55 protein-coding genes and 4 pseudogenes (1 of these 59 running past the window's edge) are annotated in these 55,542 nt (G+C 69.0%); 28 read left to right on the top strand and 31 right to left on the bottom strand.

Annotated elements, in window-relative coordinates; translation table 11 throughout:
* The 7 genes from OG948_RS15105 to OG948_RS15135 form a co-directional block, all read right to left on the bottom strand.
* A protein-coding gene (locus OG948_RS15105) for a SigE family RNA polymerase sigma factor (RefSeq protein ID WP_406296975.1) crosses the window boundary here: on the bottom strand, window positions 1–419 show its 5' portion. The gene continues 85 nt to the left of window position 1, outside the view; 419 of the gene's 504 nt are visible here — the first part of the coding sequence; the start codon lies at window positions 417–419; its stop codon lies beyond the left edge, outside the window.
* Window positions 420–707: 288 nt separating this feature from the next.
* Window positions 708–896 (bottom strand): hypothetical protein, encoded by a 189-nt coding sequence (locus tag OG948_RS15110; protein ID WP_406296976.1) that lies wholly within the window; start codon window positions 894–896, stop codon window positions 708–710.
* A gap of 199 nt (window positions 897–1,095) precedes the next feature.
* Window positions 1,096–1,782, bottom strand: a complete 687-nt coding sequence (locus OG948_RS15115) for a DUF402 domain-containing protein (RefSeq protein WP_406296978.1) — start codon at window positions 1,780–1,782, stop codon at window positions 1,096–1,098.
* Between the two features lie 129 nt (window positions 1,783–1,911).
* On the bottom strand, window positions 1,912–3,327 hold the full coding sequence (locus OG948_RS15120; RefSeq protein WP_406296979.1) for a class II fumarate hydratase: 1,416 nt from the start codon (window positions 3,325–3,327) through the stop codon (window positions 1,912–1,914).
* Window positions 3,328–3,412: 85 nt separating this feature from the next.
* Window positions 3,413–4,060, bottom strand: coding sequence for a lactate utilization protein C (locus OG948_RS15125; RefSeq protein ID WP_406296980.1), 648 nt, complete (start codon window positions 4,058–4,060; stop codon window positions 3,413–3,415).
* Entirely contained in the window at window positions 4,057–5,553 is a 1,497-nt protein-coding gene (locus OG948_RS15130; protein WP_406296982.1) for a lactate utilization protein B, read from the bottom strand. Before OG948_RS15130 ends, OG948_RS15125 begins: the two co-directional genes overlap by 4 nt.
* Complete coding sequence (locus OG948_RS15135; RefSeq protein WP_406296983.1) at window positions 5,550–6,365, bottom strand: (Fe-S)-binding protein; 816 nt, start codon at window positions 6,363–6,365, stop codon at window positions 5,550–5,552. The genes OG948_RS15130 and OG948_RS15135 overlap by 4 nt, the downstream gene beginning before the upstream one ends.
* Before the next feature lie 175 nt (window positions 6,366–6,540).
* Here OG948_RS15135 and OG948_RS15140 point away from each other — a divergent pair, with 175 nt between their 5' ends.
* Genes OG948_RS15140 through OG948_RS15155 form a run of 4 tightly spaced genes read left to right on the top strand, consistent with a single transcriptional unit; the run spans window position 6,541 to window position 11,562 of the window.
* Window positions 6,541–9,318: an alpha/beta fold hydrolase gene (locus OG948_RS15140; RefSeq protein ID WP_406296985.1), complete on the top strand. Its 2,778-nt coding sequence runs from the start codon at window positions 6,541–6,543 to the stop codon at window positions 9,316–9,318.
* A complete protein-coding gene (locus OG948_RS15145) occupies window positions 9,318–10,214 on the top strand; it encodes an ABC transporter permease (protein ID WP_406296987.1) in 897 nt (298 codons plus the stop codon). Before OG948_RS15140 ends, OG948_RS15145 begins: the two co-directional genes overlap by 1 nt.
* Window positions 10,211–11,353: a damage-control phosphatase ARMT1 family protein gene (locus tag OG948_RS15150; protein ID WP_406296988.1), complete on the top strand. Its 1,143-nt coding sequence runs from the start codon at window positions 10,211–10,213 to the stop codon at window positions 11,351–11,353. Before OG948_RS15145 ends, OG948_RS15150 begins: the two co-directional genes overlap by 4 nt.
* Window positions 11,308–11,562 (top strand): hypothetical protein, encoded by a 255-nt coding sequence (locus OG948_RS15155; RefSeq protein ID WP_406296990.1) that lies wholly within the window; start codon window positions 11,308–11,310, stop codon window positions 11,560–11,562. The genes OG948_RS15150 and OG948_RS15155 overlap by 46 nt, the downstream gene beginning before the upstream one ends.
* A 109-nt stretch (window positions 11,563–11,671) precedes the next feature.
* On the opposite strand, the gene OG948_RS15160 is transcribed toward OG948_RS15155, so the two are convergent.
* Complete coding sequence (locus OG948_RS15160) at window positions 11,672–12,814, bottom strand: protein-L-isoaspartate(D-aspartate) O-methyltransferase (RefSeq protein WP_406296991.1); 1,143 nt, start codon at window positions 12,812–12,814, stop codon at window positions 11,672–11,674.
* Between the two features lie 200 nt (window positions 12,815–13,014).
* On the opposite strand from OG948_RS15160, the gene OG948_RS15165 reads away from it, so the two are divergent.
* Both OG948_RS15165 and OG948_RS15170 read left to right on the top strand, forming a co-directional pair.
* Window positions 13,015–13,386 carry a hypothetical protein gene (locus OG948_RS15165; RefSeq protein ID WP_406296993.1) on the top strand — a complete coding sequence of 124 codons (372 nt, stop codon included), beginning with the start codon at window positions 13,015–13,017 and terminating at the stop codon, window positions 13,384–13,386.
* A gap of 40 nt (window positions 13,387–13,426) precedes the next feature.
* Window positions 13,427–13,576, top strand: a complete 150-nt coding sequence (locus tag OG948_RS15170) for a hypothetical protein (RefSeq protein WP_406296995.1) — start codon at window positions 13,427–13,429, stop codon at window positions 13,574–13,576.
* 231 nt (window positions 13,577–13,807) lie between these two features.
* On the opposite strand, the gene OG948_RS15175 is transcribed toward OG948_RS15170, so the two are convergent.
* The 3 genes from OG948_RS15175 to OG948_RS15185 all read right to left on the bottom strand — a co-directional run bounded on the left by OG948_RS15175 (window position 13,808) and on the right by OG948_RS15185 (window position 16,402).
* On the bottom strand, window positions 13,808–14,998 hold the full coding sequence (locus OG948_RS15175; RefSeq protein ID WP_406296997.1) for a methyltransferase domain-containing protein: 1,191 nt from the start codon (window positions 14,996–14,998) through the stop codon (window positions 13,808–13,810).
* Between the two features lie 358 nt (window positions 14,999–15,356).
* Entirely contained in the window at window positions 15,357–15,542 is a 186-nt protein-coding gene (locus OG948_RS15180) for a DUF397 domain-containing protein (RefSeq protein ID WP_406296998.1), read from the bottom strand.
* An 11-nt stretch (window positions 15,543–15,553) separates the two neighbouring features.
* Window positions 15,554–16,402 carry a helix-turn-helix domain-containing protein gene (locus OG948_RS15185; RefSeq protein ID WP_406297000.1) on the bottom strand — a complete coding sequence of 283 codons (849 nt, stop codon included), beginning with the start codon at window positions 16,400–16,402 and terminating at the stop codon, window positions 15,554–15,556.
* A 264-nt stretch (window positions 16,403–16,666) separates the two neighbouring features.
* On the opposite strand from OG948_RS15185, the gene OG948_RS15190 reads away from it, so the two are divergent.
* From OG948_RS15190 to OG948_RS15205, 4 genes are all read left to right on the top strand, one after another.
* A complete protein-coding gene (locus OG948_RS15190; protein WP_406297002.1) occupies window positions 16,667–17,095 on the top strand; it encodes an ATP-binding protein in 429 nt (142 codons plus the stop codon).
* Between the two features lie 278 nt (window positions 17,096–17,373).
* Complete coding sequence (locus OG948_RS15195; protein WP_406297003.1) at window positions 17,374–17,940, top strand: hypothetical protein; 567 nt, start codon at window positions 17,374–17,376, stop codon at window positions 17,938–17,940.
* 451 nt (window positions 17,941–18,391) lie between these two features.
* Window positions 18,392–18,943 carry a peroxiredoxin gene (locus OG948_RS15200; protein WP_078976832.1) on the top strand — a complete coding sequence of 184 codons (552 nt, stop codon included), beginning with the start codon at window positions 18,392–18,394 and terminating at the stop codon, window positions 18,941–18,943.
* Window positions 18,944–18,946: 3 nt separating this feature from the next.
* Window positions 18,947–19,471 (top strand): carboxymuconolactone decarboxylase family protein, encoded by a 525-nt coding sequence (locus OG948_RS15205; protein WP_395870356.1) that lies wholly within the window; start codon window positions 18,947–18,949, stop codon window positions 19,469–19,471.
* A 375-nt stretch (window positions 19,472–19,846) separates the two neighbouring features.
* Here OG948_RS15205 and OG948_RS15210 read toward each other — a convergent pair whose 3' ends face one another.
* Window positions 19,847–21,154: a TetR/AcrR family transcriptional regulator gene (locus tag OG948_RS15210; RefSeq protein ID WP_406297004.1), complete on the bottom strand. Its 1,308-nt coding sequence runs from the start codon at window positions 21,152–21,154 to the stop codon at window positions 19,847–19,849.
* A 321-nt stretch (window positions 21,155–21,475) separates the two neighbouring features.
* Between OG948_RS15210 and OG948_RS15215 the strand changes: the two genes are divergently transcribed.
* On the top strand, window positions 21,476–22,636 hold the full coding sequence (locus tag OG948_RS15215; RefSeq protein WP_406297006.1) for a steroid 3-ketoacyl-CoA thiolase: 1,161 nt from the start codon (window positions 21,476–21,478) through the stop codon (window positions 22,634–22,636).
* Window positions 22,637–22,733: 97 nt separating this feature from the next.
* On the opposite strand, the gene OG948_RS15220 is transcribed toward OG948_RS15215, so the two are convergent.
* The 4 genes from OG948_RS15220 to OG948_RS15235 all read right to left on the bottom strand — a co-directional run bounded on the left by OG948_RS15220 (window position 22,734) and on the right by OG948_RS15235 (window position 28,281).
* Window positions 22,734–23,294: a transglycosylase SLT domain-containing protein gene (locus tag OG948_RS15220; RefSeq protein ID WP_406297008.1), complete on the bottom strand. Its 561-nt coding sequence runs from the start codon at window positions 23,292–23,294 to the stop codon at window positions 22,734–22,736.
* 588 nt (window positions 23,295–23,882) lie between these two features.
* A complete protein-coding gene (locus tag OG948_RS15225; protein ID WP_406297010.1) occupies window positions 23,883–25,199 on the bottom strand; it encodes a PhoH family protein in 1,317 nt (438 codons plus the stop codon).
* A gap of 291 nt (window positions 25,200–25,490) precedes the next feature.
* Window positions 25,491–26,252: an isoprenyl transferase gene (locus OG948_RS15230; protein ID WP_360311901.1), complete on the bottom strand. Its 762-nt coding sequence runs from the start codon at window positions 26,250–26,252 to the stop codon at window positions 25,491–25,493.
* Between the two features lie 220 nt (window positions 26,253–26,472).
* A complete protein-coding gene (locus tag OG948_RS15235; protein ID WP_406297012.1) occupies window positions 26,473–28,281 on the bottom strand; it encodes a phosphoenolpyruvate carboxykinase (GTP) in 1,809 nt (602 codons plus the stop codon).
* A 245-nt stretch (window positions 28,282–28,526) separates the two neighbouring features.
* On the opposite strand from OG948_RS15235, the gene OG948_RS15240 reads away from it, so the two are divergent.
* From OG948_RS15240 to OG948_RS15250, 3 genes are all read left to right on the top strand, one after another.
* The gene (locus OG948_RS15240) at window positions 28,527–29,192 is read left to right on the top strand and encodes a hemolysin III family protein (RefSeq protein ID WP_395870344.1); all 666 of its coding nucleotides are present in this window, start codon (window positions 28,527–28,529) and stop codon (window positions 29,190–29,192) included.
* Between the two features lie 172 nt (window positions 29,193–29,364).
* The gene (locus tag OG948_RS15245; protein ID WP_406297014.1) at window positions 29,365–30,963 is read left to right on the top strand and encodes an MFS transporter; all 1,599 of its coding nucleotides are present in this window, start codon (window positions 29,365–29,367) and stop codon (window positions 30,961–30,963) included.
* The gene (locus OG948_RS15250; protein ID WP_406297016.1) at window positions 30,935–31,564 is read left to right on the top strand and encodes a TetR family transcriptional regulator; all 630 of its coding nucleotides are present in this window, start codon (window positions 30,935–30,937) and stop codon (window positions 31,562–31,564) included. Before OG948_RS15245 ends, OG948_RS15250 begins: the two co-directional genes overlap by 29 nt.
* A 639-nt stretch (window positions 31,565–32,203) precedes the next feature.
* Here OG948_RS15250 and OG948_RS15255 read toward each other — a convergent pair.
* Window positions 32,204–34,267: a thioredoxin domain-containing protein gene (locus OG948_RS15255; protein ID WP_406297018.1), complete on the bottom strand. Its 2,064-nt coding sequence runs from the start codon at window positions 34,265–34,267 to the stop codon at window positions 32,204–32,206.
* Window positions 34,268–34,473: 206 nt separating this feature from the next.
* Between OG948_RS15255 and OG948_RS15260 the strand changes: the two are divergent.
* A pseudogene (locus tag OG948_RS15260) lies at window positions 34,474–34,617 on the top strand (adenylyl cyclase); the annotation flags it as partial.
* 255 nt (window positions 34,618–34,872) lie between these two features.
* Here the strand turns inward: OG948_RS15260 and OG948_RS15265 are convergent.
* A complete protein-coding gene (locus OG948_RS15265) occupies window positions 34,873–35,238 on the bottom strand; it encodes a hypothetical protein (protein ID WP_406297019.1) in 366 nt (121 codons plus the stop codon).
* Between the two features lie 364 nt (window positions 35,239–35,602).
* Here OG948_RS15265 and OG948_RS15270 point away from each other — a divergent pair, with 364 nt between their 5' ends.
* Both OG948_RS15270 and OG948_RS15275 read left to right on the top strand, forming a co-directional pair.
* Window positions 35,603–35,845, top strand: coding sequence for a type II toxin-antitoxin system VapB family antitoxin (locus OG948_RS15270; RefSeq protein WP_406297020.1), 243 nt, complete (start codon window positions 35,603–35,605; stop codon window positions 35,843–35,845).
* Window positions 35,845–36,264, top strand: a complete 420-nt coding sequence (locus OG948_RS15275) for a PIN domain nuclease (protein WP_406297022.1) — start codon at window positions 35,845–35,847, stop codon at window positions 36,262–36,264. Before OG948_RS15270 ends, OG948_RS15275 begins: the two co-directional genes overlap by 1 nt.
* A gap of 21 nt (window positions 36,265–36,285) precedes the next feature.
* Here OG948_RS15275 and OG948_RS15280 read toward each other — a convergent pair.
* A pseudogene (locus tag OG948_RS15280) lies at window positions 36,286–36,997 on the bottom strand (DDE-type integrase/transposase/recombinase); the annotation flags it as partial.
* 820 nt (window positions 36,998–37,817) lie between these two features.
* On the opposite strand from OG948_RS15280, the gene OG948_RS15285 reads away from it, so the two are divergent.
* Together OG948_RS15285 and OG948_RS15290 are read left to right on the top strand one after the other, a co-directional pair.
* Complete coding sequence (locus OG948_RS15285) at window positions 37,818–38,369, top strand: hypothetical protein (RefSeq protein ID WP_406297024.1); 552 nt, start codon at window positions 37,818–37,820, stop codon at window positions 38,367–38,369.
* A gap of 45 nt (window positions 38,370–38,414) precedes the next feature.
* A complete protein-coding gene (locus OG948_RS15290) occupies window positions 38,415–39,281 on the top strand; it encodes a hypothetical protein (RefSeq protein WP_406297026.1) in 867 nt (288 codons plus the stop codon).
* 16 nt (window positions 39,282–39,297) lie between these two features.
* Here OG948_RS15290 and OG948_RS15295 read toward each other — a convergent pair whose 3' ends face one another.
* Entirely contained in the window at window positions 39,298–40,158 is an 861-nt protein-coding gene (locus tag OG948_RS15295; protein WP_406297028.1) for a hypothetical protein, read from the bottom strand.
* 135 nt (window positions 40,159–40,293) lie between these two features.
* Here OG948_RS15295 and OG948_RS15300 point away from each other — a divergent pair.
* Window positions 40,294–40,585: pseudogene (locus OG948_RS15300) on the top strand (DNA-binding protein); the annotation flags it as partial.
* Window positions 40,586–40,617: 32 nt separating this feature from the next.
* Here the strand turns inward: OG948_RS15300 and OG948_RS15305 are convergent.
* Window positions 40,618–40,776: pseudogene (locus OG948_RS15305) on the bottom strand (DUF255 domain-containing protein); the annotation flags it as partial.
* A gap of 199 nt (window positions 40,777–40,975) precedes the next feature.
* On the opposite strand from OG948_RS15305, the gene OG948_RS15310 reads away from it, so the two are divergent.
* Entirely contained in the window at window positions 40,976–41,524 is a 549-nt protein-coding gene (locus OG948_RS15310; protein WP_406297030.1) for a class IV adenylate cyclase, read from the top strand.
* Between the two features lie 96 nt (window positions 41,525–41,620).
* Here OG948_RS15310 and OG948_RS15315 read toward each other — a convergent pair whose 3' ends face one another.
* Window positions 41,621–41,818 (bottom strand): DUF397 domain-containing protein, encoded by a 198-nt coding sequence (locus tag OG948_RS15315; protein ID WP_406297031.1) that lies wholly within the window; start codon window positions 41,816–41,818, stop codon window positions 41,621–41,623.
* Window positions 41,815–42,771, bottom strand: a complete 957-nt coding sequence (locus tag OG948_RS15320; protein ID WP_406297033.1) for a helix-turn-helix domain-containing protein — start codon at window positions 42,769–42,771, stop codon at window positions 41,815–41,817. The genes OG948_RS15315 and OG948_RS15320 overlap by 4 nt, the downstream gene beginning before the upstream one ends.
* 466 nt (window positions 42,772–43,237) lie before the next feature.
* On the opposite strand from OG948_RS15320, the gene OG948_RS15325 reads away from it, so the two are divergent.
* Window positions 43,238–43,924, top strand: a complete 687-nt coding sequence (locus OG948_RS15325) for a hypothetical protein (RefSeq protein WP_406297034.1) — start codon at window positions 43,238–43,240, stop codon at window positions 43,922–43,924.
* Window positions 43,925–44,011: 87 nt separating this feature from the next.
* Here the strand turns inward: OG948_RS15325 and OG948_RS15330 are convergent, their stop codons facing one another.
* Together OG948_RS15330 and mca are read right to left on the bottom strand one after the other, a co-directional pair.
* The gene (locus OG948_RS15330; RefSeq protein ID WP_406297036.1) at window positions 44,012–44,233 is read right to left on the bottom strand and encodes a hypothetical protein; all 222 of its coding nucleotides are present in this window, start codon (window positions 44,231–44,233) and stop codon (window positions 44,012–44,014) included.
* Window positions 44,234–44,354: 121 nt separating this feature from the next.
* Window positions 44,355–45,209 carry a mycothiol conjugate amidase Mca gene (gene mca / locus OG948_RS15335; protein ID WP_406300263.1) on the bottom strand — a complete coding sequence of 285 codons (855 nt, stop codon included), beginning with the start codon at window positions 45,207–45,209 and terminating at the stop codon, window positions 44,355–44,357.
* A gap of 170 nt (window positions 45,210–45,379) precedes the next feature.
* Here mca and OG948_RS15340 point away from each other — a divergent pair, with 170 nt between their 5' ends.
* Both OG948_RS15340 and greA read left to right on the top strand, forming a co-directional pair.
* Window positions 45,380–45,766, top strand: coding sequence for a DUF4307 domain-containing protein (locus OG948_RS15340; RefSeq protein WP_406297038.1), 387 nt, complete (start codon window positions 45,380–45,382; stop codon window positions 45,764–45,766).
* Between the two features lie 261 nt (window positions 45,767–46,027).
* A complete protein-coding gene (gene greA, locus OG948_RS15345) occupies window positions 46,028–46,525 on the top strand; it encodes a transcription elongation factor GreA (RefSeq protein WP_395873297.1) in 498 nt (165 codons plus the stop codon).
* Between the two features lie 105 nt (window positions 46,526–46,630).
* On the opposite strand, the gene OG948_RS15350 is transcribed toward greA, so the two are convergent.
* The 4 genes from OG948_RS15350 to OG948_RS15365 form a co-directional block, all read right to left on the bottom strand.
* Complete coding sequence (locus OG948_RS15350) at window positions 46,631–47,491, bottom strand: ABC transporter permease (RefSeq protein WP_406297040.1); 861 nt, start codon at window positions 47,489–47,491, stop codon at window positions 46,631–46,633.
* On the bottom strand, window positions 47,491–48,525 hold the full coding sequence (locus tag OG948_RS15355; protein WP_406297041.1) for an ATP-binding cassette domain-containing protein: 1,035 nt from the start codon (window positions 48,523–48,525) through the stop codon (window positions 47,491–47,493). The genes OG948_RS15350 and OG948_RS15355 overlap by 1 nt, the downstream gene beginning before the upstream one ends.
* A gap of 268 nt (window positions 48,526–48,793) precedes the next feature.
* A complete protein-coding gene (gene ilvA, locus OG948_RS15360) occupies window positions 48,794–50,017 on the bottom strand; it encodes a threonine ammonia-lyase (RefSeq protein WP_406297043.1) in 1,224 nt (407 codons plus the stop codon).
* Between the two features lie 188 nt (window positions 50,018–50,205).
* Window positions 50,206–50,703 carry a MarR family winged helix-turn-helix transcriptional regulator gene (locus tag OG948_RS15365; protein ID WP_406297044.1) on the bottom strand — a complete coding sequence of 166 codons (498 nt, stop codon included), beginning with the start codon at window positions 50,701–50,703 and terminating at the stop codon, window positions 50,206–50,208.
* Between the two features lie 351 nt (window positions 50,704–51,054).
* Here OG948_RS15365 and OG948_RS15370 point away from each other — a divergent pair, with 351 nt between their 5' ends.
* From OG948_RS15370 to OG948_RS15385, 4 genes are all read left to right on the top strand, one after another.
* Entirely contained in the window at window positions 51,055–51,645 is a 591-nt protein-coding gene (locus OG948_RS15370) for a hypothetical protein (RefSeq protein WP_406297045.1), read from the top strand.
* Window positions 51,642–52,334 (top strand): hypothetical protein, encoded by a 693-nt coding sequence (locus OG948_RS15375; RefSeq protein WP_406297047.1) that lies wholly within the window; start codon window positions 51,642–51,644, stop codon window positions 52,332–52,334. The genes OG948_RS15370 and OG948_RS15375 overlap by 4 nt, the downstream gene beginning before the upstream one ends.
* A 253-nt stretch (window positions 52,335–52,587) precedes the next feature.
* On the top strand, window positions 52,588–53,082 hold the full coding sequence (locus OG948_RS15380) for a hypothetical protein (protein ID WP_406297049.1): 495 nt from the start codon (window positions 52,588–52,590) through the stop codon (window positions 53,080–53,082).
* A gap of 50 nt (window positions 53,083–53,132) precedes the next feature.
* Window positions 53,133–53,285 (top strand): hypothetical protein, encoded by a 153-nt coding sequence (locus OG948_RS15385; RefSeq protein WP_406297050.1) that lies wholly within the window; start codon window positions 53,133–53,135, stop codon window positions 53,283–53,285.
* A 114-nt stretch (window positions 53,286–53,399) separates the two neighbouring features.
* Here OG948_RS15385 and OG948_RS15390 read toward each other — a convergent pair whose 3' ends face one another.
* Window positions 53,400–54,548: a cystathionine gamma-synthase gene (locus tag OG948_RS15390; RefSeq protein ID WP_406297051.1), complete on the bottom strand. Its 1,149-nt coding sequence runs from the start codon at window positions 54,546–54,548 to the stop codon at window positions 53,400–53,402.
* Between the two features lie 129 nt (window positions 54,549–54,677).
* Window positions 54,678–55,469, bottom strand: coding sequence for a hypothetical protein (locus OG948_RS15395; RefSeq protein ID WP_406297052.1), 792 nt, complete (start codon window positions 55,467–55,469; stop codon window positions 54,678–54,680).
* Window positions 55,470–55,542 lie beyond the last annotated feature (73 nt).

Genomic DNA, 55,542 nt, shown 5'->3' on the forward strand with positions numbered 1-55,542 from the left:
CCGGTGCTGCAGCGCAACAGCGCGGCGACGTTCTCCACGCTCAGGTCCTCCCAGTAGCGCAGGATGACCATCACGCGCGGCTTGGGCGGCAGCGTCGCCAGTGCCGCGAGCAGGGTCAGCCGCAGATCCGGGTGCCCTTCGACCGTGTGCGTCTCGGAGGCCAGTTCGTGCGCCGCCCTTTCGCGCCGCCGGCCGCGCTGCTCGCTCAGGAAGGTGCGGCTGAGCACGGTCTTGGCATACGCGTCCAGGTTCTCCGCGCGGCTCGCCCGCTTCCAGTGCCGAAACAGCTTGGCCAACGTGGTCTGGGCCAGGTCCTGGGCCCGGTCGGCGTCGCCGCACAACAGGTACGCGGTGCGATAGAGCTGATGTTGGCGCGCTCGCGCGTACTCCTCGAAATCTCGCTGTCCCGCCGTCGGCATCTCCGCCCCCTTGGTGTCACCCCGTTCAGAGCAGCCGACGGGCGAAAGGGTTGCAGCCGGATCCGCGCGAATCCGAAAAAGAAAGCGGGCCCGACCGGAGTCGGGCCCGAGCGTGGTGGTTCGGCTAGGAGCTGTCCGGCCGATCATGGCCCCGAGACGGTCGGCGCCCGGGCCGGCCCGCGCGTACCACCACGCCCTCCACGCGGGCCGACTCCGGCCGCCCCGGCCCCAGAGCTGACCCGAGGCGGCCAAGACCGAGGCCGCACAGTGGCGACAGCGAGGGAGCCGTCACTTCTTCAAGAGCACAATGATTCCGATGACACCGCCGACGATTCCCACGATCTCGGCAACGATGGTCGTGGTTGAGCGCTTTGGATCCTTTGCCCTTTCGTGCTCGATCCAAGCCATAACGAGCAGGTAGGCCGCGCTGCAGCCCAGCGCGAAAGCCACTCTCGACTCTTGCTCGCTCATCGCCATCGCGTGACTCCCCCTGATACTGTGCCGTTGCGCCAGCCTGCCAGAAGGGCTGTCTGCCGCGAGACGCCTTTCAGCCGGAAGAGCCCCCCAGAGCACGCCCTGCCTGCTCGCCAGACCTGCCATCGTCTGGGTCGGCACGCGATGGCAGGGCCAAGCAACCCAGCCGGCACAGCCCAGACGGTGATCGACCGGACAGGTCCTAGGCGATGCGGACGTTGTCCGCCCAGTCGTCCGGGAGTTGCGGCAGCGGCCAGGCCGGGTCCGGGCGCCAGTTCTCCCACCCCTGGTCGAACGGCGCGCCCCAGGCCCGGATCGCCTCGACGGCGGCCCGGCCCTCCGCCTCGATCGCCGCGACCTGCTCGTCGGTGAGCCGGCCCGCCTCCCGGGAGGCGGCCAGTTCGTCCTGGTCCTTGTACTCCCAGCGCCGGTCCGGGGTGACCCACACGTCCAGCACGTGGTCCTCGGTGTCCACGCCGCCGGCCCACCGGGTGCGCGGGCGTTCGAGGTTGACGTACCAGCCGGAGAAGCGCCAGTCGGCCTGCCAGAACAGCCAGACCGACCACGGTTCGCCGGGCCGGGCCAGCATCAGCACCCCCGTCCCGGTCCACTCGACGATCGAGGGGATCCGGCCGAGTCGGAATCTGCGTTCGATCGGGGCCGTGCGGATATCGGATCCGTCCGGCAACATCGGCTTGACGCGTGAGGTGCCGCCGGCCAGCCAGACGGCGAGCTGGTCCGGGTCGTCGCGGACGACGGTCACCGGACGACAGTCCAGGACCTGATCGCCGCGCAGATAGCGCCACAACACCTGGTCGCCGGGAGACCAGGTGCCGGCCGCGTAGCGGGGATCCTCGAAGTGCTCGTGTATGCGCAGGATGTTGGACATGACCTTGATTTACCCAGCGCCCGTGACACCTGACCGTGAGTCATGTTACGGGTGGGTCATCATGCGAAGAACATCACGGGTGTGGGCGTACACACCGGTCGCCGTGTGTGCGTCGTGTGACGCGTGGGGTCACGGTCGGGTCATCCCGAGCACGTCCAGCGCCGCGTCGAGTTCGGCCTCGGTCAGCCGCCCCTCGCGCACGTGCCCGCGCTCGATCACCACCTGCCGGATCGTCTTGCGCTCGGCCAGCGACTGCTTGGCGATCCGTGCCGCCTCCTCGTAGCCCAGGAAGCGGTTCAGCGGGGTGACCACCGATGGCGACGACTCGGCGTACTCGCGCATGCGCTCCACGTCGGCCTCGATGCCGGCCACCGTGCGATCGGCCAGCACCCGGGTCACGTTGCCGAGCAGCCGGATCGACTCGAGCAGGTTGCGGGCGATCACCGGCAACATCACGTTGAGCTCGAAGTTGCCCGCCGCGCCGCCGAAGGCCACCGCCGCGTCGTTGCCGATCACCTGCGCGACCACCTGGCCGACCGCCTCCGGGATCACCGGATTGACCTTGCCCGGCATGATCGAGCTGCCCGGCTGCAGATCCGGCAGGCGGATCTCGGCGAGCCCGGTCCGCGGCCCCGAGCCCATCCAGCGCAGGTCGTTGACGATCTTGTTCAGGCCGACCGCGATGGTGCGCAACTGGCCGGACAGCTCCACCAGCGCGTCCCGCGCCCCCTGCGCCTCGAAGTGGTCGCGCGCCTCGGTGAACGCCAGTCCGGTGGAGGCCGCGATCTCCGCGATCACCCGCGCCGAGAACCCCGGCGGGGTGTTGATGCCGGTGCCCACCGCGGTGCCGCCCAGCGGCAGTTCGACCACCCGCGGCAGGCTCGCCTGCAACCGCTCGACGCCGTAACGCACCTGCGCCGCGTACCCGCCGAACTCCTGCCCCAGGGTCACCGGTGTCGCGTCCATCAGGTGGGTGCGGCCGGACTTGACCACGTCGGCGAACTCGGTCGCCTTCGACTCCAGCGTGGACGCCAGGTGGTCGAGCGAGGGAATCAGCGCGTGGGTGACCGCTATCGCCGCCGCGATGTGGATCGAGGAGGGGAACACGTCGTTGGACGACTGGGACGCGTTGACGTGGTCGTTGGGGTGGACGTCCCGACCCAGGCGCTCGGTGGCCAGGGTGGCGAGCACCTCGTTCATGTTCATGTTCGAGGAGGTGCCCGAGCCGGTCTGGAACACGTCCACCGGGAACTGCTCGGCCCACCGGCCGGTCACGACCTCGGCCGCGGCCTGCTCGATGGCCTCCGCGACGTCCTTGTCCAGCACGCCGAGTTCGGCGTTGACCCGTGCCGCCGCGCCCTTGATCCGGGCCAGCGCCTCCACGTGCGCGGGCTCCAGTCGCTGCCCGGAGATCGGGAAGTTCTCGACGGCGCGCTGGGTCTGCGCGCGCCACTTTGCGGCGGCGGGCACCCGTACCTCGCCCATCGAGTCGTGCTCGATCCGGTATTCGCCGGTCGGACCTGCGGTCGGTGCGGTCTCGGACATCGCTGTGGCCTCCTGGAAAGCGTCCCAAGGGCCACAACGGCTCGCCGGCCCGACCTTGTTCCTGACGGGGTGACCCGACAGGTGGCTACCCGATCACCACCACGTGCAACGTGCGCGGCCCGTGCACGCCCTCCACCCGCCGGAGTTCGATGTCGCTGGTCGCCGAAGGGCCGGAGATCCAGGTCTGTGGCCGGCGCGGATCCAGCCGGGCGATCGCCTCCGGCACGGTGCCCACGATCTGGTCCGCGCGCACCACGCACAGGTGGTAGTCGGGCAGCAGGGTGAGCACCCGGCGACCCTGGTCCGGGCCGGTGTCCAGGACGATGGTGGCGGTCTCGGCAATGGCGAGCGCGCATCCGGTGGCCACCGCGTCGATCTCGCCGAGCGTGTCCCGACTCAGCTCGGGCGAGTCCACCACCACATCGACGCCGAGCCGGGCCAGCCAGGACAGCCGCCTCCCACGGGGCACCACCAGCCGGGTCACCCCCGCCCGGCGCAGCAGCTCGCTCGTGCCCAGCAGCAGGTCGCGGGCGTCGTGCACGCGCAGCACGGCGGCCTCGTAGTCGGCGACCCGCTCGGCGAACCGGCCGACCACGTCCAGGCCCACCGGGCGCTCGCGCCGATACGCCCGACGCACCGGCGGCGGCTTGGGGCGGTCGTCCAGGGCGGTGCGCAACCGGTCCAGGATCACCGTACGGGCCTCGCGGTCCGCCTCGTATCGCTCCACCGTCATTCCTCCAGACCGCCGTCGGTGCGCTTGTGCCAGGTCCGGAACGACTCGGGCGGCGGCGCGGGCGCGTCCCGTTCGGCGAACCACGCACCGAGCGGGCCGGTGAACCGCTTCGGCAACGGGATCCGACCGATCACCCCGTGCCTGGTGAACCGCGCGCCGACCCCGGCCACGTGCTGCGCGAAGCCGATCCGCCACGGCTTCTCGAAGGTCCACCGCACGGCCTTCATACCGGCGTCCTCGGCCCGGTCGTGCGGACCGCGCCCGCCGTCCACAACCTGTGCACGAAGGTGCACGAGCACCTCGGGGATGTCGATCCGCACCGGACAGGCGTCGAAGCACGCGCCGCACAGCGAGGACGCGAACGGCAACGACGCGGTCTGCGCGTCCACCCGGTGCCTGGCGATCCCGCGCAGCTGCGGGGTCAGGATCGCGCCGATCGGCCCGGGATACACCGACCCGTACGCGTGTCCCCCGGTGCGCTCGTACACCGGGCACACGTTCAGACAGGCCGAGCACCGGATGCAGCGCAAGGCCTGCCGGCCCACCGGATCGGCCAGCACGTCCGAGCGGCCGTTGTCGAGCAGGATCAGGTGGAACTCCTGCGGCCCGTCGCCGGGCGTCACCCCGGTCCACATCGAGGTGTACGGGTTCATCCGCTCACCGGTCGAACTGCGCGGGAGCAGTTGCAGAAACACCTCCAGGTCGCCCCACGTGGGCAGCAACTTCTCCACACCCAGCACGGTGATCAGCGTCTGCGGCAGGGTCAGGCACATCCGCCCGTTGCCCTCCGACTCGACCACGCACACCGTGCCGGTCTCGGCGATCGCGAAGTTGCCGCCGGAGACCGCGACCTCGGCCCGCAGGAACTTCTCCCGCAGATGCCGGCGCGCGGCGGTGGCCAGCGCACCCGGCTCGTCGCTCAGCCGCTCCGGCGCGGGGCGGCCCGCCCTGCCCATCTCGCGGACGAAGATCTCCCGGATCTCGGCCCGGTTGCGGTGGATCGCGGGCACCAGGATGTGCGACGGCAGGTCCTCGCCGAGCTGCACGACGAGCTGGGCCAGGTCGGTCTCCCACGCGTGGATGCCCGCCTCGGCCAGCGCGTTGTTGAGCTCGATCTCCTCGGTGGCCATCGACTTGACCTTGACCACCTCGTGCACGCCCTTGGCCCGGACGATCTCCACCACGATCGCGTTGGCCTCGGCCGCGTCCCGGGCCCAGTGCACGACGCCGCCCGCCGCGCGGACCGACACCTCCAGACGTTCGAGGTGGGCGGGCAGCCGGGCCAGCACGTCGTCCTTGATCGCCTCGCCGGCGCGCCGGAGCAATTCCCAGTCCGGCAGTTCGGCGACCACCTCGTCGCGCCGGGCCCGGATGGTGTGCGTGGCCTCGCGCAGGTTGGCCCGCTGCACGTCGTTCGCCAACTCGGCGCGCGCGGCCTCGGGGAACGGCGGCATCCCGACGAACGTGGGTTCCCTGCGTACGGGCGCGGTCATCGCGTCACCTCCGGTCCGTGGGCCCGCGCCGCGTCGAACCCGGACTCGGCGCCCAGCGCCGGTCCGTACGGCGGCACGTCCGGCAGCGCCGCGGTGTGCGCCAGGATGTCCGCGAGGTGCAGGACCCGAATGCCCGCGTGTTGCCGCGAGGCGAGTCCGCCGATGTGGGTCAGGCACGAGTTGTCGCCCGCGCACAACACCTGGGCGCCCGATTCCAGCACCGCGGCCACCTTGTCGTCGCCCATGGCCGCCGAGGTCTCCGCGTTCTTGACCGCGAACGTGCCGCCGAACCCGCAACACTCGTCCGCGCGCGGCAGGTCCACCAGGGTCAGGCCGCGCACCGCGCGCAGCAGCCGGGTCGGTCGGTCGCCCACCCGCAGCAGGCGCAGCGAGTGACAGGTGGGGTGGTACGCGACGCTGTGCGGGAAGTAGGCGCCCACATCGGTCACCCCGAGCACGTCGACCAGGAACTCGCTGAACTCGTACACCTTGGCCGCCACCCGCGCGACGCCGGCCGGCAGCGTGCCGCCCGCCTCCCGGGCCACGCTCGCGTGGTATTCGCGCACCATCGCGGTGCACGACCCGGACGGCACGATCACCGCGTCGAAGCCCTCGAAGGCGTCCACGAAGGAACGCACCAGCGGCACCGCGTCCTTGCGATACCCGGCGTTGAAGTGCATCTGCCCGCAGCACACCTGGCTGTACGGGAACTCCACCTCGTGTCCGAGGCGCCGCAGTACCCGGACCACGGACTTGCCGGTCTCCGGGAAGAGCGTGTCGTTGAAGCACGTGACGAAAAGGGCAAGGCGCACAATTGACCTCCTCGATCGACTGTACGGACGTCCTTCGGCGGGCGCCCGGCCACAGCCGCCGCACGCGTCCGGTCGTGTGAACCCGGAGGCGGGGTGTGGCACACCGGGTCGGGGCCGTTCGACGAGCGGGGGCCTTGTGCCCGACCTGCGAGGTCGCACCACGTAGGGTCGGCGCATGAGCCTCCGGACGGCACTCGGCCGCCCCTTCGCCGTCGCCCGTTCGCGGTTGACCACGCGTCGATCCCGTGTCCTGGCCGGTGTCCTCGCCCTGGTGGTGGTGATCATCGCGGTCGTGGGCGTCGGCGCCGTCGCCGGCGACGACCCGGCGACACCGGTGCACAGCAGCGAGCAGCGCCTGGACGTCGCCGCCGGGCCGGGCGATCCGGCCAGGATCGGCATCGATACGACGTTGTTCCTGCCGCCGGGAGTGCGCGAGCGCGCGCCCGCCGTGCTGCTCGCGCACGGATTCGGCGGCAGCAAGGCCGAGTTGCGCCGGGACGCGGAGGCGTTGGCCCGTTCGGGGTACGTGGTGCTGACCTACTCGGCACGCGGCTTCGGCGCCTCGGCCGGGCAGATCATGCTGGACCAGCCGGACTACGAGGTGGCCGACGCACGGGCGCTGATCGACTGGCTGGCCGCCCGGCCCGAGGTGCGCCTGGACGGACCGGGCGACCCGCGCGTGGGCATCGCGGGCGCCTCCTACGGCGGCGCGCTCGCGCTGCTGGCCGCGGCCCACGACCCGCGGGTGGACGCGATCGCGCCGCAGATCACCTGGCACGACCTCGCCGACGCGCTGTTGCCGAACGCGGCGGGCGGCGGGCCTGCCGACGGGGTGTTCAAGAAGATGTGGGCCGGTCTGTTCTTCTCGTCCGGGACCAGCCCGCTGGGCGGCCTGATCCCGATAGACGCGAACACCGGCTGCGGTCGGTTCGCCGAGCAGGTGTGCGCGATCTACCGCGAGGTGGCCGTCGGCGGGAGGTCCACGCCGCCGGCCGTCGACCTGCTCCGCCGGGCCAGTCCGGCGTCCGTGGCCGACCGGATCGCGGTGCCCACGCTGCTGATCCAGGGCCAGAACGACTCGCTTTTCCCGCTCGACCAGGCCGACCGCAACGCCGCCGCGATCGCGCGCAACGGCGCGCCGGTGGAGATGGTGTGGACGGCCGGCGGGCACGACGGCGGGCGACCGCAGAGCGCGATGGTGCGCGATCGGGTCACCGGTTGGTTCGACCGGTGGCTGAAGCCGGCGCAGGCCGCGCCGAAGGCCGGTACGCCGACCGCCGCCGGGCCGTTTCGGGTGACCCGCTCGGGCGGCGTGGACAGCGCCACCCGTGAGCAGCGGCTGCGGATCGCCGACACCGACCGCTATCCCGGCCTCGACGGCACCCGGCAGCGCGCGGTCGCGCTGGCCGGGCCGGAGCAGACCGTGGCCAATCCGCCGGGGGGTGCGCCGACCTCGGTGTCCGGGCTGCCCGGGCTCGGGGCGCTGGCCGGCGCCGGCAGCCTGGGCGCACTCGCGTCGAGCGCGGGCGACCTGGGCGGGATCGCGTTCGACCTCCCCGGGCAGAGCGCGTTCTTCCAGAGCGATCGCTTCGACCAGAGCACCTGGATCACCGGCTCGCCGACGGCACGCGTGCGGGTCTCGGGCGCCGACGACATCGTGTTGTTCGCCAAGCTCTACGACGTCGCGCCGAGCGGCGGCACCGTGCTGCCGCACCAGCTCGCGGCGCCGATCCGGGTGACCGGCGCCGCGGCCGGGCGGGACGTGGAGATCCGGCTGCCCGCGATCGACCACCAGGTCGACTCGGGGCACCGGTTGCGCCTGGTGCTCACCGCGACCGACCTGGGCTTCGCGTCGCCGGACGCGCCCGCGAGCTACCGGGTCGCGCTCGCCGGTCCGCTGACCGTGCCGTCGGTGCCGCAACTGCACGTGGCCTCGACCGGCTACCCGTGGTGGACGTGGGGCCTGCCGCTGATCGCGGTACTCGTCGCGGGTGTCCTGTTGCTCACCGGGCGGCGGCGGGCCGTCACCAGGGCCCCGGACCCGGCGTTGGCCGAGGTGCCGCTGCGGATCCACGGGCTGACCAAGCGGTACAAGGGCGGCAAGCTCGCCGTCGACGACCTGTCCTTCCGGGTGGAGGCGGGCCAGGTGCTCGGCCTGCTCGGCCCCAACGGCGCGGGCAAGACCACGACGCTGCGGATGCTGATGGGGCTGATCCTCCCGGACGACGGCGAGATAAGGATCTTCGGTCGGGTGGTCGGCCCCGGGGCGCCGGTGTTGTCCCGGCTCGGCTCGTTCGTCGAGGGTCCCGGCTTCCTGCCGCATCTGTCCGGGCGGGAGAACCTGTCGCTGTACTGGCGCGCCACCGGCCGCCCGCACGCCGACGCGCACTTCGACGAGGCGCTGGAGATCGCCGGCCTGGGCGAGGCGCTGGATCGCAACGTGCGCACCTACTCGCAGGGCATGCGGCAACGGCTGGCCATCGCGCAGGCGATGCTCGGCCTGCCGGACCTGCTCGTGCTGGACGAACCCACCAACGGGCTCGACCCGCCGCAGATCCGGGCGATGCGCGACGTGCTGATCGGCTACGCGGCCACCGGCCGCACCGTGGTGGTCTCCAGCCACCTGCTGGCCGAGGTCGAACAGACCTGTACGCACGTCGTGGTGATGCACCGGGGCCGGCTGATCGCCGCCGGTCCGGTCGAGGAGATCGTCGGCAACGGCAACACGCTGGTGATCGGGACCCCCGTTCCGGACCTGGCGATCGCGACGCTCAAGGATCTGCCGGGCGTCGGCTCGGTGGAGCCCGAGGAGGGCGGTGTGCTCGTGCATCTCGCGGGCGCGCAGACCTCCGTCCTGGTGGCCGAACTGGTCGGCGCGGGCGTCGCGGTGGACCGGGTGACCGCGCGCCGCCGCCTGGAAGACGCGTTCCTGACGCTCATTGGGGAGTCCTGATGACCCGTACGCTCCCCGAACTGCCGATTGACGAGGGCGCGCACCCGATCCCGGGCGCGGCGCACGCGCACGGTTACCGACCTCGGCACACGCTGCCCGTGTGGGTGGAGACCGTGCGTCAATTCCGGCGCCGGCGCACGTTGTTCATGATCGGGCTGCTGCTCGCGTTGCCGTGGATCCTGGTCGCCGCGTTCAAGATCGGCGGCGATCCGTCGGCGGACGCGGTGCCCACGCTGGTGGACGTGGCGACCAAGAGCGCGCTCAACTTCACCGCGTTCACGCTGTTCGTCTCGACCGGCTTCCTGCTGGTCGTGGCGGTGGCCCTGTTCTGCGGCGACACCGTTGCCAGTGAGGCGAGTTGGTCCTCGCTGCGGTATCTGCTGGCGGCGCCGGTACCGCGCGCGCGGCTGCTGCGGGTCAAGCTGGTGGTCGCGCTGGGCTACAGCGTGCTGGCCCTGGTGCTGCTGCCGCTGATGGCGATGATCGCGGGCACGATCGCGTTCGGCTGGGGCCCGTTGGACCTGCCGGTGGGGGCCTCGCTGCCCACCGGCGAGGCGCTCGGGCGAATGTCGGTCGTGGTCGTGTACGGCGTGGTGGCGCAACTGGTGGTGATGGGCATCGCGTTCTGGTTGTCCACGGTCACCGACGCGCCGCTGGGCGCGGTGGGCGGCGCGGTCGGCCTGGTGGTGGTCTCCAACATCGTGGACGCGGTGACGGCGCTCGGCTCGTGGCGGGACTACCTGCCCACGCACTGGCAGTTCGCGTGGGTCGACGTGCTCCAGACCGACCCGCAATGGGACGGCATGATCAAGGGCAGCGCGGTCTCGGTCGCGTACGCGGTGGTCTTCCTGGCCCTGGCCTTCCGGCACTTCGGGCGCAAGGACATCGTGTCGTGACGTCTGCTTCGGCACCGGTGATCACGGGCGGCGAGCCGGGGTCGTTCGCGCGGTCGGTGCTCGCGGAGCGGCATCCGGCGCTGATCGCACGGGTGCGGGAGGCGTTCCCGTGGCCGCCCGAGCGCGGGCGGAAGCTGGACGCGCTGCTCGACGAGATCACCGAAGGGGTGATCACGCCGCTCGGGCCCGAAGCGCACGACGGTGGTGTGTGGGATGCCGCCCACCTGGGCCGCTCGTGGTTCGACGTGCCGTTTCTGTGGGCGGAGAGCTACTTCTATCGCCGGTTGCTCGCGGCGACGGGCTACTTCGAGGACGGTCCGTGGCACGGGGTCGACCCCTTCGCGCCGTTCAAGCGCGACGAGTTGCGCGGTGCGGTGGTGGACGAGGAGTTGGCCGCGCTCGACGGTCTCGGCGCGGAGTCGGGCGACGCGCTCCTGCACGGCGCGTTGTGGGGGAACCGGGCCGACCTGGGCTTTCGCATCTCCTCCTCGGCCGACGACCCCGCCTCGTCGCACCTGGTCGCCGACGACAGCGGCCGATTGTGGTCTCTGCTCCCGGTCGGCGGCGCGGCCGAGGTGCACCTGATCGCGGACAACGCCGGCCGAGAGTTGATTCCGGACCTGGTGCTGCTCGACCACCTGTTGCACACGGGGCGGGCCGCCAAGGCCGTGCTCCACCTCAAGCCGTATCCGTACTTCGTCTCCGACGCCACCACGGCCGACTTCCTGGCCGCGCTGGACCGCCTGCGGAGCGCACCCGGCCGCGCCCGCGACATCGGCGCCCGCGTGTGGTCGGCGCTGGGCACCGGTCGGCTCGCGGTGGGCGCCCACGCGTTCTTCTGCGCGCCTCTCCCCTATGACGCGATGCCCGACGACCTGCGCCGGGACCTTTCGAAGGCCACCGTCACCGTCCTCAAGGGCGACCTCAACTACCGCCGCCTGGTGGGCGACCGACGTTGGCCCCCCGGCACGCCGTTCGCCGAGCGGGTCGCCCACTTCCCCGGCCCCACGGCCGCCCTGCGCACCCTCAAGTCGGACGTGGTGGTCGGCCTCGACACCGCCACGTCGACCGCCTTGGACGCGAGCGGGCAGGGGTGGCGCACCAGCGGCACACATGCCCTGATCCAGGTGAGCGGCTGACACGGCCTGTTCTCCCGGTCGGGCGAACGTCCGGCACGCTGCGCACCCACGACGCGCCGCTGTCGACCATCGCCCGCGACGTCGGCGGCATCTCCGAGTTCGCCTTCGCCAAGACCTTCGAACGCGAATACGGCACCGCCCCCGGCACCTACCGCCGCAACAACACACGCGACTTCGCCCCCGCCGAACACATGGACATCACCCCGTGAGGCCGACCCGACCGGGAGTTGCCAGGGACAGTTCCTCGGGTTCGCTGATCAGGACGATTCCGGTGAAGTCTCAGGCTCTGGATTCGCGCGGACAGGTTGTCCTTGCGCGTCAGCCGTACGTGGCGGACCACTTGCCGCGCGTGAAGTGGCATACGCCGTCGGGGGTGATGTGCACACGGCTGCCGTAAATCGGTAGGCCTCCCTCAGCGTTCAGCCGGTGTCTGATGCGCTCCAGCTCCGCCCACAATCGACGCGGGCCACCTTGATGGACTGCGGGCGGCTCGATCCGGTTCGCCGAGGCGCGTGCCCATGAACCGTCCGCGTGCACGAGCCACGCCGTCCGCTGCTCGCCTCGCTCCTCGTAGTGGGCCTCGACGCCCGGTGCGGCGAGTTCGAGCATGGAACGCAGTTCCCACGCCTCCGCGACGTTGAGCACCGGATAGCGGCCCTGGGTCACCTGCTCACCCTCGCGGTCGCGTACGGCCGCCAACACGGCGCCCGCCCCGGGCTCGTAGTCGGTACCGGTGCGGGTGCTCATGAACCCGGCGCGGTCCCACTCGACCACCCCGCGTGCTGTGCCGTCGGCACCCTTGTCGGCCGTGACGATCACCTGCATCCGCGCGAGGGTCGTCACGAGCCGACCACCGGGGCGCAGTGCGGCAAGCACGCCGGCAAGGTTGCCCAACGCGACCATGGACACGATGCGATCGAAGTCGCCCGGGAGTGGCCCCGTCGCGTCGCAGGTGCCTATGTGGGGCGCCAAGCCGATCCCGGCAAGCCGTGCCGTGGCCACCTCGGTCAGGTATGGGTCGACGTCGAAGGCCGTGACGTACTTGTCACCGAGCCGGTGCGCCGCAACTGCGGTACCGGCTCCCGTTCCCGTGCCGATCAACGCGAGGTCGGTCCCGTCGTAGAGCAACCCGTGGCGCAACATCCGCACGACCAGGCCGGGCATGGTGCTCGACGAGGTGGGCACCCCGGTCGGCCGGTCCTCGGGGCCCGTATCGTCGGCGTGCCTCGGGCCGACCCGCGTGACCAAGGACGTATCCGAGTAGGCCGCACGCAGCCACGCCCCTTCGTCCGCACGCCCGTCGCGCAGCCTCCAGGTGCCGTCGCCCGCTCGCTCCCACCACTTGGGGACGAAGAGGTGCCGGGGGGTGGCGGCGAGCGCGGGCCGCCACCGGGAGGTGGGCGGCGTCACCTCGACCGCGAGCCGTTCGGCATAGGGCTTCCAGTCCACGGGCAGCCTCACTCGTCGTACTTCGGTTCGCACGCGTCCGGTCGCCTGCCCAAAAACGGGTGGTGCCGCGATCATGTCGGGCGGTGCGGTCGCGGTCGGAGCCTGTGGTCGGCTTCACGCCGTTGCGCGTTCACGAGTCCCGGCCTTGAACCCGATGCGTGACAGAGAGCACACTGACAGTACGGGATCGGAAGCAAAGGAGGCACGCCCACATGGGCGACAGTACCGACGAACACCAGGGCGCACCGCAGGACGGGCCGGAAGAGGACAAGACCGTCTTTCGCACCCGGGTAAATGGCCGGCTGATCGAAACACCTGCCACGATCGCCGGAATCCGCGCGGCTCTGCCAGAGGACCGCCGCGAGGAATTCGACAAGGCGATCGAGCACACGCCCGCGCGGGACATGCTCCTGGTCATGAACCAGTGGGCGCGGACCACCCGGCCGGAAATCGACGAGGCCACCCGCCGCGAGCACGACCGGGTGGAGGCCCTGGCCCTTGCGGCTGAAGCGCGCATCATCATGGGGGAGGACCCGGATGTCGTACAGGGTGACTTTCAGTCCGGAGTGCGAGAGGGCACTTAGAGATCTCAGCAGCTCACAGCGCCGGGACCTGGACAACGGCATGGCCCGTGTTGCGAACGACCCATACGGGTGCGGGAGTTCGCAGACCTACCACAAGGACCGGCGCATCGTGACGTGCGGATCGGTGATCGCCGAGTACCAGGTGAGCACCAGCATCCTCACTGTGACCGTGGTCCGAGTGCACGGATAGGTCGACACACGGCTGCCTTCCAGGGCCTGCGTTCATCGGCCAACTCCGTAGGGCAATCGCGTCCTTACGGGACCCTGCCTCTGTAAACACAGCAGCGAGCGCGTTCGCGACTGGCAGCGGCAAGAGCCGAACGCAGGGCAACGGCATAGCTGCGCGACTACCGAATCCACGTTGCCTCTCGCTCGCACCGGGCGGATGGGGGGTTTCGACGAGGGCGGGGTTCGCCGGGGCTCAGTGGTGTCGGATGGGAACGGGATTGCGCGGGTCGTCCAGCCAGAGTTGTTCGGTGCCGGTCGCGTCGACGGTGAGGCCGAAGCGGTGGAAGTCGGGACGGCCTTGGTCGTCCCACCACCGCCAGGCGGTTTCGAGTTCGGTCCACAGGCGGCGTGGGCCGGATTGGGCGATTTCGAAGCTGCCGGCGCCGGGAATGTGGTCGGCGGTTGCCCAACTGGTGACGTCGGTGTCGAACAGCCAGAGGCGGTAGGGCTCGTCACCACTGGTTCCGCCACCGGTGATGTCCAGGAAGACGCCTGGGACCTGGACGCCGATCGCGAACATCGCGATCCAGTCGCCGACATCGTCGGGCGAGAGGGTGGTCACCGCGCGTTCGGCGGCTGCGGGCCACGGGTCGGTCAGGTAGCGCGAGCGCGGGGGCTCGATCTTGCGTTCCTGGCGCATCCGCATGAAGGCCGAGGACGAGACGAAGTGGCCCGATGCGGAGCCGTCTCGACCGACGACGAGGCGGGCGATTCCTTCGCCACCGTAGAACGGACCCCATGGCGTCACGACGACTCCGCCGGGTCGTGTCTGTGCTGTCCAGGCGGGCGGGATGTGGCTCACGGACGCGGTGGCGATCACCCGATCGAACGGGGCAAGGTCTGCGCGTCCCACTCGACCATCGCCTACGAGACAACGCGGCTCGAAGCCTGCCGATGCGAGGCGCTTGCGGGCCGAGTGCGCAACGTCCTGATCGACTTCGATGGTGACGACGTTTCGGGCGCCGACGCGGGCGGAGAGCAGCGCCGCGTTCCACCCGGTCCCGGTGCCGATTTCGAGGACTCGATCGCCGTCCTCGACGCTCAGCGCGTTCAGCATGGTGAACACCATGGTCGGCATGCTGCTCGAAGACGAAGGGAGCACGCCCGTTCCGGGTCCGTCGTAGGTGCCGTCGTCCCATTGGGTCGTGATCGGTACGTCGCTGTGCACGCTCGCCCACCACGCGTCGGGATCGTCCTGCCGAACCAGGCGACCCTCCTGCCGCACGCCGTTTCCGCTCCCCGGCCAGATCACGTCCGGCACAAAGAGGTGTCGAGGCGCGACTCGGAGGGCCGACACCCATTCTTCGGCCAGTACGCCGCTCGCGATGAGCCCGGAGGCCAGTCCACCCGGCCCGGCCTCGGGGCTGATCTCGTCCTGCGTCATCTCGCCCTCAGGGCTTCGGTTGTGCCGGTGCCGGATTCTGGCCGTCGCTGGGGTTTCCGTGCTCCCCCGGCCCCTTCCCTCCGTGCTTGTTCCCGCTGTTGCTGTCGTTGTCCTTGTTGCCCTTCTGCGGGTCGCCGCCCATGAAACTACCTTTCGTGACTTTGGAGCTACTTATGGTGAGTATGCTCGCCGAGTCCGGCCGTCCGCAAGCTCCAATCCGCAATTTGTGTTCCCTAAGTCACCGACAGGGACGCCCTCGACCTGGGCGTCACGGGCATACCGCGACCCAAAGCCGAAAGAGCGCCGAACACGCCAGAGCCCCCGACGACGTCGGGGGCTCTGCTGGGTGCCGGCGGATCTAGTGCTTGATCACGTCGATGAGTGCCGCCCAAGCCTTCGCCGAGTACAGGCCCACTGGGCCGTCGGTCCATTTCGAGTCGCGCACCGCGGCACGGCCTGCGATAGCCGCCGCCTCGACGCAGTTGTTCGAACCGGTGCCGCTATAGCTGCTCTTGCGCCAGGCCCGGACTACGTCTTCGGTCACATTTTCGAGCATCACAGTCCCTCTGCTATCCGCTGGATCAGTTGAACGGACTCGTCGGGTGGCAACGCGCCCGCCATGAGTCGGTGGAAAGCATGGTCGTACACCGCGACTTCATCCTCGGCCTCGACGAAAACAGCACCCGTGGCCGTGTCTTCGTACACGACAGGCGGATCACCTGTGCCGAAATGCAGCAGCGTGAAGGGGCTGTCGATGGCGCTGTACAGGCCGGACCCCAGAGGCAGCACCTGAATCTCCACGTTGGGACGCTCGGCATGTTCGACGAGAGCCAGGAGTTGCGCCTTCCGCACCGCCGGAGGCGCGACGCCGTGGTGCAGTGCCGCCTCCCCGACAACCACCCAGAACGCGAAGTTCGATCGCTCGAGTAGTTGCTGCCTGCGCTGCCGCACAGCCACGCGCTCGTCCAAGAGGTTCGGGTCGCTTGAACCCCTGTTCCCCATCATCAGCGCCCGCGTGTATTCCGGCACCTGCAACAAGCCCGGCAGAAACGTGACTTCATAGCTGAAGACCTTCGTCGCCTCGCTTTCCAGCCCCAGAAAGGCGCTGAACTGGGCGGACAGTGCGCCGTGGAACTGCACCCACCAGCCGCGCTGACGGCTGTCCTTGGCCAACTGGACATACGCCTCAACGGCGGCTTGGTCCTCGACGCCGTACAGAGCGAGCATCTTCCGAAGGTCGATGGGCCGGACTCCACTGCGAGCATTCTCGATCCGGCTGATCTTGGAGTCGTCACACTCCAGCGCCGCGGCAACCGCATCCTGATCCAGCCCCGCCGCTTCACGCAACCGCTTCAACTCACCGGCGAGACGTCGCCGCCTCACGGTCGGTGGCGTGTCAGCCATCTCCGAACCTCCCATCCGCCATGGAGGAAGCCTAGGCGCGAGCAGCCACGATCGAGAACCACAAAGATCCATCCGCAACTTGCGGATTGAGTTCTTGATGCCGCATGCTCAACGAACGGGCAACTACACATAGTGCGATTTCATGCACCGTGTGCAAAGGGAGCCTGCTGCCTCCCATCAGGAGCGATTCACATGGATCCAGCACTTTCGGAGCCGTTCTCCATCCTTTTCGGCAAGGACGCCGAACCCGGGCCCGGTGCCGAGTTGATAGCCCGGCTGACCACGCGGATCGATGCCGAGTCGCTGCGGGGGCTCGTGGACGACGTCGTCGGATTCGTCGGGGGCGACTGCGATACCGCGTTCGAAGTTCGCGTGTGTCTGGCCGAGTTGCACAGCAATGCGGTTCGGCATGCCGGTGGGGCAACTCGGGTGCGGGTCTGGCGGCTGGCGGCTGCGAATCGACTTCTGGTGGCCGTTGGGGACAAGTGCCCCCGTCCGCCCGAGCGTTGCACAGAACCGGCCCTCGACGCCGAGGGCGGGCGCGGGGTGGTGCTCGTGGAGGCGCTCTCCTCCGCCAACGGCCATGTGGTGCATGCGGCCGGGAAGGACGTCTGGTTCGCCGTCGCGATCGCGCGCCGCCCATCACGGACGCACCCACGATCCGCAACGGTCACCGGCACGCACGGCCGTTGAAAGTCACCTCGCTGCGCGCGTGACACTCCCCCGCGCACCGAGGTCCTATGCCGCCCGCCCCACATCACGGGACGGGCGGAGGGGGTGGGGGCGACCTGGACAGCTGACCCCACCCCCGGCGTGCCCAACACAAACAGAGAGGACACGGGTCAACGATGACAGATGATCTCGCAGGTATTGGCCGGCGCGACCTGGGCGGTCGCTCGGGGCTCGAACGGGTGCCGGATCGGCGAATGCGGTTGCCGATTCCCGCACCTGGTCGGGGCGTTCCCGAGCCGATGGGCGCATCCGCAGCCGTCGTGTGGACGGTCTTCGGCACCTCGACCGCGCTCGTGCGCCTCGACCGCCCGCTCCGGGCCGCCGTCCCCGACGGGACGGGCGAGGCGACGACCACGCATGCCATGACCCCGACGCAACGGGTCGCGGGATGGTCGACCGGCGAGGAGATCGCCAAGGCCGCCGCGTTCGTCGCGCGCTATCGGGACGCGTGGTGTCGGGACGGCCACACCGGACGCGAGGGCATCCTCACCGCCGTGAACGGGCGAAGCGCCTACCTGCGCGCCAAGAACGGGGTCGAGTTCACGTGTCGGCTGCCGGCCCTGGTGGTCCTCCGACTCCCACCCCCGCGCCTGTATCGACGGGTGCGTTACGTCGGCAAGGACGATGCGGCCCGCCGCCCGCCAGGGGAGATCACCGAACTGTGGGCGGTCACCAACGGCACCCTCGCCACCGTGCAACCACCCACCGGCCCCGCCTGGTTCGCCTTGCTCGCCGACCTCGAACGCGACCTGCCCACCGGACCCGTGGCCGAGTGGGACGACCCGCCGTTCACCCCCGACACGTAGACGGACGGCCGTGCGGGTGACCGTAGGACCAGCGCCGAGCGATCCCGGCGCGGCGATGCCCGGTTCGCCGCCGCGCCCTCACCCCCGCCACCCTGTCACCATGTGTAATCAACCCGGTCACCCACTCGGCGCACACGACGCAGGCCCGCCCAGGTCCGCCCGACCTCGCCCGCCCGATCGCAAGATCATCCCAATGTCCCGATTCGGTGTTCGACGGATCGGCGCGTATGCTCCTCCTCCGCCGCCCACGGCGACCCCGATCGGCGGTCGAACGTGCGAGCGTGTGCGTTGAGCTGGGCGTTTCCCGCCGCACGCGCACTGATAGGTGATCACGATCAATGGTTGAGGCATTGCTTATTTCATCTATCAATTTGGCCGTGGCATCGTGATCACCGTACGTCCGACCGGGCGGGTGAACCTGCCCGTCCGGCCCCTTCGCGGAGGAGATCCAGTGCTTACTGTCGGTAACCAGTTCCCCGAGTACGACCTCACCGGCGTCGTGTCGCTGGAGGCGGACAAGGCCTTCGAGCAGATCACCAACAAGTCCTACGACGGCAAGTGGCGCGTGGTGTTCTTCTGGCCGAAGGACTTCACCTTCGTGTGTCCGACCGAGATCGCCGCGTTCGGCCGCCTCAACGAGGACTTCCAGGACCGCGACGCGCAGCTGCTCGGCGTATCCGTGGACTCCGAGTTCGTGCACCTGGCCTGGCGCAAGGACCACCCGGACCTGACCGACCTGCCCTTCCCGATGTTGTCCGACCTCAAGCGCGAGCTGTCCTCGGCCGCCGGCGTGCTCAACGCCGACGGTGTCGCGGACCGCGCGGTCTTCATCATCGACCCGAACAACGAGATCCAGTTCGTCATGGTCACCGCCGGCTCGGTGGGCCGTAACCCCGACGAGGTCCTGCGGGTCCTCGACGCGCTGCAGACCGACGAGCTGTGCCCGTGCAACTGGCAGAAGGGCGGCGAGACCCTCGACGCCGCCAAGCTGATGGACGCCTGATCCATGGGTCTCGACGTCCTGAAGGCCGCTCTGCCCGAATACGCCAAGGACCTCAAGCTCAACCTGGGTTCGGTCGTCGGCAACTCGAAGCTCGCCGAGCAGACGCTGTGGGGCACCGTCCTCGCCTGCGCCATCGCCACGCGTAGCCCGAAGGTGCTCGCCGAACTCGAACCCGAGGCCAAGAGCCGACTGTCCGACGAGGCGTTCACCGCCGCCAAGGCCGCAGCCGCGATCATGGCGATGAACAACGTCTACTACCGCTCGATGCACCTCATCGGCGACCCGGAGTACAGCAACCTCCGTGCCGGGCTGCGGATGAACGTGATGGCCAACCCGGGTGCCCCGAAGGCCGACTTCGAGCTGTGGTCGCTGGCCGTCTCGGCGATCAACGGCTGCGGTCGGTGCCTGGAGTCGCACGAGCAGGTCCTGCGCAAGGAGGGCGTGCCCCGCGAAACGATCCAGGAGGCGATCAAGATCGCCGCCGTGATCCACGCGGTCGGCGTGACGCTGGAGACCGACCAGGGCTGAGCACGCCCTGATCGCCCACCGGCGAACACCCCACGGCACCACAGGCAGCACAGGCAGCACAACGCCGGAACATCACGAGAGCCCGTCCCCACCCGGGGACGGGCTCTCGTGCGTCCGCGCCCGCATCCGCGTCCCCGCCCGCGCCGCGCGCTCATCGCCTCGCGCGCGACCGGGACACCGGACGAGAGCGAATCACCCACCGCGAACGGACCACCCACAAAGCCCCCGTAGCCCACCACAGCCGAGTCAGCCCACGCAGCCGAGTCACCCGCCGAAGCCGAACCGGCCCAGGCCCGGACCCAGCCCCAGACCCAGGCCCGGAGCCGGAGCCGGAGCCGGACCCGGGACCGGGCCCCGACGCCCGATACCGCGCGCTCACGCCGCCCTCATCCCCACCAACGCGACCTCCCGGTAAAGCCCCACCGCGTCCCGGACCCCCATCCCGCGATAGATCCGACTCCCGGTCGAGATCGCCGTGCGCAGCACCCGCTGGGTGAACACCGGGTCCAGGTCCGGGTGGAAGTCGCCGGAGCGAATGCCGGCGGACAGCGCCCGGGTCCAGGTGTCCGAGACCTTCGCGCGCTGCGCGGCCAGCCGGCTCGCCGGCAACTCGTCGCCGCGCACCTCGTTTATCGCCAGCACGGTGGACACGCCGTGGCACGCGTGCGCCTCCACGGTCCGCCCGATCAGCCCGGCCAACCGCTCCACCGGGGTCGGCCGCGCGGCCGCGTCCTTGTCGAACGCGGTGCGCAGGTCGCCGAGGAACTCGCCGAGCAGTTCGGCCAGCAACTGCTCCTTGGAACCGATGTGATGCGCGAGGCTGCCGACCGGTACGCCGGCCAGGTCGGCGATCCGACGCACCGTGGTGCCCGCGTACCCGTCCTGTTCGAAGAGCAGGTTCGAGGCGATCCGGATCCGGGTGCGCGCGTCGGTCCGGCGCGGCACCCGGGCCATCCGACGCTCGGCCTCGACCCTGGCATCCTCGACGGGGCCGACCCGACGCAGCGTCGGCGCCGCGTAGCGGGCCGGGCCGAGCAGATTGCAGATCCGCTGCGAGGCGTAGCGCCCGGGCCGCACGATGCCGCGCACGAACACGTCCACGAGACGTCCCGCGGCCGCGTCCGGGTCGTAGCGCCCGCTCGGCCGGTACCACTGCGCCATCCCCCACACCGCCGATTGCAGCATCAGCGACAGCAGCACGGGGTGCAGGTCCCGACGCAGGCTGCCGTCCTCGATGCCCCGGCGCAGCACCCGGCCCCACAGGATGGACGCCTCGGCGGTGCGGTCGGAGAGCCAGACGAAGCCCTCGGTGCGGGAGAGTCGGCGCGACTCGCCGACCACCACGATCGCCGCGTCGGGGCTGTTGCCGATCACTTCGAGGCTGTCCCGAAGCAGGCCGCGCAGCGTCGCGATCGGCTCGTCGCCGCGATCGACGGTGGCCCGCTGTCGGCTCATGATGTCGGCGAAGAAGGTGTCGAGCACTTCGAGCAACATCGCTTCCTTGGACGGGAAGTGGTGGTACAGGCTGCCCGAGAGCATGTCGGCGGACTCGGCGATCTGGCGGACCGTGGTGGCCCCGTAGCCCCGCTTGGCGAACAGCGCACAGGCGTGTCTGATGATCTCCGCGCGTCGATCCGCTCGCGGCCTGATGTGACGCTCCGCACCCGCTCGATCGCTCAACACGGGCCAAGCGTAGTACGCCTGGGAATCCCATGCGGAATCTCACGTTCCGGTAGTCCCTCCGCGCCCCACCGGCCTCAACGAACCCACCCGACGCAAGGGCACGGGGCGTTCCGGCGCGGATCGGGGACCCCCGGATCGGGCGAAGCCGGCGATCGGGAGATTCCCAGGTGCCGCGAGGATCGGGAGCCCCGGTGTCACCTCGATCATATCCTTGACTTAGTCATACACCTGGGGCAGGGTGAGATCAGGCTGGATCAATGCGTCGCCACTCGTGGCCCGGCCCCGAGGACCGGCCACTCAGGACTCGCTAGGAGCGACCTCATGGGCAACCCCGTCATCGTCGAAGCCGTGCGCACGCCCATCGGCAAGCGCAACGGCCGGCTCGCCGGTCTGCACCCGGTGCAGCTACTCGCCGCCGCCCAGCGCGGGTTGATCGAACGGGCCGGGATCGACGCCGAACTCGTCGACCAGGTGATCGGCGGCTGCGTCACCCAGGCCGGCGAGCAGTCGGGCGACATCGTCAAGCACGCGTGGCTGTACGCCGGATTGCCGACCCGCACCGGCGGCACCACGATCGACTGCCAGTGCGGATCGGCCCAGCAGTCGGTGCACCTGATCGCCGGGTTGATCGCGACCGGCGCCATCGACGCGGGAGTCGCATGCGGCATCGAGTCGATGAGCCGCAACCCGCTCGGGCACACCGCCAAGCCCGGCCAGAGGTCCAAGCCGGAGGACTGGGCGATCGACCTGCCCGACCAGTTCACCGCCGCCGAGCGGATCGCCCGCAACCGGGGCATCACCCGCGCCGACGTGGACGCGCTCGGCGTGCGCTCGCAGGCCAACGCCAAGCGCGCGTGGGAGGAGGGCCGGTTCACGTCGCAGGTGATCACGGTCGAGGCCCCCGTACTGGACGCCGAGGGCAAGCCCACCGGTGAGACCGTCCCGGTCGACCGCGACCAGGGTCTGCGGGACACCACGATCGAGAGCCTGACCAAGCTCAAGCCGGTGTTGCCGGACGGCATCCACACCGCGGGCAACTCGTCGCAGATCTCCGACGGCGCCGCCGCGCTGCTGATCATGGACGAGGACAAGGCCCGCGCGCTGGGCCTGCGTCCGCGCGCGCGGATCGTCGCCCAGGCGATGGTCGGCGCCGACCCGCACTACCACCTGGACGGTCCCAACGACGCGACCGAGCGGCTGTTCGCCCGCTCCGGGATGTCGATGTCCGACATCGACCTGTTCGAGGTCAACGAGGCGTTCGCGTCCGTCGTACTGTCCTGGGCCCAGGTGCAGAAGGCCGACCTGGACAAGGTCAACGTCAACGGCGGCGCGATCGCGCTCGGCCACCCGGTCGGCTCCACCGGCGGCCGACTGCTGACCACCGCGCTCTACGAACTCGAGCGCACCGACAAGCAGTTCGCGCTAGTGACGATGTGCGCCGGCGGCGCCAACGCGTCCGGCACCATCATCGAACGCATCTGAGGCCCGGTCGGCCCCGGACACGATCGAGCCCCGCGCGCCGGACGGCGTGCGGGGCTCGACCCGTGTTCATGGGCGAGTCGATCGACTCGCGGCCCACTCAGTACCAGTTGTGGCTCTGCCAGAACGTCCACGCCTGGCACGGGCTGCCGTAGCGCTCGTTCATGTAGCTCAGACCCCACTTGATCTGCGTCGCGGGGTTGGTCCGCCAGTCGGAGCCGGCCGAGGCGTACTTGCTCGCGGGCAGCGCCTGCATCAGGCCGTACGCGCCGGACGACTTGTTCGTCGCGTCGACCCGCCAGCCGCTCTCCTTCGTGACGATGTTGCTGAAGCACGTGTACGCGCTCGCGCTCATCATCGACTTGGCGATCGCCTGGGCGTCGGCGGCGGACGCGGACACCTTCTCCACCGCGCCGCGGTTGTCCGAACGCGCCGCGCGCTCCTCGGCGGCCTTGCGGTCGGCCTCGGCCTTGTCGGCCGCGGCCTTGTCCGCCGCCGCCTTGTCCGCCGCCGCCTTCTCGGCCGCGGCCTTCTCCGCGGCGGCCTTCTCGGCGGCGTCGCGCTCGGCCTTGACCCGGGCGGCCTCCTCGGCCTGAACACGCTGCGCCTCGTCGTAGGCGGCGGTCTGCGCGTCGGCCTGGTGGGTGATACCCGTGCTCAATTGCTGCGCCTGGGGGGCGGCAGGAACCTCGAGAAGCTTCGTCGTGCTCGCTTCGTCTACCGTCTGGGCGTCGGCGGACGCGGAAACGCCCGTGCCACTGAATCCGACGACGGCGCCAACGGCCGTGACAGCGGTGGCAGACGCCACGGCTATCCCCCGAACCGAGATCCGGCTCACACACGTTCCTTCCGGCAGGCGCGCACCGCGAGCGAAGCGGCGAACGAGTCCAACCCCCGGTCTTCCCACACTCCCGGAGGGAGTGTTTCGGCCCCGGCGCCGGGTGGTTCACCCGGCGCGTGCGTGGGCGGCGTACAGCAGGTCATGTGTTGAGTTGTCGGGCACAGCCGTACGCGGGGGTCTTACAAGTCCAGCAGCCTGCCTCAGCCAAACATTCGGAAGCAATTTCCCGGGGCGTGGCGAACATCACAAGTCCCGGAACGGCCAAGCCTTTTCCCTTTTCGCCTGAGACCGTTTCCACCCGGAATATGCGGACACGGCGAGGCCCCGCCGTCGACGTCTCGAAGCAGTCGAGACGTCGCCGACGGGGCCGGTCGAACCGTTGTCTCCGGGCCCCCACCAGGGCATCGGTCAGCCCGGCAGGTCCTCCAACATCTCGGTCACCAGGGCCGCGATGGGCGAGCGCTCGGACCGGGTCAGCGTCACGTGCGCGAACAGCGGATGCCCCTTGAGCTTTTCCACCACCGCGACCACCCCGTCGTGCCGACCGACCCGCAGGTTGTCCCGCTGCGCGACATCGTGGGTGAGCACCACCCGCGAATTGCTGCCGATCCGCGAAAGCACGGTCAGCAGCACATTGCGTTCCAGGGACTGCGCCTCGTCCACGATCACGAACGCGTCGTGCAGCGACCGGCCGCGGATGTGGGTGAGCGGCAGCACCTCCAACATCCCGCGCGCGACCACCTCCTCGATCACGTCGGACGTGGTGACCGCCGACAACGTGTCGAAGACCGCCTGGGCCCAGGGGCTCATCTTCTCGTTCTCGGTGCCGGGCAGATAACCGAGCTCCTGGCCGCCGACCGCGTACAGGGGACGGAAGACCATCACCTTGCGGTGCTGATTGCGCTCCAGCACCGCCTCCAGGCCCGCGCACATCGCCAGCGCCGACTTGCCGGTGCCCGCCCGGCCGCCCATCGACACGATGCCGATGTCCGGGTCGAGCAGCAGGTCGAGAGCTATCCGCTGCTCGGCGCTGCGTCCGTGCAGACCGAACACGTCCCGGTCGCCGCGCACCAGGCGGACCTGCTTGTCGGCGGTGACCCGACCGAGCGCCTTGCCGCGTTCGGACACCAGTACCAGTCCGGTGTGGCAGGGCAGGTCGGCGGCCTGCTCGATGTGGGTGCGATCGCGCTCGAAGAGGGCGTCGATGTCGGCCGAGTCCACCTGGAGTTCGGCCATCCCCGTCCAGCCCGACGTGTTCACCAGTTCGGCGCGGTACTCCTCCGCGCTCAGTCCCACCGCGGATGCCTTGACCCGCATCGGCACGTCCTTGGACACCAGCGTCACATCGTGTCCCTCGGCCATGAGGTGCCTGGCCACCGCCAGGATGCGCGAGTCGTTGTCGCCCAGCCGGAATCCGGGTGGGAGCACGGTCGCGTCGATGTGATTGAGCTCCACCCGCAGCGTGCCGCCGGATTCCCCGATCGGTACGGGGGCGTCCAGGCGGCCGTACTGCGTGCGCAGTTCGTCCAGCATCCGCAGCGTTTGACGGGCGAAGTAACCCAACTCCGGGTGGTGCCGCTTGGCCTCCAACTCGGTGATCACGACGACGGGAAGAACCACCTCGTGCTCGTCGAACTTCAAGAGCGCCGACGGATCGGCAAGGAGCACGCTGGTGTCGAGGACATACGTCCGGTGCTGCGGAGCACGGCGTTGGATCGTGGCCACGGAGTGCCTCGCCCCCTCTCAGGGCACGCGCACCGTGCGCCCTGATCGCTCGGAGTCCGGGCCCCGGCCCGAAGGCCGGGTGCCCGGCCCTCCTGTCGCCGTGAACTGTGGAGCCTGTAGTGCACGGAAGGGCCTCCCGGGCAGGTGACGGGGTGTCACCCACATAGCGCACCGGCCCACATGATGTGTGCCGGCCCGACGGGGTTATTCCCGTCCGCGGGGACTCCAACACAAACCGGATGATCACATGCCGATGGAATCCCGGGTCTGCGCAGGCACGATGACGAGGCGTCAGGCGCCGTAGCGGCGATGCCGGGCGGAGTAGTCGCGCAGCGCCCGGAGGAAGTCGACCTTGCGGAAGTCCGGCCAGAAGGCCTCGCAGAAGTAGAACTCCGAATGCGCGCTCTGCCACAACAGGAAACCGGACAGCCGCTGTTCACCCGAGGTTCGGATGACCAGGTCCGGATCGGGCTGGCCGCGGGTGTAGAGGTGTTCGGCGATGTGCTCGACATCCAGCACCTCGGCCAGCTCCTCGATCGAGGTGCCCTTGCCGGCGTGCTCCACGAGCAGCGAGCGCACCGCGTCCGCGATCTCGTGCCGACCGCCGTACCCGACCGCGACGTTGACGAATACGCCGGTCAGGTCCGCGGTCTCGGTCTCGGAGCGCTTGAGCACCTCGCGCGTGTGTTCGGGCAACAGGTCCAGTGCGCCGACCGGGTGCACCCGCCAGCGCCGCGCGGCGGCCAGATCGGTGACCGCGTTCTCGATGATCACCATCAGATCGGCCAGTTCCTCGGGCGGCCGATTGAGGTTGTCGGTGGACAGCAGCCACAGCGTGACCACCTCGACGCCGACCTCTTCACACCAGGTGAGCAGCTCGTGGATCTTGTCGGCACCCTTGCGGTGCCCCTCGGCCACCTGTTCGCCGTACGCCTTCGCCCAGCGGCGGTTGCCGTCCAGGATGACGCCGACGTGACGCGGTATCACCGTACGGTCGAGCGACGCCTCGATGCGCTTGCCGTATGCGCCGTATGCGAGGTCCCGCAGGCCCATGTCCACCTGCTCCTCCGTCCGTGATCACCCGCGCCGAAAACCCTACTCCCGTCCGACACCCGCTCGACGTCACGCGGCGGAGGGCGGGCGTGAAGATGCGGTGAAGGTCGGCTCGCGGACGGCGTGTCGCGCGCTCATCCGAGGGTGGCTTTCCGAACGCCGAGGGCCCGGCGGGAGAGATCCCGCCGGGCCCGGAGCGTACCGGTATTTCGACGTCGAGTCAGCCTCGGCCGTCGAGTCGCGCGACCAGCTTGTCGTACTCGTCCCACAGTCCCTGCGGGGTGTGCGAGCCGAACTTCTCCAGGTGCTCGGGGACCAGCGCGGCCTCCTGCTTCCAGATCTCCCGGTCCACGCTCAGCAGCAGGTCCAGCTCGGCGTCGGTGAGGTCCAGACCCTTGAGGTCCAGCGACTCGCGCGTCGGCAGTACGCCGATCGGGGAGTCCACACCGTCGGCGAGCCCTTCCAGGCGCTCGACGATCCACTTGAGCACGCGGCTGTTCTCACCGAAGCCGGGCCAGACGAACTTGCCGTCGGCGTCCTTGCGGAACCAGTTCACGTAGTAGATCTTCGGCAGCTTGTCCGCCGAGGTGGCCTGGCCGATGTCCAGCCAGTGCGCCATGTAGTCGCCCATGTTGTAACCGCAGAACGGCAGCATGGCGAACGGGTCGCGGCGCAGCTCGCCGACCGTGCCCTCGGCCGCGGCGGTCTTCTCCGACGCCACGTTCGCGCCGAGGAAGACACCGTGCTGCCAGTCGAAGGACTCGGTCACCAGCGGAACCGCGCTGGCCCGACGACCGCCGAAGAGGATGGCCGAGATCGGCACACCCTTGGGGTCCTCCCACTCGGGCGCGATGGTGGGGCACTGCGACGCGGGGACGGTGAACCGCGCGTTGGGGTGGGCGGCGGGGGTCTCCGACTCGGGAGTCCAGTCGTTGCCCTTCCAGTCGATCAGGTGCGCGGGCTTGTCCTCGGTCATCCCCTCCCACCAGACGTCGTTGTCGTCGGTGAGCGCGACGTTGGTGAAGACCGAGTTGCCCCACATGGTCTTCATCGCGTTGGCGTTGGTGTGCTCGCCGGTGCCCGGCGCGACACCGAAGAAGCCCGCCTCGGGGTTGATCGCGTACAGCCGGCCGTCCTCGCCGAACCGCATCCACGCGATGTCGTCGCCGACGGTCTCCACCTTCCAGCCCGGAATGGTCGGCTGGAGCATCGCCAGGTTGGTCTTGCCACACGCGGAGGGGAAGGCGGCGGCGATGAACTTCGGCTCGGCGCCCGAGGGAGGCGTGAGCTTCAGGATCAGCATGTGCTCGGCCATCCAGCCCTCGTCGCGCGCCATGACGGACGCGATCCGGAGCGCGTAGCACTTCTTGCCGAGCAGGGCGTTGCCGCCGTAGCCCGAGCCGTAGGACCAGATCTCCCGGTCCTCGGGGAAGTGCGTGATGTACTTCTCGGTGTTGCACGGCCACGGCACGTCCGCCTCGCCCTCGGCGAGCGGGGCCCCGACGGTGTGCACGGCCTTGACGAACTCTCCGTCGGTGCCCAGGAAGTCCAGCACCGCCTGACCCATCCGGGTCATCGTGCGCATCGAGACCGCGACGTAGGCGGAGTCGGTGATCTCCACGCCGTAGGCGGACAGCGGCGAGCCGACCGGACCCATGCAGAAGGGCACCACGTACATCGTGCGGCCACGCATCGAGCCGGCGAACAGGCCGCCGAGCTTGGTGCGCATCTCGGCCGGGGCTATCCAGTTGTTGGTCGGACCCGCGTCCTCCTCCTTCTCGGAGCAGATGTAGGTCCGGTCCTCGACGCGTGCGACATCCCGAGGGTCGGAGGTCGCGTAGTAGCTGTTGGGGCGCTTGTTCTCGTCGAGCTTGCGGAAGGTGCCCTTCTCGACGAGGAGGTCGGCGAGGCGCTGGTACTCCTCTTCCGAACCGTCACACCATTCGATTCGGTCGGGCTGAGTCAGCCGGGCGATCTCGCTCACCCAGTCGAGCAGCTGCCTGTGTTTCGTCGGGACCTCGTTGGCCACGATCGCTCCATTTCGCGCCTGGGACGGCGAGTCCCCGGCGTCGGGGTTGAGGGTTGCGGGGATTTTATCCGGTCATCCGAACGCGGAACCGCCCGGGACAGGTCCCCACCTGGAAGTTGTGCCCCGTACCGGACCGAAAACCCCAAAGACGTGCGGTTTCGCGCCCCTCCGGGACAAGATCTCCCGTGATGCGTCTCACTTCGTACTTCCCAGTAACCTACGTGGGCGTAAGTACACTCGGCGACATGAGTGTGGACGCGCACGCCTTGACGGCGCCCTTGACGCCCATCAAACCCAAGCTGCGCGGATGGATCCACGCGGGGACCTTTCCCCTCGCCGTGGCCTCCGGCATCGTCCTGGTCGCCCTGGCCGGGGATACCAAGTCCCGCATAGCGTGTGGTGTGTTCGCACTGACCGCGGCGATGCTCTTCGGCACGTCCGGGGTCTATCACCGAGGCAACTGGGGACCGCGCGGCGAGGCGGTACTGCGCCGACTCGATCACGCCAACATCTTCCTGATCATCGCGGGTACCTACACCCCTTTGACCATTCTATTGCTGGGCAAAAGCGATCAAATCCTGCTCTGGGTGGTGTGGATCGGGGCGCTCGCCGGGATCGGTTTCCGGGTCTTCTGGATCGGCGCGCCACGCTGGCTCTACACCCCCATCTACGTCGCGCTGGGCTGGGCCGCGGTGTTCTACCTGCCCGAGTTCATGCGTGAGGGCGGCGTCGCGGTGGTGGTCCTGGTGATCGTCGGCGGCGTGCTCTACAGCCTGGGCGCGGTGGTCTACGGGATCAAGCGACCCAACCCCTCGCCGCAGTGGTTCGGCTTCCACGAGGTCTTCCACGCCTTCACGCTGCTCGCGTTCGCGAGCCACTTCGTCGCCGTCGCCCTGGTGGCGCTCGACTGATCGCCCCCACTCATCGGCCCGAAGGCCCGCGACTCCGTTCGGAGTTGTGGGCCTTCGGGCTTTTCCGGGTTTTCCCCCGAGCTTGGGCTGCTCTTTGCCGAGGAAGTTGACTGTCGCTGGATTTTGAGAGCTACTGTCATAAGACAGATGCACTCAATAGATGGGGACAGTCATGGATGCGACGAAGCATGAGCCGAGTCCGGCGAACGAAGCCGAAGGGCCGCCCGACCCGCGGCGGTGGTGGGCGCTGGGCGCGCTGGTGGTCGGACTCCTGGTGGTCGGCCTGGACACCACGATCATCAACGTGGCGATGCCGACGATGAGCGAACAACTGGGCGCGAGCACGGGCGACCTGCAGTGGATCGCCGACTCGTACATCGTGGTGTTCGCGGCGCTGATGCTCCCGGCCGGACTGATCGGCGACCGCTACGGCCGGCGGCTCTTCCTGCTGGTGGGGCTCGCCATCTTCGGCGTCGGCTCGGTGGTCGGCGCGCTGGTCGGCTCGGTCGAGGGGGTGATCGCGGCGCGCGCGCTGATGGGCATCGGCGGGGCGTTCATCATGCCGCTGTCGTTGTCCATCCTGCCCTCGCTCTTCCCGGCCGCCGAGCGCGGCAAGGCGATCTCGATCTGGGCCGCGAGCACCGCGCTGGGCATCCCGCTCGGCCCGATCCTGGGCGGGCTGCTGCTCGAGCACTTCTGGTGGGGCTCGGTGTTCCTGATCAACATCCCGATGGTCGGGCTGGCGCTGCTCGTGTGCGGGTTCCTGCTCCCGGTGTCGCGCTCGGCCGACGCCCCCAAGGTGGACATCGCGGTCACCGTGCTGGTGGTCGCGGGGCTGACCACGCTGATCTTCGCGCTGATCGAGGCGCCCGAGTGGGGCTGGGGCGACCCGCGCGTGCTCGCGCTGTTCGGCGCGGCGGCGCTGATCATCGCGAGCCTGGTGGTGCGCGAGACCAGGGCCCGGCGGCCGATGATCGACCTGGGCCTGTTCCGCGACCGCAACTTCCTGTGGGCCACGATCGCCGCGCTGGTGCCGTCCTTCGCGATCGCCGGCGTGTTGTTCCTGGTCCCGCAGCGGTTCCAGGCCGTGGACGGCCACAACGCGTTCGGCACCGGCCTGCGGCTGCTGCCGCTGCTGGCCGGACTGTTCGTGGCCTCGGTGTTGAGCGCCAAGCTCGCGGCGCGGTTCGGCTACAAGGTGGTCATCCCGAGCGGACTGTTCGTGCTCGGCTGCGGACTGCTGCTGGGCGCGACCGGCTCGGTGGATGACGGGTACGGGTGGATCGCCTGCTGGCTCACCGTGACCGGCCTGGGCCTGGGCCTGTCGCTGGTGCCCGCGATGGACGCGTTCATGGCCACTCTGGCGCCGGAGCGCACCGGGATGGGATCGGCCCTGGTGCAGACCCTGCGGCAGGTGGCGGGTGCGCTCGGGGTGGCGATCCTGGGCAGCGTGCTCGCGTCCGCCTACCTGGACCGAATCGACACCACCGGCCGCCCGGGCCCGGTCGCGGACACCGCGCGCGACTCGATCGGCGGCGCGGCCAAGGTGTCGGCCCACGGCGCGGACCCGGCACTGCTGGACTCGGCCCGCGAGGCGTTCGTGCACGGCATGAACCTGAGCCTGCTGATCTGTGGCGTCAGCGCACTGGTGCTCGGCGTCGCGGTGGCGATCTTCCTGCCCAGGCGCATCGCCGACGCACCGGCGCCGGCGGCGAGCCCGGCCGGACCGGGAGAATCGAGGCATGACCGCGAAGGAGTCCTCCATCCGTGACCTGGCCGCCTCACCCGTGGGGCTGCGCGAGCGCAAGAAGATCAAGACCCGCCAGGCGATCCGCCGGGAGGCCTACCGGCTCTTCCGCGAACACGGCTACGACGCGACCACCGTCGACCAGATCGCCGAGGCGGCGGAGATCTCGCCCAGCACCTTCTTCCGCTACTTCCCCAGCAAGGAGGACATCGTGCTCACCGACGAGTACGACCCCCTGATGGTGGAGATCCTGCGGACCGCGCCCGAGGGCATGAGCCTGCTCCGGGTGGTGCGCACCGCCATCCTGGACACGCTGCGCGAGATCCTGCACGAGGACCGCGAGGAACTGGTCACCCGGATGACCCTGATCCTGGAGGTCCCGGCGCTGCGCCGGCGCAACTACGAGCACCAGATGCAGACCTGGGTGATGATCACCGAGTCGTTCGCCGCCGGGACCGGGCGTTCGGCCGACGATCTCGAACTGCGGGTCGCCGCCGCCGCGATCGGCGCGGCACTGGCGGAGGCGATCGTGGGGTGGACCCGCGACGGCTGCACGGGGGACCTGGTCGCACTGGCCGACGAGTCCCTGGCCCTGTTGGAGCGAGGGCTGGGAGACAGCCCGTGAGAGGCGCGGCGGGCGTGGCGACGGGCGCGGCGCAGGCATGGGCGTGGCGCGTGCGCGGGCGGCTGCGTTGAGGCCGTGCCCCGGTCGGCGCGTCGGGGTGCATGCCCGCTACGCGGTCACGTCGGGCCGTCCGCTACGCGCCCGGGACGCACGTCCGCTACGCGCCCGCCACCCCACACCACACGACCAACCCGACCCGCAGCGCCCGGCCCGGACCGGAACCCGGCCGCGACCCCGGCCGCGCAGCGGACGTGCGACCCGCCCCGTAGGGGCCGAGCAACCCGGCTCGGAGAGACCGACCCGACCCCGAACCCGTAGGGGACGCGCAACCGGCCGGCCGCGCAGCGGACGAGCACCGGTCGGCTCGACCGGGTTGCATGCCCGCTCCGCGGTCACGGTCGGGCCGTCCGCTACGCGCCCGGGACGCACGTCCGCTACGCGCCCGCCACCCCACACCACACGACCAACCCGACCCGCAGCACCCGGCCCGACCCCGGCCCGGCCCCGGCCGCGCAGCGGACGTGCGACCTGCCCCGTAGGGGCCAAGCAACCCGGCTCGGAGAGACCGACCCGACCCCGAACCCGTAGGGGACGCGCGACCGGCCGCGCAGCGGACGAGCAACCCGGCGTGCGTCGGGCTCAGGCTCGGGCAACCGCCTTGGCCAGCACCTGTTCGGCCAACTGTTCCGGGTCGGTCACCGGGGCGTCGCAGGTGAAGTGCCGACACACGTACGCCGCCGGCAGGCCGCCCACCAGCGGCCGGTCGCGCAGCAGCGGTACCGGCGACTCCTCGGCCGGGTCGCCCATCGCGACCACCGCGCCGGGGGCGGTGGACATCAGCGCGGTCAGGTAGAGCGCCCAGGTCGCGTCGTCGTCACGGGGGCCGACCACGGCGATCTCGCGCGGCCCGTCCAACCACGCCTCGGCGACCGCCAGGCCCCAGCCGATCTGCCGCGGTGCCCGGGCGGCCAGCATCCGTACCAGGCCGAGCGCGCGGCCGGCGGCCTCGCGGTGGTCCTCCGAGCCCAGGTGCGCCGCGTAGCCGAGCAGGGCGCCGGCCGCCCCGGTCCAACCGGACGGGGTGACCCCGTCGGTGGGGTCCTGCGGTCGGCGGAAGAGCTCCTCGGCGTCGTCGGCGGTGTCGTAGAACGCGCCCTCCTCGTCCACGAAGTGCCCCAGCACCACGTCCACGAGCACGCCGGCGAAGGTCAGCCACGCGTCGTCCGAGGTCACCGCGTACAACGCGAGGAAGCCCTCGGCGACGTCCGCGTAGTCCTCCAGGACACCCGCGTTCGGTCCCGGTCGGCCGTCCCGCGAAGTGCGCACGAGCCGGTCGCCGAGCTCGTCGTCCTCGTCGCCGCCCAGGTGCACCGCGAGCAGCAGGTCGGCCGCCGCGAGCGCGGCGTCGAGCAGGTCGGGGCGGGAGAACAGGGTGCCGGCCTCGGCCAGCGCCGCGATGGCCAGCCCGTTCCACGCGGCCACGACCTTGTCGTCGCGGCCCGGCCGGGCCCGCTCCTCGCGCGCGGCCAGCAACCTGGCCCGCACGTCGGTCAGTCGCTCGACATCCTCGGGGTCGTCGAGCAGTTGCAGGACGGACATGCCGTGCTCGAAGGTGCCCTCCTCGGTGACCGCGAACACCCGGGCCGCCCACGTGCCGTCCGCCTCGCCCAGCACCTCGATCAGTTGCGCCGGGGTCCAGGCGTAGAACGCGCCCTCGACCGACCTGCCCTCGGCGTCCGGGCTGTCCGCGTCCAACGCGGAGGCGAACGCGCCCTCGGGGGTCCGCAGTTCGCGGACCAGGAAGTCGGCCGTCTCCAGCGCGATCCGACGGGCGAACTCGCTTCCGGTGGCCCGCCACAGGTGGGTGTACACCCGGATCAACTGGGCGTTGTCGTAGAGCATCTTCTCGAAGTGCGGCACCACCCATGCGGCGTCCACCGAGTAGCGCGCGAAGCCGCCGCCGAGTTGGTCGTAGATCCCGCCCCGGGCCATCGCCTCGCAGGTCTCCTGGGCGATCTCCAGGGCCGCCTCGGACTCGGTCCGGGCGTGGTGGCGCAGCAGGAACTCCAGCACCATCGACGGCGGGAACTTGGGCGCGTCGCCGAAGCCCCCATTCACGCGGTCGTACTCGCGCGCGAGCAGGGTCAGCGCGGTGTCCAGGTCCTCGGCGGTGGGTGCGTCGCCGCCCGTGTGCAGATCGCGCGGGGAGGCCAGGGATGTGGCGACCTGGAGACCGGTGCGGCGCACCTCGTCGTTGCGGTCGACCCAGGCCTTGTTGATCTCGTACATCACCTGCCGGAACGAGGGCATGCCCCGGCGCGCCTCGCTCGGGTAGTAGGTGCCGCAGTAGAACGGCTCGCCGTCGGGCGTCGCGAACACGGTCATCGGCCAGCCGCCCTGGCCGTGGTTCATCGCGACGGTGGCCTCCATGTAGACCGCGTCCACGTCCGGGCGTTCCTCGCGGTCCACCTTGATGGCGACGAAGTTCGCGTTGACGATCGCGGCGGTGGCCTCGTCCTCGAAGGACTCGTGGGCCATCACGTGGCACCAGTGGCACGCGCTGTACCCGACGCTGAGCAGGATCGGGACATCACGGCGGCGGGCCTCCGCGAACGCCTCCTCACCCCACGGCCACCAGTCGACGGGGTTGTCGACGTGTTGGAGGAGGTACGGCGATGTGGACCCAGCGAGACGATTCGGCATGGAACCATCCTCGCGCGCCGAACCCCACCGACCCACCAACCGGCCTGCGTCGAGCGAGTCGAGTCCGGCGTCCGCATCGCGCGGCGACCCGCGTCGGCGTGTGCGGGGGCCTGCGGCCGGCGGTCGGCGGTCGGCGCACCGCACGGGCCCGGTCCTCGCCGCGGCGCCGGTACACCCACCCTGCTCGGTTACGGGAAGAAGGATCGATGCACGAGTACGAGGCGAAGTTTTTGGCCGTCGACGTCGCCGGCCTCCGGGACAAGCTGATCGGGCTGGGTGCCGTCCAGGCGTTTCCCCGGACCCTGCTCACCCGCTGGATCTTCGAGACCGAAGCACTCGACGGCGGTGCGCTGTGGGGCACGGCTCCTTCGACGGCTGGAACGCCTGGGCGCTGCGCGACGGCACCACGCTGGATTCTCTACGGCAGCGGCTTCTGGACTCTCTGGCAAAGCAAGCTCCACAGGAGTCGGAGGACGCGAAGTTCGCCAGTACCCGGCACCACAGGCTGAAGAAGGCCCGGGAAGCTGCAGCAGAGGGGCATCCTGTCACGCTCACCGTTCGGGAACTCATCGGCTGGTGGGGCGCGGCCCGGCGCAGCTACCTGATCAGCGATCAACGGCGTCGGTGCGGCTGCCCGGCGGGTGCTTCAAGACCGCCGAAGGGCTGTTGGTGAGCCGGGAGAAGGCAACTTGGAACTGTGCGAGCGATGCGGCGATGTGCGCCCGAAGTGAGGCACCGAGTGCGCGTACCGATTCATCCAGGTCGTGGCGCAGTGACGTGCGGTTGGCAAAGTTCTTCCAGGCGTCGACACCACTGGCGAGTTCCAACCACTCCAGGACCTCTTCCACGATCACAGTCAGCGATAGGACGGTGCTGGCGCCGTGGCAGAGGTCGAGGGACGAGACGAGGGACTTCAACCAGTCTGGTGTATCAGCGGGCCAATGATCACTGACGTTGTAGTCGATCATCATCTCGGATCCGCATCGCGTGCGGCCCTCGCGGCAGATTGAGAGAGCTGTCCTGCCATATCACCCTCAGAGTCACGCAAGCTCATGTCGAGTCGGCCAAGGCAGGCGCTGACGGAGTGGGGATTCCCCTGCCGAGGATCGGTGGCCGCAGATGTCTTCCTCGCACCGGCAGCGAGCTGGTGGCCCGCATCAGTGTCAAGTCCGCGAACGCGTCCCAGTCGATCCAGCCAGCGGCGTACTCGAAACAGTGCCTGGCACTCCAGCAGACCGCGTGCCCGGCCGCTTCGGACAAACCTACAGAAGACGATATCACTTCCAGAGGCAGGATGATATCATTTGACGCACCTGATCATCCGAGGAGGCCAGCATGGCAAGGACAGTGATCGACCTTGATGAGGCCATGGTCGCCGAGGCCATGCGAATCTTCGACACCAAGACAAAAGCCCAGGCCGTACGGCTCGCCATGGAGGACGCCGTCAAACGGCACCTGCGACAAGAGGGCTTTGACGCCATGGATGCCGGCGACTTCGACTTCAGCGAAATCATCGAGACCACCGGTCCTCGCAACGCCGACGGTAGCCTGAAGCGCGATGGCGGCCGGGCCGCCTGATGCAGGACCGCTTCCTGATCGACAAATCAGCTCTGGCACGCTGGACGAAGCCCAGCGTGAGAGAGGTGCTGAAGCCTCTCCACGAGCGCTATCTGCTGGCAGTCTGCCAACCCACCGAGTACGAGATGATCCACTCGGCCCGGGATACCGGCGAGGCAACCCGAATCAGCACCTGGCTCCATGCCTTCGACTACCTTTCCAGTGACGACGGCGCCTTCACCCGCGCACTGGAGGTTCAGCGCCACGCTCTCAACGCGGGGTTCCACCGAGCGCTGTCACTCCCCGACCTTCTCATCGCTGCCACGGCAGAACTGAACCGGCTGACCGTCCTCCATTACGACGGCGATTTCGACATGATCGCCTCCCTCACCGGCCAACCCACCGAGTGGGTCGTGCCACCAGGCAGCGCCGACCGCTGAACGCTGCCGAGAGCGCTCGGTGTATTGACCCACGAGGTTAGTGACGCGGCTTGCGGGTGGTCGGCCGTTGAGTGCGGTGTGTCCGCGGTGGTGATTGTAGGAGTGCTGCCGATCCGGGAAGGTTTCGCGCCGTTCGGCTTCGGTGCAGTAGGGCGTGGCGTAGGCCCATTCGTCGGGACTCCACCTTGCCGTTGGTCTGCGGCCGATACGGGCGTGTGCGCTTGTGCGATATCCCCTGCGTCGCAAGGGTGTTGCGCCGGTCGTACGACTTGTAACGGGACCGTTGTCGGTCAGGACGCGTCGAACGGTGACGCCGTACGAGGCGAAGTAGGCATGGCCGCGGGTCCAGAAGGCGGCGGCGGTCTCCTCGCGCTCGTCGGTGAGGATCTCGCCGCAGGCGAGGCGGGAGTGGTCGTCGACGGCATTGAAGGTGGGCATATCCGGCTCCGGAGCTATTCCTGCGTCCGGCAGCGCAGCCGAGGGCCTTGTGGCCGCCGCCGTCGGCGGATGTTGCCGAGTTCTTGACGTCGACGTGGATCAGGTCGCCGGGTGCGGCGTGTTCGTAGCGGCGGACGGCCGCCCGGTGGCGGTCCAGACGGGTGAGGCGGGCGAGGCGGTAGCGGGTGAGGACGCGGTGGACGGTCGCCGGATTGAGCCCGAGAGGGAAGGCGATCCGGGCGGGTCCCCAACGTCGGAGCACGCGGACCTTGACGATCCTGCGCTCGGTCCGCGTCAGTGGCTGCTTCGAGCTTCAATGAACGATAGCGAGACCAGGAGTTCAGTCAGCAATGCGGCGTAGATGCTGTCCGCCACGTCTGATCGCTCGCCACTGGCCTGCGGGAACACGACCCCCGGCAGCATGGCTCAAGCCCCCTAGATGAACCGGCGGAGGACCTCATCAAAGACGTGCCAGTCGGCTCAGTGTCCGCAGTCCTCACAACGGTTCGGATTGAAGCCGCGTCCGTGCTGCCGCGTCGGCCGGTCGTTCAGCTGATCACGGAGACCGATCCTGCTGTCCTGCGTCTCAAGGAGATCTCACGCAACCTCGGCCGCTTCAGGGAAATCGATAGTGGTAAATGTGCCAGAATACGGGCGGCGCGATGCAAAAAATCGAATACCCACCAGAAAAGGAAGGAGTATCGTTCGTACTGCGCCTTGCAGGCCAGCGCTTCCACCTCCGGCAACGGAAACGTGGGGGCAGCCAGTCGAAGGAACATGACATCCGCATCGGACAGAGGAGCAGCCGATCATGAAGTCTGGACGATCGGAATGAATTAGGCCACTTCAATCTCTTGGCCCACCGAGAGATACCGCCAGAACCACATAGAGAACCGCTGGAGGCCAAGTCAGCAGGCCGCGTCCAATGCTTTCACAGTCGCGCCATTCCAATTGTCAACGCTCGGCAGGGCACTGGGGTAGATTCGCCATCACCTACGGTCATCACTACCTTGACCTCAATCCCGGGGATTGAGGTTATTGTAGGACAATTGACGGAAAGGTTTGACGGAGGTCACACTTGGATATCTTGCGGACTACCACCATGGAGGACGCACATGATCGCATCAATCGTGACAGCTGGAGCTGGTATCGTAATTGCGATCATGGCGTACTGGTTGAATCATCGAGGCGAGGTTCGCAGATCCCTCAGAAAGGAACGGATCAACTGGGTAAGCAGTCAGCTAAAAGAACTCTATGGCCCGCTTCTTGTTTTGGCCGAGACCAACGAACGAGCATGGAGAGAATATCGGAAATCATACTTTCCACCCTCTTCGGGAGAATCGCCAGAGAGCCCGCTAGCGGAATCCGTATCGACGCGATGGCACGTGTGGGTTGAGGCAGTCTTTGCTCCAAGGGCCCAGCAGATGAGGGAAATCATCACTGCACGCGGAGATCTCATTATTGGAAGAGATATGCCGGCAGTGGTACTTGACTTCTGTGCCCATGCGGCAACCTACGATGCCCTATTAGCGAACTGGGACACCATTGCCGTTAACGATTCCACGCTGATCCGTCATCCAGGAAGCAGTTTCCTGTCGTACCTACGCGAGTCGTATATCACTCTGAAAGCGGAGCAAGAAGAGCTGTTGAAATCGAGCCGACCGTAATGATGCCCCAGTCCCTGCGGCAACAAACGGAGAGGAAGAGTATTAATGAAAGTATTCCTGAGCTGGTCCGGGGAGCGCTCCAGGCAAGTCGCCGAGGCACTAAAATACTGGATTCCGGATGTCATCCAAGAGATTGATCCATGGGTCTCGAGTCAAGACATCGCCAAAGGAGGGAAGGGGATCGAGGAAATTACTCATGAACTTGCCGCCACGGACTTCGGAATTATCTGCGTAACGCCAGAAAACGAGGCATCAAGGTGGATAAATTTCGAGGCGGGTTCACTCGCCAAGCAATTCGCAATTGCACATGTCGCCCCATTTCTAATTGACATGAAGATCGCAGACCTAACCGGCCCTCTCGCTAAATTCCAGGCAACCGTGGGCGAAAGTCGGGACGACGTCCGAAAGCTCATTGGCGATATGAACAAGGCGTCAGCGGGACGAGTGGTGGCAGAAGATCGCCTGGAACGATCATTCGCGCGGAGCTGGCCTGAACTGGAAGGGGCTCTCCAAGAAGCCCGCAGAACTTCCCTGCCGGAAGGTTTACAAAATTCAATCAACCGGTCCGAGGCCGAGATGCTTGAAGAGATCCTCTTACTGGTTCGCAAACAAGAATATCGCGGGACGAACCTAGAAGGAAAGGCGAATCAAGCCGAGGAAAAGCTATCACGCAGCCGGCGCATCAGCGAGGACGAGTTCATCGTGACTTCATTTGCGAAGATTGGATGGCAGGTGACTAAGTCCTCATGGGGAAATGCCGAGGTGAACATTACCGCACGGCCCCCGGATGGGGGCGACGTATTCTTGTCGCGCGATTTCATTGAGCGCGTCGCCAAGTCTTTGGACAGGCCCGTGGTCGTGATGAACGAGTCGGGCAATTCACTAATCCGCGGCGGCGTCAACTTCCCTTAGCATGCGCACTATCGATTCACCGGTCGAACTTGACCTCTACAGGAATCGGCATGCTCTCCGTTTTCTTAAAGCGCAGGTTCTCGACTTTCTCTTCCTGAACCCAGGCGTTCCATGCCTTAATGTAAATAGCTACTTGCTCGCGCATGGTATACCGCCGCTTAATGCCCCTTTTCTTCATGTGAGGGACCTTAATCAGGGCGAGCCGCGGGTCTCCAATCTCAAGGTTCGCGCCTGAGGCCAACCCAACGATCCAGCTATCCACCTTGACTGCGGGGGCCGCCTCGGTCGTGACAAAATACCCCACTGCCACGCCAGTTTGACTCGCAAATACATGCTTGGAGACGTCGCGGCCCATGGCCACAGCTTCTCGATACATGTCACTGTCCTCGTTGTATGCTGCCAGGATCCGACCGTTCGCGATTCGGGATCCATTGCCACTCCACGATGAGTCCGGCATGTTCTTGAACAGAAGAACGTGACGAATGGTGGAGTGAAGCAAGGGGAGGTACTTCTCACCAGTGGAAGAAAGTGTGTCCACACCACTTCGACGCTTCCCTGTATCAAGGACAGGAAATGCAGTTCTCGGAAGTCCTTCGAAAACGTAAATCCACACCGGAACACAGGCCTTGATGATGGCATTCAATCGATGCTGGCCATCGAGGAGGCATCCCGTCTCAAGCGGTCCGTCGAGCGCAATTCCCTGGTGTGTCAACTGCCACTCCCCACGGATAATCGAATCAGCCAAGAAATCTACTTGCCCCCAGTCCAAGCGACGATTGACCACTGCCCGGGACAGCAGAATCTCTGCCATCTCTGGAGTAATTTGAGCGAGACGTGGTGTGGGCGCGCCCTGGAGAACCCCGCTATCGATGGCCATCCCAAGATGGTACGGGCCCTGACGGCGTAACATCACCAAAGATCTAAATTGATCATTTTCGAACGCTTATATCCAAATTTGGAAAGTCGAGCTTGCTGTAGCTAGACCACAGAGTCGATATAGGTCATCTATGCGGTTCCCGTCCTCCTGGCTGCGCTGACCATCATCGAAGCCGTGCCAGGGAAGACCGATCTGGCTCACTTGCAGTGGATGCTTTCCCGGCTTCGGGCGGAACTGGTCAGCAGGAGGACTCTCTGACCGCAGTGGGGTGCTTCAGAACTCAGGCGGGCTGCAGCACAAGTACACGATCGACGCCCTCATCGCCATGCTCGCGCTGCGCGTCCCGGCCTCCGTGATCGTCATGCCCTCCGACCCGGACAACTGGCCGAAGCTCTGCGGAAGCCGCTTGGTCGTCAGAGAGGCGTGAACACCACCGACCTCCGGTTCGCGACTTCACTGGCACCAGTGGCACGCGCTGTACCCGACGCTGAGCAGGATCGGGACATCACGGCGGCGGGCCTCCGCGAACGCCTCCTCACCCCACGGCCACCAGTCGACGGGGTTGTCGACGTGTTGGAGGAGGTACGGCGATGTGGACCCAGCGAGACGATTCGGCATGGAACCATCCTCGCGCGCCGAACCCCACCGACCCACCAACCGCCCTGCGTCGAGCGAGTCGAGTCCGGCGTCCGCATCGCGCGGCGACTCGCGTCGGCGTGTGCGGGGGCCTGCGGCCGGCGGTCGGCGCACCGCACGGGCCCGGTCCTCGCCGCGGCGCCGGTACACCCACCCTGCTCGGTTACGGGAAGAAGGATCGATGCACGAGTACGAGGCGAAGTTTTTGGCCGTCGACGTCGCCGGCCTCCGGGACAAGCTGATCGGGCTGGGTGCCGTCCAGGCGTTTCCCCGGACTCTGCTCACCCGTTGGATCTTCGAGAGCGAAGCACTCGACGGCGGTGCGTGGCTGCGCCTGCGGGACGAGGGCACCCGGTCCACGCTCACCCTCAAGCAGGTGACCGACCCCACCCGGATCGACGGCACGACGGAGATCGAGACCGAGGTCGCGGACCTGCCCGCCATGGCGGAGATCCTTCGCCGGCTCGGCCTCCGGGAGGTCCGCTACCAGGAGAACTACCGCGAGGAGTGGCGGCTGGGCGAGATCGCCTTCGACTTCGACACCTGGCCCGAGCTTCCCACCTTCGTGGAGATCGAGGGCCCCGACGAGGCATCCGTCCGCCGGGGCGCGGCGCTGGTGGAACTCGACTACGCCGAGGCCAGGTTCGGCAGCGTGGACGAGATCTACAAGAGCGAGGCGGGGCGCGACATCCTCGCGGAGCCCACCCTCCTTTTCCCGAACGCCGGGTAGCGGAGAGGCCGTCCTTCCCGCCGGACGGGACCTTGTGCTCCGCCGGTCGGTCCGGGCGGCGGTCACTCGCCCGAAATCGACCGGCGGCGGGGGTGGTCAGCCCTGGTGAACGCCCGCGATGAACGCGCGGAACTGGTCGTGGCCGAAGGTCAGTACGGGGCTCCGGTCGAGCTTGGAGTCCCGGGTCCCGACGATGGCCGGCAGGATCGCCGCTTCGACGCAAGAGCCGTTCGTGCCGCTGTGGCTGGACTTGAACCACTCCGCGTTGGCGAGGGTGGTTGGGTTGGTGCTCATTTCATCTCCTTGTCGATGCGTTCGAGCATCGTGATGGTGTCGTCCGGATCATTCGCAGCGCCCACCAACTGGTCCCGGGCGACCTGGAATTTTCGAACGTCGGCGGGCCGCTGCAAATAGATGTTCCCGCCCGCAGTCTCCAGATAGACCCCAGGTGGCGTGAGTTGGTCGAATCCGAGCAGGGTGAAGCCACCATTCAGTCCGACGTGAGCGCCCTTGGCATGGGCAAGAATCTGGATGGTCACGTTGGGGAGAGTGGACAACTCGGCAAGTAGGCGCAGTTGAGCCCGCATGACGTCGACACCGCCAAGTGGCCGCCGCAGCGTGCTCTCTTCGTGGATGGCCCATACCGCCATCGGATCCTGGGAGCGGGTGAGCGCGGCTCGCCGCTCCATTCGGAAGCGGACCAGGCGCTCGACTTCGTCCGGCTCGCGATCCGATCTGATCATTGCTCGGGCGTAGTCCTCCGTTTGAAATAGCCCGTTGACCAGCAGCGGTTCGTACACGTCCAGCGTCACGGCATCGGATTCGAGCCCGGCGTATGTGCTCATGCCGGATGGCAGAACGTCGTCGTACGCCTCCCACCATCCGCGCTGCTGCGCATCCCGGTGAATCTGGAGGACGGCCGCAACCTGGGCTTCCTCGGTGACCCCGTACCAGGCCAGCAGATCCTTGACATCGCGACTGGTGATCGGTGCCTGACCCGTCTCCACGCGGCTGATCTTGGCTTGCGAGCACTCCAGGTGCGCGGCGGCATCCTCGATCAACCGTCCAGCCGAGACGCGCAAGCGCCGTAGCTCCGCCCCGAGTTGCCGTTTCCGTACGGTCGGCCCACTGGTGGCCACGTGCGGCTCCCCCTCTGGTCGTCCTGCCTCGCCGCACCAGTGTGCCCGAGCGTCACGGAGACGAGCATGAGCGTCACTCACACGAGTGAAAGATCCGAAATACGCCATGTATTTGCCTCACGCACTTGCGTGGAGTACGTGCGACCGCGACTCTCGATATCACGGTCCGTAGCGCATTGGTAGCTCATCCGGTGTGCGATGCCCTGTTCAGGGCGTTCGGACCTGCCGATTCGGTGAGGAGCAGCCATGACACAAGGGCACCGCGCATGAGGTTCGAGGCGTTTGCGCCGAGCCCCGAAGGGCGTCGGCTGTTGGACGAGCTGGTGGGAAAACAGGTGTGCGACACCCGATCGGGGGTGTGTGGCGTCCTGGTGGACGTCATCGGGTCCACCGCCTACGCGCGGATGCCGTCCGCGTTGGAGTGGCGGGCGCCCATCGGGTGCATCGCAGCGATTCCGGCGAACACGGCCGAAGGACAGGCGCGTTGAGTGCCGACGGGCGTAGGGGGTGGGGCGGACCTGGACAGCTTGCCCCACCCCCCTCGTGCCCCCAAGTGAAAGGACACTTCCCCACGATGACAGATGATCGCGACGACATTCGCCTCGGCCCGACCGGGATTTCGGCACTCGAACGGGTGCCGGACGCGCGGCTGCGGCTTCCCATTCCGGAGGCGGCCCGCAGTGGGCCCAAGCCGACGAACACATTCACCATCTGGCGGGCCATCGGGACGTCGACCGCCCTGGTGCGCGCCGAGCCGCCCTACCGCGAGGCACGGCCGAGACTTCACCCGAAGGCCCATCGCGTGCCGGGTTGGTCGACCGGCGAGGAGATCGACAAGGCCGCCGCCTTCGTCGAGCGCTACCGGGACGCCTGGTGCCGCGACGGCCGCACGGGGCGGGAGGGCACCCTCACCGCCGTCAACGGTCGAAGCGCCTACCTGCGCGCCATGAACGGCGTCGAGTTCACCTACCGACTACCGACACTCGTGATCGTCCGGCTGCCGCCCCCGCGCCTGTACCGGCGGGTTCGCTACGTCGGGAAGGAGGACCCGGCCCGCCGCCCACCGGGCGACATCATGGAGACGTGGGCCGTCACCAACGGCACGCTCGCGACCGTACAACCACGCACCGGCCCGGCCTGGTTCGCCCTGCTCGCCGACCTCGAACGCGACCTCCCGACCGGCCCCGTGGCCGACTGGGACGATCCTCCGTTCATCCCGCACCACGCCGAGGACGAAGGCGCGGACCCGGACAGGGCCTGATCACATCAGAGACCACCGCACCCGCACGCACCACACCTGCGCTCCGCGCGCGAGGCGCGGGGCGCGGATCGCGGGTGATTCGGCCGGTCAGGCGACGGGCGCGCCCTTGTCCCGCTCGGACTCGGCCGCCCGGTCGGCGGTGGCGCCCGGCTTGCCGTCCTCGTCGAAGTCCACCCGCTTGAGCTGCTTGTTCATCGACTTGAGCAGGAGCCAGGTGGCGACCGCGATCGCGGCGACCACCACGAACCCGAGCAGGCCGGGCGTGACCTTGCTCTCCTCGACCGCGAGCTGGAGCGCGAGCGGTGTCATGACGAACTACCTCCTGGATCGGAACCCCTTGTGAACAAGAGTGACATCCGATCGGCGGGACGTATGCACCGAGGGCCCGGAGAATCGTGCTCCGGGCCCTCGTACGGTCATCCGCGGGTGGTCAGCGCCGCACGCCCACCCGTACGCCCGCGAACAGGTCGTCCTCCGGCAGATCCGTGTCCACCAGCGAACGGACCAGCTCGTAGTCCTCCGTCGGCCACACCTCGCGCTGCACCGAGAGCGGAACCCGGAACCAGAAGCCGTCCGGGTCCACCTGGGTGGCGTGCGCGATCAGCGCCCGGTCGCGCGTCTCGAACCAGTCGGCGCACGGGATGCGCGTGGTGATGTCGCGCTCGTCGCGGTCGCCCCAGCGCTCCAGCCACTCGCCGTACGGCGACTCCAGGCCGCGGCTGAGCATGCCCTCGTGCAGCGCCTCGATCCGCGCGCGCGAAATGCCCTGGTTGTAGTACAGCTTCAGCGGCTGCCACGGCTCGCCGGACTCCGGATACGCGTCCGGGTCGCCCGCGGCGTCGAAGGCCACCATGGTGATCTTGTGCGTCTGGATGTGGTCGGGGTGCGGGTAGCCGCCGTTCTCGTCGTACGTGGTGATCACATGCGGACGGAACTCGCGGATCAGCCGGACCAGCGGCTCGGCCGCCTTTTCCACGTCCAGCACCGCGAAGCAGCCGTCCGGGAGCGGCGGCAGCGGGTCGCCCTCGGGCAGCCCCGAGTCCTCCCAACCCAGCCACGCCTGCTCCACGCCCAGGATCGCGCGCGCCGCGTCCATCTCCTTGCGGCGCACCTCGTGGATGTTGGCCTCGATCTCCGGGTCGCCCTGGAGAGCGGGGTTGAGCACCGAGCCGCGTTCGCCGCCGGTACAGGTCGCGACGAGGACCTCGGCCCCCTCGGCGACATAGCGCGCCATGGTGGCCGCGCCCTTGCTCGACTCGTCGTCGGGGTGCGCGTGCACCGCCATCAGCCTCAGCCGATCGTCACTCACCGGAACGTCGCTCCTCATCCGTGCCCCGTGTCCCAGCCGCCGGGTCGTACCGCCGGGACCTGTCGAGGGCCGCTCTTGCACCGGACATATAGTGGCCGATAGATCTCGCTCGGGCGCAAACCCGGGCCCGTCCCGCAGGAGACCCGGTGAGCGCAACGCCCGTCACCCGTTACGGCAAGGGCGCCACCCGAAGCGATCGAAAGTTGCGGATCGCGTTCGCGGTCTTCATGGTCGTGCTCGTGGCCGGGACGGTTTGGATCGGCCTCGATGTGGCGAACCCCGGCGTACGCGGGTCTATTCCGAGCTTCAAGGTCACCTCGGATTCCTCGGTGGAGGTCCAGGTGGAGATCCGCAAGGACAGCGACAAGGAAGCCGTCTGCGTGCTGCGCTCGCGCGACGAGGGCGGCGCCGAGGTGGGTCGCCGCGAACTGCGTTTCGCCAAGGGCGACAAGCACATCGAGCGCACCGAGACGCTGCAGACCATGGGCCGGCCCAACACCGCCGAGCTGGAGGACTGTCACACCGTCGGCTGAGCGGCGGTGCCGACGTCGTCGGCCGATCGTGTCCCGGGTCACCCGGGTGTGCGTGACTGCCCGAGACGTCGGGAGATTGTTACTCTCGAAGCTTCGTCCCCTCACGACCCGAGGTGTTCACACCGCGGACGGTGAGGGGGCGCTGGTATATGTGACCCCCTCCGCCGACCGGGCCCGCCCGGACGGCCGGTCGGACCGCGTGTACCTCATTCGTACGCACCGTGTACGCAACCCCTGTCGCAGACCTACGAGGAGCACCCCGTGACCCAGACCAGCGAAAGCGTCACCTGGCTCACCCAGGAGGCGTACGACCGGCTCAAGGCCGAGCTGGAACACCTGTCGGGTCCCGGCCGTTCCGAGCTCGCCGTGAAGATCGAAGAGGCCCGCCAGGAAGGCGACCTCAAGGAGAACGCGGGCTACCACGCGGCCAAGGAGGAACAGGGCAAGCAGGAGCTGCGGATCCGCCAGCTCATCGGCCTGCTCCAGAACGCCAAGGTGGGCGAGGCCCCCGCGGACGACGGCGTCGTCGAGCCCGGCATGGTCGTCACCGTCATCTTCAACGGCGACAAGGACGACCCCACGACCTTCCTGCTCGGTTCGCGCGAGGACGCGGTGAGCGACGTGGACGTCTACTCGCCGCAGTCGCCGCTGGGCAAGGCGATCAACGGCAGGACGGTCGGCCACAAGGCCACGTTCGCGCTGCCCAACGGCAAGAGCACCAGCGTCGAGGTGTTGGCGGCCAAGCCCTACAAGGGCTGAGCACCGACCCCAAGCGGCCCGCGCTCCCGGTATTCGGGAGCCGGGCCGCTTGCTTGTCCGGGGCACCGAAGTGCGGGACCTGCTCGTCGATCCCTCGGCGAGGTGTCAGCCGGTCGCCCGGAGGTACTTGCGCACCGCGAGCGCGCGGAAGAGCACGATGATCAGGGCCGACCAGATCAGCGACGCCCACACGGGGTGCTGCATGGGCCACGCGTCGGACTGCACGACACCCGGATTGCCGAACAGCACTCGGGCCGCCTGCACCGTCGCGCTGAACGGGTTCCACTCGGCGATGTGCCGCACCCAGGGCGTCATCTGACTGGAGTCCACGAAGGCGTTCGAAATGAACGTCACCGGGAACAGCCAGATGATTCCTCCCGAGGTCGCCGCCTCCGGGGTTCGCACGGACAGGCCGATCAGCGCTCCGATCCAGGTGAAGGCGTATCCCAGCAGGAGCAGCAGGCCGAAGCCGGCCATGACCCGCCCGGCGGTGGTCGGCTCGGCGGAGCCGGTGCGCCAACCCACGAGGAGGGCGACGCTCGCGAGGACGAGCATCGTGATGGCCGTCTGGGCGAGATCCGCGACCGTGCGGCCGGTCAGGACGGCACCTCGCGCCATGGGCAGCGAGCGGAACCGGTCGATGAGCCCCTTCTGCATGTCGTCCGCGATACCGGCGGCCGATCCCGCGGTGGCGAAGGTGACGGTCTGCGCGAAGATGCCCGCCATCAGAAAGTTCTTGTAGACGTCCGAGTCGGTGCTGTCACCGATCTTCATCGAGCCACCGAAGACGTACGTGAACAGCACCACGAACATCACCGGCTGGATGACCCCGAAAAGGATCATCTCCGGAATCCTGGTCATCCGAATCAGGTTCCTGCGGGCGATGACCAGGGAGTCGCGCAGCGACTGGGCCACGCCGCCGCGGACCACGGGCGCGCCTACGGGGGTCTTGGTCAGTACGGCCATTACCGCTTCACCGCCTTGTCGAGGCCGCGCTGCGGGCCGTCGTCCTCGGTCGTCTCGTCGGAGTCGCGCTCGGCCGTGCCGTTGCCGGTCTCGGACTCCGCGGCATGGCCGGTGAGCGAGATGAACACGTCGTCCAGGGTGGGTCGGCGCAGCCCGATGTCGTCGATCTCGATGCCGCGCGCGTCGAGTTCGCGGATAATCTCGGCGAGCAGCTTGGCGCCGCCGGTCACCGGGACGGTGATCCGCCGCTGGAGCTTGACCACGCCCAACTCGCCCTTGCCGAACGAGGTCAGCATCTCGCTCGCGTCGGCCATGCGCTCCGCGTCGTGTACGACCACCTCGACCCGCTCGCCGCCGACCTTGGCCTTGAGCTGGTCGGCGGTGCCGCGCGCGATCACCTTGCCGTGGTCGACCACGGCGATGTCGTTCGCGAGGTGGTCGGCCTCCTCCAGATACTGCGTGGTCAGCAGCAACGTGGTGCCGCCCGCGACGAGTTCCTCGATCACCCGCCACAGCGCCATGCGGTTGCGCGGGTCGAGCCCGGTGGTCGGCTCGTCCATGAACATCACCGGCGGGCTGACCACGAGCGCCGCGGCCAGGTCGAGCCGGCGGCGCATGCCGCCCGAATAGGTCTTGGCGGGCCGGTCGCTCGCCTCGGACAGGTCGAACTGGGCCAGTAGTTCGTCGGCCCGCTGCTTGGCGTCGCGACCGCTGAGCTGATACAGCTCGCCGACCATCCGAAGGTTCTCGCGGCCGGTCAGATACTCGTCCACGGCCGCGAACTGGCCGGACAGGCCGATCGAGCGGCGGACCGCGTTGGGATTCTTCAGCACATCGTGACCGGCCACCACGGCTCGCCCGGAATCGGGTTTGAGCAATGTGGTCAGCACTCGCACACATGTCGTCTTGCCTGCGCCGTTCGGTCCGAGCAGGCCCAGGACGGTGCCGGTGGGCACACTCACGTCCACGCCGTCGAGCGCTCGGACCGAGCCGAAGGTCTTTACCAGACCTTCGGCGACGATCGCTTCCTGCATGTCGGTGGATCACTCCTCGTGCGGATGGGGGCATGGGGGCGGGCCGATCGATTCAGATCTCCACCATGCGCCCAACGCACCGAGCATGCGACCGCTTTTCTCCGGAAACGTAACTCTTCGTGTCCGGATGACAGCCCACCGGAATCGCCCGGTCGTGCGTCGGCGAACTCCGGATACCTCTCGGCCGCGTCCTCCGTGGACGGACATGGCTTGGCTCGACAGCCAAGCACACGGCACCGACATCGCCGACTCGCCCCACCCCGTCGACTCAGCTCTTGCCGACGGTGTATCCCGCGCTGTACAGCGCCTCCACCACCGCCGCGCAGTGGCTGCGGCCCTTGGTCTCCAGTTGCAGGTCCACATCCGCCTCGCCGACCCGCAGCGTCGCGTCGGTGCGCACGTGCGACACCGCGGCGATGTTGGCGTCGGTCTCGGCCAGGCGAACCAACAGGGTGGCCAGCGCGCCGGGGCTGTCCGGGATCCGCACCCGCAACGACAGATAGCGGCCGGCCGAGGCCAGACCGTGTCGCAGCACCCGGAGCATCAGCAGCGGGTCCACGTTGCCGCCGGACAACACCGCCACCACCGGCCCCTCGATCGGCTCGCCGGCCTCCAGCAGCGCCGCCACCGACGCGGCTCCGGCCGGCTCGACCACCAGCTTGGCCCGCTCCATGCACAGCAGCAGGGCCTGCGACAAGGATTCCTCACCGACCGTACGGATACCGTCGGCGTGCTCCCGGATCAGCGCGAAGGGCACCTCGCCGGGGCGACCGACCGCGATGCCGTCGGCCATCGTGCCGAACGAGGGCAGCGAGACCGGCGCGCCCGCCGCGAGCGAGGGCGGGTACGCGGCGGCGGACGCCGCCTGTACGCCGATCACCTTGACGTCGGGGCGAAGTGCCTTGACCGCGACCGCGATTCCGGCCAGCAGCCCGCCGCCGCCGGTGCCCACCAGGATGGTCTTGACCTCGGGGCACTGCTCCAGGATCTCCAGGCCGACGGTGCCCTGGCCGGCCACCACGTCCTGGTGGTCGAACGGGTGGATGAACACCGCGCCGGTCCGGTCCGCGTGGGCTCGCGCGGCGGCCAGCGCGTGCTCGACGTTCTCGCCGCCCAGGATCACCTCGGCGCCGTACGAGCGGGTCGCGGCCACCTTGGGCAGCGGCGCGCCGGCCGGCATGAACACCGTGGACGCGACGCCCAGGGTGCGGGCCGCGAGCGCGACGCCCTGCGCGTGGTTGCCGGCGCTGGCCGCCACCACACCGCGCTCCCGCTCGGACTCGGACAGGCCCGCGATCCGCACGTACGCACCGCGGATCTTGAACGATCCGGTGCGCTGGAGGTTCTCGCACTTGAGGTGGACGGGCGCGCCGATGCGGTCGGTCAACGCCCGACACGACCTCATCGGGGTCTCGCGAACGACGCTCTCCAGCATCTTTCGCGCGATCCGGATGTCGTGCAGGGTCACCGTGGCCGGGGCAGGACTGCTCATACGCCGAGTGTCGCACCAACCGCACGTGCGGATGCGCCGGGTCTCCTCCCGTCCCGGTGGTCACGGGAGTTCGGGCCCGGGGGCGGGGACCGAGTCGGGCCCGGCTCGGGAGCCGGGTCAGGAACCGGTCGGGAGCCGGTTCGGGACCCGGGTCGGGAGTCGGGTCAGGACCCGGGTCGGGAGCCGGGTCAGGAGCCGCCCGGGTTCCGGCTCTGGCGGCGTTCCATCGAGGCGTTGAAGAGGGTCAGCAGTTCGGTGAACCGCTCGCGGTCGTCCATGCTCCAGCCTTCGCAGATCTCCGCCATCAGGCGCTGCCGGGCGTGCCGCACCTGATGCAGCCGGTCCCGGCCCTCGGCGGAGAGTTCGAGCAGTACGGCGCGGCCGTCGTCGGGATTGGGCACCCGATCCACCAGGCCCTGTTCGACCAACGGGGTGACCTGCCGGGTCACCGTGGACGAATCGATCGTCATCGCCTGCGCGAGTGCCTTGACGCCCATCGGCCCACCCGCTTCGAGCCGGCCGAGCAGGAGATAGGCCGCGCGGTCCATCGAGTTGCGCAGTTCGCCGACGGCACCGAGCCGGGTCTGCTCGGCACGACGCGCGAACAGCGCCACCTCGTGCTGCAGGCGGTCGTAGAGCGGGTCGGCAGAGCCGGTGGGGTCGTCATGGGCCTGGTCCGGTGTCATCGCCGCTCGTTCGTCGATCGGATGTGGTGCTCCGAAGGATATTGCGCGGACCGGGATCACCGGGCCTCGACCGGATGATTCCACCCCGCATTGCCGTCCCGGATTCTGCCGCGCCGGCACCGGGAGGTGTGGTCGCCGTCGCCGGCGGGTGGGATCGCGGTCGCCGGCGGGCGGAGCCCCACCCGGAGCCGCGGTCGGCGTCGGGTGGGGCACGCGGTCGGCGTCGTGATGCCCCGAGGACCGACATGTCGCGACTCGCGACTACCCGAACGGGTGCGGGGCAGCCTCACAGTGAGCGGCGACGGCATCGGGCCGGCCGGACATCCGCTCGGCGGATCTGCGGGAGGAACCGTGCACAAGCGCGACGCTCGCGAGTTCGACGTCTTCGTCCACAGCGTCGGCGCGCAACTGCTCCGAGCCGCCGACCTGCTCACCGGTGACCGGCAGCGCGCCGAACGCCGGGTCGAGCGCGCGTTGGCGCACACCTGTGTGAACTGGAGCCGGCTACCCGACCAGGATCCGGTACGCACCGCGTGGCGGGCGCTGCTGGCCGGCTACCTGGACCCGTGGCGTCCGGGACCACGCGGGTATCGCGGCGAACACCCCGACGCGGGCGAGCCGTTCACCACCTTGGACCGGCTCGGCCGGGTCGAGCGGGCCACCGTGGTGCTGCGGTTGTACGCGCGCCTGGACGAGTACGACGCGGCGGAGGCGCTGGGGCTGCCGATCGAGACGGTGGCCCGCGCGTGGCGGCGCGGGATGGCCGAGGTACTGGCCGACGGGACGCTCGCGCGCGGCGGGTTGGGGCAGGGGGCGGGCGCGGAGACGGTCGGGGCGGAGCCGGTTCGGGTCGAATCGGCTCGGGTCGAACCGGCTCGGGTCGAACCGGCTCGGACGGAGACGGTTCGGATGGAACCGGTCCGAGCGGAGACGGTCCGATGAGCGTGACGGTGTCGCCGCCCGGGTCGGCGGACGCGGAGGATGTGCCCGAACCGCCGGAGTTCCCGTATCGACCGCTGCCCGCGAACCTGGCGCGGCGGGTGCGCCGGCGGGCGTACCGACGACGGCTGTGGCACGTGCTCGGTTCGTGCGCACTGGCCGGCGCGGTGGCCGGCGGGTTGTGGTTGGCCACCCCGGGGACCGGCGGCGGGGGCGGCCTGCCACCTGCGCCCACACCCACACCCGTGGGGCCGATCGAGAACATCGCGCCACTGCGAATTCGCACCGACGTCGGACTGGGCGGCTCGGTGTGGATCGGCGACGCGGGGCCGGATCGGGGTTCGTCGTGGTGTCTGGGCGGGGCGGCCGAGGAGGAGCCGTCGACGTGCCGATTCCTGCCTACGCCCGGCCGGCTGGACACGGCGACCCTGGACCCGGGCGTGTACGCGCCCACCGGTCAGCGCCTGGTGGTCGCGATCCTGGTCGGCCAGACCATGCCCGCCCCGGCGGTGCGCGGCGAACTGCGCGACCCCTCGGGCGCCCGGCAGATGCGCCTGATCCGACCGACCGGCCTCCCCGGCGTCGCCTACCTGTGGACCTACGCGACCGACACCCCGATCTCGATCACCGTCTATGACGAGAACGGCAACCTGGTCACCGCCTGCGCCTCCTGCACGGACCCGATGCGCTGACCCCCTCCGACGCCCCCACCCGATCCGCTCGGGCACCGGGATGGATCGGCACGCGACGAGTTCCGCGCGTTCATCGCGGGCGTTCACCAGGGCTGACCACCCCGCCGCCGGTCGATTTCGAGCGGGTGACCGTCGCCCGGACCGACCGGCGGAGCACAGGAGAACTTCGCCTCGTATTCGACATCCCGCGAGCAGTCGGCCCCCAATCTAGACTGCTGAATCCCGCCCCCGTCGAGAGGTACTCATGCGTCCCGTGCGATTTGAGCCCTGGTTGGCCGAGCTGCTCAGGCAGTCCGGCGCGGTCACCGATGTTGCGATCCGCACCGAGGCCGGTGAGCAGAAGGCTCCTCGCCCGGGTCCGTACGGAGTCTCGTTCCGACTGAGCAACGGGGCCACGGTCGCGTTGAGCATCACCGCGGAGTCCGCACAGGGCGACCAGTACGCCCAACCGGAGACCGAGGTTCAGGGTGAGCCGCCGGCGCGCATCGAATCGGTGCCCACGATCGACGGGGCCAAGGTCAAGGTTGCCGACATCGAGGAGTGGCTGGCCGCCCTGGTGGTCAACAGCGGAAGTCCCGAGCTCCTGCAAGTGAGCACGCGCTACTCCCAGGAAGACCCGCTGGGTGCGATCCCCTACGGCCTCGAACTCCGCTGGCACAGCGGGGCGAAGATCCGCCTGAATTTCCAGGACGCCTACAGCTCTGGTGGTCGCCCCGGAGCGGCCTACCAGTGTCCGGACACCATCTGAATCCAGGAAGGGCGCACCCCTGCACGTACCTGCGTCAGGAACGCAAAAACGTGGCCTCCAGGCAAGCGGCATCCGAGTGGCAATGCACGACCTGTAAACAGCGGGTCGGCGTGGACGGCAACGGCAAGGCCAACAAGCACACCCGTCCGGGCGACGTGAACAACTGGTGTCCCGGTACCGCCGTGCAACCCGCACCGAAGTAGCAACCGTGCCCGCTCGGTGAACTCGGCGGCCCGCGAGCCCAGATGCCGGGTGGCCCGACCACGTCGAGCCGTCCGGCGTTCGAGAGCACGCGGGCCGCAGGATGGCCGCCCGGTTCAGCCCAGTGCCCGTTCCAGGTCTGCCAGGAGGTCGTCGGCGGATTCGATGCCCACCGACAAGCGGACCAGGTCGCCGGGGACTTCCAGTGGGGAGCCGGCCGCGGAGGCGTGGGTCATCCGGCCCGGGTGCTCGATCAGCGACTCGACGCCGCCGAGCGACTCGCCGAGCGTGAACAGTTCGGTCCGGTTGCACACCTGCACGGCGGCCTCCTCGCCACCGCCCACCCGGAACGACACCATGCCGCCGAACGCCTTCATCTGCTTGACCGCGACATCGTGGCCCGAGTGTCCCGGCAGCCCGGGATAGAGCACCTCGGTCACCCGCGGGTGCCGGGACAGCAGGTCCACCACCCGCTCGGCGTTCGCGCAGTGCCGGTCCATCCGGACCCCGAGGGTCTTCAGTCCGCGCAGCGTCAGCCACACGTCGAACGGCCCGGGCACCGCGCCCATCGCGTTCTGGTGGAACGCCAACTCCTCGGCCAGGCCCGTGTCCCGGACCACGAGGGCGCCGCCGATCACGTCGGAGTGCCCACCCATGTACTTCGTCGTCGAGTGCACCACCACGTCGGCGCCCAGCGTCAGCGGCTGCTGGAGGTAGGGCGAGGCGAACGTGTTGTCCACCACGAACAGCGCGCCCGCCTCGTGCGCGACGGCCGCCAGCGCGGCGATGTCGGCCACCCCCAGCAGCGGGTTGCTCGGCGTCTCGCACCAGACGATCTTCGTGACGCCCGGCCGGATCGCGGCGCGCACCGCGGCGAGGTCGCCGGCGTGCGCGGGGGTGTAGTCGATGCCCCAGCGGGAGGCGACCTTCGCGAACAGCCGATAGGTGCCGCCGTAGGCGTCGTCCGGGATCACCGCGTGGGCGCCCGGCGCGCACAGGGCGCGCAACAGGCAGTCCTCGGCGGCCAGACCGGACGCGAAGGTCAGGGCCCTGGTGCCGTCCTCCAGAGCCGCGATGCATTCCTCGAGCGCGGTACGGGTCGGGTTGCCGGAGCGGCTGTACTCGTAGCCGCCGCGCAGTCCGCCGACACCGTCCTGCTTGTATGTGGACACCTGGTAGATCGGCGGAACCACGGCCCCGGTCAGCGGGTCGGGTTCCTGCCCGGCGTGGATCGCCAGGGTCTCAAAGCCGTGCGATTGGGTCATGACCGGAACGTTAGCCGCCCCGGCGGCCTCCGGTGCACTTCCACCGCACGGGCGCCGGCCCGGACCGAGGCCCGGGTGCGCCCGACCGTGCGGTGGCGGCGAGTTCCCCGTCCTGGGCCGGGCGCCCGATCAGGAGCGCAGCAGGCGGTCGAGCATCAGGCGGCCGGCCTGGCCGGCGCGGGTGCGCACTTCGGGAAGCCGGTCGGCGGTGGGGCCGCTGAAGTAGGAGGACATCACGACGGTGTCCTTGCGCAGGGTCAGCACGACGTACGGGTACGGTCCGCCGCCGGCCTTGGGGTACATCAGACCCTCCTCGGCGAACACCTCGTCCGCCTCCGGGAACGCGGGCTGTCCGGCGCCCGGGGTGTCCTTGGCCTGAGTACCGTCCGGGTAGGTGCGGGTCGGGCAACGGTCCTTGACCTGGCGCGCGTTCTGCGCCTGCTCACGCGCGCCGCGCACGTCCTTGTGCACGATCACGGTGGTGCTGCCGCTGGAAAGCTGCGCGGGTTGGCCGGGATCCGGCCGTTGCACCTGGCGCACCCACTGGCCGACGATGCTCGGTGCCAGGGGCACGGTCTGCTGCGTGCAGTCGGCGGCGTAGTCGGTCCAGGTCTCGCCGGAGAACTCGTACGTGCTCTGCCGGACGAAGCCGGTCCCCCAGTCCTCCGGGCCGAGCGCGAGCGACGTGGCCAACGCCTGTGCCTGCTCGGGGGTACGGCTCGGCGGCGCGGTGCCGGCGACCGGGCGAGTGGCGGAAGCGCTCGGGCGCGAGGGGGAACCGCTCGGCCCCGGTCCCTTGACCATCGGGTCGGCGCTGGTGGGCGCCGCCTCGGGAGCCACCGCGAACGGATCGTCGCCACCGTCGGCGCAGCCCGCGAGCAACAGGGCGCCGAGTACCGGACCGACCGCGTGAACCGCCATTCTTCTGATGCCGTACATTCCGATGCCCCCCGTGTGCGTGAACCCCCATGGTATTCACCGCGTTCGGCGGGGG

Origin of the sequence: Embleya sp. NBC_00888, assembly GCF_045207655.1 — a bacterium.
Classification (GTDB): Bacteria; Actinomycetota; Actinomycetes; order Streptomycetales; family Streptomycetaceae; genus Embleya.

Excerpts from the sequence above, each read along its gene's own strand:
- OG948_RS15110 (WP_406296976.1), bottom strand. The coding sequence starts at position 896 with ATGGCGATGAGCGAGCAAGAGTCGAGAGTGGCTTTCGCGCTGGGCTGC.
- OG948_RS15115 (WP_406296978.1), bottom strand. The coding sequence starts at position 1,782 with ATGTCCAACATCCTGCGCATACACGAGCACTTCGAGGATCCCCGCTAC.
- OG948_RS15120 (WP_406296979.1), bottom strand. The coding sequence starts at position 3,327 with ATGTCCGAGACCGCACCGACCGCAGGTCCGACCGGCGAATACCGGATC.
- OG948_RS15125 (WP_406296980.1), bottom strand. The coding sequence starts at position 4,060 with ATGACGGTGGAGCGATACGAGGCGGACCGCGAGGCCCGTACGGTGATC.
- OG948_RS15130 (WP_406296982.1), bottom strand. The coding sequence starts at position 5,553 with ATGACCGCGCCCGTACGCAGGGAACCCACGTTCGTCGGGATGCCGCCG.
- OG948_RS15140 (WP_406296985.1), top strand. The coding sequence starts at position 6,541 with ATGAGCCTCCGGACGGCACTCGGCCGCCCCTTCGCCGTCGCCCGTTCG.
- OG948_RS15145 (WP_406296987.1), top strand. The coding sequence starts at position 9,318 with ATGACCCGTACGCTCCCCGAACTGCCGATTGACGAGGGCGCGCACCCG.
- OG948_RS15165 (WP_406296993.1), top strand. The coding sequence starts at position 13,015 with ATGGGCGACAGTACCGACGAACACCAGGGCGCACCGCAGGACGGGCCG.
- OG948_RS15170 (WP_406296995.1), top strand. The coding sequence starts at position 13,427 with ATGGCCCGTGTTGCGAACGACCCATACGGGTGCGGGAGTTCGCAGACC.
- OG948_RS15175 (WP_406296997.1), bottom strand. The coding sequence starts at position 14,998 with ATGACGCAGGACGAGATCAGCCCCGAGGCCGGGCCGGGTGGACTGGCC.
- OG948_RS15185 (WP_406297000.1), bottom strand. The coding sequence starts at position 16,402 with ATGGCTGACACGCCACCGACCGTGAGGCGGCGACGTCTCGCCGGTGAG.
- OG948_RS15195 (WP_406297003.1), top strand. The coding sequence starts at position 17,374 with ATGGGCGCATCCGCAGCCGTCGTGTGGACGGTCTTCGGCACCTCGACC.
- OG948_RS15205 (WP_395870356.1), top strand. The coding sequence starts at position 18,947 with ATGGGTCTCGACGTCCTGAAGGCCGCTCTGCCCGAATACGCCAAGGAC.
- OG948_RS15215 (WP_406297006.1), top strand. The coding sequence starts at position 21,476 with ATGGGCAACCCCGTCATCGTCGAAGCCGTGCGCACGCCCATCGGCAAG.
- OG948_RS15230 (WP_360311901.1), bottom strand. The coding sequence starts at position 26,252 with ATGGGCCTGCGGGACCTCGCATACGGCGCATACGGCAAGCGCATCGAG.
- OG948_RS15240 (WP_395870344.1), top strand. The coding sequence starts at position 28,527 with ATGAGTGTGGACGCGCACGCCTTGACGGCGCCCTTGACGCCCATCAAA.
- OG948_RS15245 (WP_406297014.1), top strand. The coding sequence starts at position 29,365 with ATGGATGCGACGAAGCATGAGCCGAGTCCGGCGAACGAAGCCGAAGGG.
- OG948_RS15250 (WP_406297016.1), top strand. The coding sequence starts at position 30,935 with ATGACCGCGAAGGAGTCCTCCATCCGTGACCTGGCCGCCTCACCCGTG.
- OG948_RS15255 (WP_406297018.1), bottom strand. The coding sequence starts at position 34,267 with ATGCCGAATCGTCTCGCTGGGTCCACATCGCCGTACCTCCTCCAACAC.
- OG948_RS15265 (WP_406297019.1), bottom strand. The coding sequence starts at position 35,238 with ATGATGATCGACTACAACGTCAGTGATCATTGGCCCGCTGATACACCA.
- OG948_RS15270 (WP_406297020.1), top strand. The coding sequence starts at position 35,603 with ATGGCAAGGACAGTGATCGACCTTGATGAGGCCATGGTCGCCGAGGCC.
- OG948_RS15275 (WP_406297022.1), top strand. The coding sequence starts at position 35,845 with ATGCAGGACCGCTTCCTGATCGACAAATCAGCTCTGGCACGCTGGACG.
- OG948_RS15285 (WP_406297024.1), top strand. The coding sequence starts at position 37,818 with ATGATCGCATCAATCGTGACAGCTGGAGCTGGTATCGTAATTGCGATC.
- OG948_RS15290 (WP_406297026.1), top strand. The coding sequence starts at position 38,415 with ATGAAAGTATTCCTGAGCTGGTCCGGGGAGCGCTCCAGGCAAGTCGCC.
- OG948_RS15295 (WP_406297028.1), bottom strand. The coding sequence starts at position 40,158 with ATGGCCATCGATAGCGGGGTTCTCCAGGGCGCGCCCACACCACGTCTC.
- OG948_RS15310 (WP_406297030.1), top strand. The coding sequence starts at position 40,976 with ATGCACGAGTACGAGGCGAAGTTTTTGGCCGTCGACGTCGCCGGCCTC.
- OG948_RS15315 (WP_406297031.1), bottom strand. The coding sequence starts at position 41,818 with ATGAGCACCAACCCAACCACCCTCGCCAACGCGGAGTGGTTCAAGTCC.
- OG948_RS15320 (WP_406297033.1), bottom strand. The coding sequence starts at position 42,771 with ATGGCGTATTTCGGATCTTTCACTCGTGTGAGTGACGCTCATGCTCGT.
- OG948_RS15325 (WP_406297034.1), top strand. The coding sequence starts at position 43,238 with ATGACAGATGATCGCGACGACATTCGCCTCGGCCCGACCGGGATTTCG.
- OG948_RS15330 (WP_406297036.1), bottom strand. The coding sequence starts at position 44,233 with ATGACACCGCTCGCGCTCCAGCTCGCGGTCGAGGAGAGCAAGGTCACG.
- mca (WP_406300263.1), bottom strand. The coding sequence starts at position 45,209 with ATGGCGGTGCACGCGCACCCCGACGACGAGTCGAGCAAGGGCGCGGCC.
- OG948_RS15350 (WP_406297040.1), bottom strand. The coding sequence starts at position 47,491 with ATGGCCGTACTGACCAAGACCCCCGTAGGCGCGCCCGTGGTCCGCGGC.
- OG948_RS15355 (WP_406297041.1), bottom strand. The coding sequence starts at position 48,525 with ATGCAGGAAGCGATCGTCGCCGAAGGTCTGGTAAAGACCTTCGGCTCG.
- ilvA (WP_406297043.1), bottom strand. The coding sequence starts at position 50,017 with ATGAGCAGTCCTGCCCCGGCCACGGTGACCCTGCACGACATCCGGATC.
- OG948_RS15365 (WP_406297044.1), bottom strand. The coding sequence starts at position 50,703 with ATGACACCGGACCAGGCCCATGACGACCCCACCGGCTCTGCCGACCCG.
- OG948_RS15375 (WP_406297047.1), top strand. The coding sequence starts at position 51,642 with ATGAGCGTGACGGTGTCGCCGCCCGGGTCGGCGGACGCGGAGGATGTG.
- OG948_RS15390 (WP_406297051.1), bottom strand. The coding sequence starts at position 54,548 with ATGACCCAATCGCACGGCTTTGAGACCCTGGCGATCCACGCCGGGCAG.
- OG948_RS15395 (WP_406297052.1), bottom strand. The coding sequence starts at position 55,469 with ATGGCGGTTCACGCGGTCGGTCCGGTACTCGGCGCCCTGTTGCTCGCG.